Below are 56594 nucleotides of genomic sequence, written 5' to 3'. Positions count from 1 at the left end.
CAATATGCGCCACCACTGGCGCACGACCGGCGACCTCTTCCACGCAGGCTTTAGCGACAGCGACTTTTTCCGCTTCATTGAGCACAAAAAACTCGCCGTTGGTCCCGCCGCAGAAAATACCGTTGCCGGCGGCGAGCTGACGCTGAATCTGCTGCTTCAGCGACGGAATATTTACCGCGCCCTCGGCGGTAAAGGGCGTCACGATGGCGGTCAGTACGCCGGTAATTGCATTGCTCATATTCATATTTCCCGAGTGTTATGGCTGTGGAAATAGGGTGCGGTAGATCGCTTCGACCTGCTGCTGGTTAACGCTGCACGGCGCGTTATTGAGTAAACGTTTGACGTTTAGCGCCGCTTCGCTCAGCTCGCCGATGCTTTCCGGCGGCACGCCCAGCGCGGCGAGGTTGTCTGGCAGCTGTAGGCGTTTCACCAGCGCGGCCAGCCAGGCGACCAACGCATGAGATTTTTCTTCTTCGCTGAGCGTCAGATCGGCCTCAGGGATCAGATCCCAGACCTGGGCAAATTTCGCCACCGCATGCGGGCGCACTGCTTTCATACAGGGCGCCAGCAAAATCGCGTTCGCCACGCCGTGCGGCAGATGGTATTTGCCGCCCAACGGATAGGAGAGGGCATGAACCAGATGGGTACCCGCATGGTTGATCGCCACGCCGCCATAATAAGAGGCCCACAGCATCTCCAGCTTCGCGCTCAGGTTCTGCGGCTCGGTCACCGAGAGCTCGATATTGCGTACCAGCTTGCGCAGGCCAATCAGCGCCGCGTTATCGCTCACCGGATTGGCAACGGTGGCGGTAAAGCACTCAATCAGGTGGCACAGCGCGTCGATGCCGGTAGAGGAGGCGATGTGTGCGGGCATGCTGGTGGTCAATTCCGGCAGCAGGGCAACGTAATCCGGCAGCAGAACCGGGGAGATAATGCCCACTTTGGTACTCTGCTCCGGGATAGCCAGTATTGCGTTCGGCGTGGCCTCTGAGCCGGTCCCGGCGGTGGCGGGAATTAACAGAGAGGTTACTTTTTGCTGCGGTTTTTCGCCTGCCAGCAGCGCGTCAAGCCCCGGTGAGCAGGGATGCAGCAGGACCGAGAGCAGCTTGGTCACATCCAGAACGCTACCGCCGCCAATCCCCACGATAAGCTGCGGCTCGCTGGCGCTGACGAGGCGCTGAATCTGCGCCATATCGTGCTGGCTCGGCTCGGCGGGCACCGTATCCACGATCTGCACCTGACGCCCCTCATCCTGCAGAAGCGCGCGGATCTGCTGCGCGGCATCGAGTTTGCCCACGTTGCCGTCAGTGACCAGCAAAATGCGCCGTTTGCCCGCCAGCAGCGGCAGCAGGGCGGTAAAGGCGCCCGCGCCGCTAATCAGAGTGCTGTTAATGGTTGCCACTTTTTTCTCCTCTTTTATGAATGATTAAATTTAATCATCCGTTCTGCGTGCCATTCACATTGTGGGGTGAAGTTATAATTTATACGGCGATTTAATAACTTGAGCTTGCTCACATTTAATCAATTGTGATTGAATATAATCATTATCAATGTCGAACAGTGATAAAAGGGAAAGCGATGGGCAGCGGGGATAATAAGGTGTTGGTTCTGGCGGACGACTTCACCGGCGCTAATGACGCCGGCGTCAGCCTGGCGGAGACGGGAATGCGGGCGGAAGTGGCGTTTTCCGATCGCTATCGGGGAGAGGCGCAGGCGCTGATCCTCAATAGCGACAGCCGCGCGCAGCCCGCCGCAGAAGCGGCACGGCGTATTACGTATCTCTTGCAGGCTATCTTGCCGCGTTTTCAGCCGCGCTGGACGGTGAAGAAAATCGACTCCACCCTGCGCGGCAACCTCGGCGCCGAACTGGAGGCGACGATGCGCGCTCTGGCGTGCTCCGTGGCGGTCCTGGCCCCGGCTTTCCCGGCGGCAGGCCGGGTGACGCGAGATGGGCTGTGCTATGTGCGCGGCCTGCCGGTCAATGAAACCGAGTTCGCCACCGACCCGAAAACGCCGGTCGGCAGCGCGGATATCGCCGCCGTGGTGGCGCAGCAAAGCGAGCTGCGCTGCCTTAGGGCGACGGTCGATACCCTGGCGACCGCGCTGGCGCAGACGGGCGATGTACCGCGAGTATTGATCGTGGACGCCGAAGAGGATCGGCAACTGGACGCCATTATCGAGGCAGTCGCGGCCTGCGATCGGAAAGTGCTGCTGGCGGGGTCGGCAGGATTGTGTGACGCCCTGGCGCGTCGGCTGGCTGCCGTACCGCGCGGACCGCTGCTGGCGATTGTCGGTTCAATGAGCGAGATCGCGCAACAGCAGGTCGCCCGGCTTGAGGCGCATCCGCGCGTTGTTCGCGTAGAAATTGATGTCGCGATGGCCTTTGGCGGCGATGTCGACGCTGACGCCCGACGCATCGCCTCGGTATTGAGTGAAAATAATCATTGCGTCGTCACCACGCGTCCCGATAGCGAGGCGCGAAAGGGCATTGATGCCCTGTGCCGTCAGCACGGCGTCGATCGCACCGCGCTTGGCGAACGTATCTGCGCGTATCTGTCGCAGGTCAGCGAACGGGCCATCGCCCAGCGCCAGCCGGGGGCGCTATATCTGTCCGGCGGCGACGTGGCCATCGCCGTCGCGCAGGCGCTGGGGGCCAGCGGATTTCATATTACGGGTCGGGTGGCGCAGTGCGTGCCGTACGGCAATTTTCTGGGTAGCAGCTGGCAGCGGCCGGTAATGACTAAGGCAGGCGGATTCGGAACGGAAACCACCCTGCTGGAGGTCGTGAACTTTATTGAGGAGAAAATGAGTGACTAACATCATAGCGGTAACGATGGGAGATCCGGCAGGCATTGGCCCGGAAATTATTATTAAATCCCTGGCGGAGGGGAAACTGAACGGTGCGCCGGTGGTGGTGGTGGGCTGCGCGCGGACGCTGCGGCGGATCCTGGCGATGGAGATCACCCCTCGCGCCGAGCTACGAATCATTGATAATCCGGGACAGGCGCGGTTTAGTCCTGGCGTCATCAACGTTATCGACGAACCGCTGACCGATCCGCAGGGACTGCGCCCGGGCGAGGTACAGGCACAGGCAGGTGATTTAGCGTACCGCTGCATCAAGCGGGCGACCAACCTGGCGATGGCCGGAGAAGTGTTCGCGCTCGCCACCGCGCCGTTAAATAAAGAGGCGCTGCATCTGGCCGGGCACCATTTCCCAGGGCATACCGAAATGCTGGCTCATCTGACGCAGACCAAAGATTTCGCGATGGTGCTGTATACCGATAAGCTCAAGGTTATCCATATCTCCACCCATGTGGCGCTGCGTAAATTCCTCGATAACCTGAACCAGCCGCGGGTGGAGACGGTGATTGGTATTGCCGATAGCTTCTTGCGCCGGGTGGGTTATAGCCAGCCGCGTATCGCCGTCGCCGGGGTTAATCCTCACGCCGGGGAAAACGGCCTGTTTGGCGATGAAGAGATCCGCATCGTCGGGCCGGCGGTTGACGCAATGAAAGCTAAAGGGCTCAACGTGACCGGACCGTGCCCGCCGGATACGGTGTTTATGCAGTGCCACGAAGGGCTGTTTGATATGGTGGTCGCGATGTATCACGATCAGGGACATATTCCGCTAAAATTGCTTGGGTTTTATGATGGGGTGAATATTACCGCCGGACTGCCGTTTATTCGCACTTCCGCCGACCACGGCACGGCGTTTGATATTGCCTGGACAGGTAAAGCTAAGTCTGACAGCATGACTACCTCTATTGAGCTCGCCATGCAAATCGCACAGGAATAACATGAAGGGATATAACCGGTTAGAGCAGATTATGGATTATCTCAAGAGCCATAATCTGGTGACAGTGGACCAGCTGGTGGCGGTGACCGACGCCTCGCCCGCGACCATTCGCCGAGACCTGATTAAGCTCGATCAGGAAGGAGTGATCAGCCGAACGCACGGCGGCGTGACCCTCAACCGGTTTATTCCAGCACAACCGACCACGCAGGAGAAATCCCAGCGTAGCCTGCAGGAAAAATACGCCATCGCCAGCGCGGCGGCGGCGTTGGTTAAGGCCGGGGACGCCATTGTCCTCGATGCCGGGACCACCATGATTGAACTGGCCCGGCAAATTACCCATCTGCCGCTGCGGGTGATCACCAGCGACCTGCATATCGCCCTGTTCCTGTCAGAGTTTAAGCAAATTGAAGTGACGATCATCGGCGGGCGCATCGATGACAGCAGCCAGTCCTGCATCGGCGATCACGGGCGCCGCCTGCTGCAGAATATCTGGCCCGATCTGGCATTCGTCAGCTGCAACGGCTGGGACCTGGAGAAGGGCGTCACCTCGCCAACGGAAGAGAAAGCGGCGCTGAAGCGCGACTTAATCGCCAACGCCCGGCGGCGCATACTGCTGGCGGACAGCTCCAAATACGGCGCCTGGTCGCTGTTTAATATCACGCATCTCGACTCACTCACCGATATCATTACCGATAGTCATCTGCCGGAAGCGACGCGCGAAGCGTTAACGCATATTCATCCCCGGCTGATCGTGGCCGGCTAGCCGGGGAAGCGGCTTACGGCAGACGGGTGATATTGGCTTTAATCACCTCGATAGCGTGGTGGAACTTCTCCGCTTCATCATCTGCCAGCTGTAGCTCAATGATTTGCTGCACGCCGCTTTGCGTGAGCACCGCCGGAACGCCAGCCGCCGCGCCGCTTACGCCGTACTCTCCATCAAGAATGCACGATACCGCCAGCGCGCGATGGCTGCCGGTGAAAATATTGCGACAGATTTCGGCGATGGTCCCGGCGACGCCGTACTCCGTGCAGCCTTTGCCGGCGTAAATCTCAAACCCCAGCTTACGCACCTTGTCGGCAATCAGCTCCCGGTCGAGGGCTTTACCGGTATGTTTCTGGTAAACATCGGCAATGGCGGAGCCGTATACCGCCGAGTGCGACCACACCGGAAACTGGGCATCGCCATGCTCTCCGAGAATAAAGGCGTCGATGCTTTGCGCGCCGATATCCAGCGCCTGGGCCAGCACCCTGCGTAAGCGGGTGGTATCTAACCAGACGCCAGTCCCCAGTACCTGGCTGCGCGGCAGGCCGGAAAGCTGCCATACCTGCCAGGTGATGATGTCGCAGGGATTGGTGGCAACCAAAAAGATGCCGTTGAAACCGCCGCTCATCATCTGCGGGACGAGGCTTTTGACGATTTTCGCCGTGTTGGTCAATTCGTCCAACCGGGTCTGGCCCGGTTTGAGCGCGCCGCCGGAAACGGTGATCACCGCAATATCGACATCGGCGCAGTCGCTGGCTTCCCGGGTGGAAATCGTCATCATTCCCGGCATATAGGCGGCCGCGTCGCTCAGATCCTGAGCGTGCGCTTCGGCGCGTGGTTTATTGAGATCGACAAGGATCAGCTCCTCGCAAATCGACTGGTTTAACAGGGCGTAGGCCGCAGAGGCGCCGACGTTTCCGGCCCCGATAATCATCACCTTGCGTGCTTTGGTATTCATCGTTTTATCCTGATAAAAGACGTCATGCGGCAAAATTACTGCCTCCCAAGGGGTGAGAGCAAGTGGGGCCGGAAGCTATAAGTTAATGCTATGGCGGCGCTGCGGACGCCGCGCGTTACAGTACGCTCAAAAAAGGAGCTTATTTATGTACACTATCGCCGCGACCCCGCTAAACCACCCGGACCTCACCGCTTTAATTGCCGAACTGGATGCTTACCAGCAGACGCTCTACCCGGCGGAAAGCAACCATCTGATCGACCTGAGCGCGCTCCCGGCGGAGTCGGTGATCGCACTAATTATCCGCGATGCCCGGCAGCAGGCCGTTGGCTGCGGGGCGATCGTGCTCGGCGAAGAGGGGTTTGGCGAGATGAAACGGGTGTTCATTAACCCGGCCCATCGCGGCCAGCAACTGGGAGAAAAACTGCTGGCGGCGCTGGAGAAAGAGGCGATAAAGCGTGAATGCCATACCGTACGCCTGGAAACCGGCATTCATCAGCACGCCGCCGTTGCGCTATATACGCGCAATGGGTATCAGACGCGCAGCGCCTTCACGCCGTATCAGCCGGATCCGTTAAGCATCTTTATGGAGAAACTGCTGCTTGTCGATCTTCGTTCAGCAGCGCTATAAACGCCTCGAGCTGGCGAGTTTTCGCCCCGCGCCGCCAGACCAGCCATGTCGTTAGCCAGCGCCACTCTTCGGCCAGCGGCCAGGCGGAAACCTGCTGGTGGCCCGGCATACTCTCCAGCATGCTGCGCGGCATCAGCGCCAGTCCGGCGCCGGCAATGACGCAGGCCAGCATGCCGTGATAGGACTCCATCTCATGGATCCGCCCCGGGGTGGCGCGATCGGCGTGGAACCAGCTCTCAAAATGACGGCGGTAGGAGCAGTTGGCGCGAAACGCGTAGACGCTGGCGCCGTTTACTTCGCTGGCGCGAGCGATGGGCGGATGGCCAAATGGCGCGACGATCATCATCTCTTCCGGGAACACCGGTAACCCTTCAAGCCCCGGATGCACCAGCGGGCCGTCGACAAACGCCGCGCTCAGGTTGCCCTCGAGTACGCCGTCGATCATGGTGCCGGATGGGCCGGTGGAGAGGGCCAGATGGATCTTTGGATAGCGCTGGTTAAAGTGCGCCAGGGTCGGGGAAATACGCACGGCGGCGGTACTCTCCAGCGAGCCGAGCGAAAACAGCCCCTGAGGCTCGTCTCCGGCGACCACCATCCGCGCCTCATCAACCAGCGCCAGGATCTGCTGGCTATAGCGTAAAAAGCTATGTCCGGCGGGCGACAGACGCAGGCGCTGGTTTTCGCGAATAAACAGTTCGACGCCGAGATCCGCCTCCAGCTGGCGAATGCGCGTGGTCAAGTTTGACGGCACGCGATGCACCTTCTGCGCGGCCTGGGTAATGCTGCCAGTGCTGGCGACGGCGTTAAACATCTCAAGCTGGGTCAGATCCATAGCGTTCTTCTTTTGTGAAAAGGTTGCTTAATATTATTCATTTTTAATGAAGGGAAGGGTAAGCCAGAATAAGGTCACTTCGCAATCAACACAGAGAGAAAAACGATGAATTTATCTGCCACTCAGGCGGTTTCCGTGAACCCAACCACAGGTGAAACGCTGTCGTCTCTGCCCTGGGCCAGCGAACAACAAGTCGATTCAGCCATTGCCCTTGCGGAACGGGGTTATCGTCAATGGCGCAACGTCAGCGTGGCGGCGCGCGCGGCGGCCCTGCGTAAGGTCGGCAGCGTGATGCGCGACCGTGGCGAAGCGCTGGCGCAAATGATTAGCCTTGAGATGGGTAAACCGATTGCCCAGGCGCGCGGCGAAGTCGCTAAATCCGCCAATCTCTGTGACTGGTATGCCGAACACGGCCCGGCGATGCTGAATACCGAAGCGACGCTGGTTGAAGACAATAAAGCGGTGATTGAGTATCGTCCGATGGGCGCGATCCTCGCGATCATGCCATGGAACTTCCCGGTGTGGCAGGTGCTGCGCGGCGCGGTGCCGATTCTGCTGGCGGGCAACAGCTATCTGCTTAAGCATGCGCCAAACGTGCTGGGCAGCGCGGCGATGATTGGCGAAATTTTTGCTGCAGCGGGCGTGCCGGAAGGCGTGTTTGGCTGGGTTAATGCCACCAACGACGGCGTTTCGCAAATGATTAACGATCCGCGCATCGCCGCGGTGACCGTCACCGGCAGCGTGCGCGCCGGGAAGGCTATTGGCGCCCAGGCCGGCGCGGCGTTGAAAAAATGCGTGCTGGAGCTGGGCGGCTCCGATCCCTTTATCGTCCTTAACGACGCCGACCTCGATGAGGCCGTGAAGGCGGCGGTGATTGGCCGCTACCAGAATACCGGGCAGGTCTGCGCCGCCGCTAAGCGTTTCATCGTCGAAGCGGGTATTGCTGCAGCCTTTACGCAGAAATTTGTCGCCGCCGTCGCCGCGCTGAAAATGGGCGATCCGCGCGACGAGCAGAACTATATTGGACCGATGGCGCGTTTCGACCTGCGCGATGAGCTGCACGAGCAGGTGCGGGCGACCCTAAAAGAGGGGGCGACCCTGCTGCTGGGCGCGGAAAAAATCGAAGGCGCGGGTAACTACTATGCGCCGACGGTGCTGGGGAACGTCACCGCTGAGATGACCGGCTTTCGTGAAGAACTGTTTGGGCCGGTGGCGACGATTACCGAAGCCCGCGATGCCGATGATGCGCTGGCGCTGGCTAACGATAGCGAATTTGGCCTTTCAGCGACGGTTTATACCGCCAGTGAAACGCAGGCCCGGCGCTTTGCCGATGAGCTGGAGTGCGGCGGGGTGTTTATCAACGGCTACTGCGCCAGCGATGCCCGCGTGGCGTTCGGCGGCGTGAAGAAAAGCGGTTTTGGCCGCGAGCTTTCCCATTTTGGCCTGCATGAATTCTGCAACGTCCAGACCGTCTGGAGAGATCGCCGCTAACCCTACAAACTGCCTCCGGGGGCGGCGCAATGCACCTGACCGGGCTACGGGACGCAGCCATCTGCGATCGCGTAGCCCGGAAAAGCCGCTTGCGGGAACATAGACCCGATATTATTAAGCTATTTACTTAGCGGCACCGAAGCGAGAAAGAAGCTGTTTCTTCGCGCCGCGTGCGCCTATAATTACCGCCCGAATTTTGTTGTTGGCAAGGAGCCTCGCGTGGCGACGGTAATGAATAACGCAATGCTCGATGCCATTTTGGCTGAAGTCAGGCCGCTGATTGGGCGCGGTAAAGTGGCGGACTATATTCCGGCGCTGGCCCGCGTCAGCGGCGAGAAGCTCGGCGTAGCCATCTGTACGGTCGACGGTCAGCACTACAGCGCCGGCGACGCGCACGAGCGTTTCTCTATTCAATCGATCTCGAAAGTCCTGAGCCTGGTGGTGGCGATGAACCACTATCAGGAAGAGGAGATCTGGCAGCGGGTGGGGAAAGATCCCTCCGGCCAGCCCTTTAATTCACTATTACAGCTGGAAATTGAACAAGGCAAACCGCGTAATCCGTTTATCAATGCCGGGGCGCTGGTGGTCTGCGATATGCTGCAAAGTCGCCTTAGCGCGCCTCGCCAGCGAATGCTGGAAATCGTTCGTCGTCTGAGCGGGGTGGGCGATATCGCCTACGATCCGGTGGTTGCCCGCTCGGAGTTCGATCATTCGGCGCGCAATGCCGCTATCGCCTGGCTAATGAAATCCTTCGGCAATTTCCATAACGATGTCGCCACGGTACTGCAAAACTATTTCCACTACTGTTCACTGGAGATGAGCTGCGTGGAGCTGGCGCGCACCTTTCTGTTTCTTGCCGATAGAGGCATCGCCCCGCACCTTGAGACGCCGGTGATTGCGCCGATTCAGTCGCGGCAGGTCAACGCCCTGATGATGACCAGCGGCATGTATCAGAACGCAGGTGAATTTGCGTGGCGCGTCGGTTTGCCGGCGAAATCCGGCGTCGGCGGCGGGATTGTGGCTATCGTCCCGCAGGAGATGGCGATTGCGGTGTGGAGCCCGGAACTCGATGAGGCGGGGAACTCGCTGGCCGGAATTGCTTTACTGGAAAAACTCACTCAAAAACTGGGAAGGTCGGTATTCTGATGGTACCCATAGAAAACCTGTTTGCTCGCCTGCAGCGTTCCATTTTCCGCTCCCGTTTTCGCCTCGGCGTGAAAGAACGGCAGTATTGTTATGATAAGGGCGCGGAAGTTATCGACCAGCACGCGGCGGACTTTATCGCCAGTCGGCTGGCCCCTGCGCAAATTCCTAACGACGGTAAGCAGACCCCGATGCGCGGACATCCGGTGTTTATCGCCCAGCATGCCACCGCGACCTGCTGTCGCGGTTGTCTGGAAAAGTGGCACGCGATCCCGCGGGGCCGCGGGCTCAGCGACGAAGAGCAGCGCTACGTGGTGCAGGTTATCCATCACTGGCTGGTGATCCAGATGAATTCGCCGGATCGCGGCAGACCGTAATTCATCGGCGGCGGTATATGCCTGATAATTATTCTCATGATATGATGAACCGCTTACTAATTATTAACATAATAATTGCCTGAAACAATTAGACGGATAATCATGAATGTCTCCACTGTCGATTCGGTCATTCACGCTGTTTCGTGAGGAACAGCCCGTGCGTGATGCGCTGGTGTTGTTCACTTTAACGCTACTGCTGCATTTCTTTGGCGCGATGCTGCGTCTTGTACAAGAATTGTCGTTCTTCTGGCCGCTGAATGCGGTAATGGCGGGGATTTTTGCGCGTTATATCTGGCTAAATCGCAGCTATTTTTACGCCGTTTGTTTTGCCGCCATGCTGGTATATGACGGTTTAACATCTCGTTGGGGAATGGGGTTCGCCTCCTTTCTGATTAATTTCTCCAATATCGTTTTTATCGTCACCCTGGCGCAGCTCATTTTGTGGGATAAGCGGCGGGCGGATTCGATGCCGGGACCGATCAACGCGCTAAGCCTGTTTTGCTACTGCCTGCTGGCGGCGCTGCTCTGCGCTGCTGTTGGGGCGCTGGGTTCGGTAGATGTGGAACGCGCCACGTTTATTCCCCAACTGGCGGACTGGTTTAGTGAACAGTTTTCCACCGCCGTACTGATCCTGCCGTTCATTTTGACCCTCACGCTCCCTTCGGCGTTCGGACGTTTTCGCCTGCGTCAGCTGTTACCGGCGATCGCGCTGGTGCTGTCGATTGCGCTCGGCGTGGCGGTGGGCGGGGCCGGGAGCATAACCTTCCCGTTACCCGCGCTGATTTGGTGCGCGATTCGCTATCCGCTGCCGTTGACCTGTCTGTTGACCTTTATTACCGGGATTAGCGAAATTCTGCTGGTGGCGAACTCGCTGATTCACCTCACGCCCGACACCCGGATGCAGCCGTGGCAGCTGTTTTCGACGCGTCTGGGTATCGCGGCGATGCTGATTAGCCCGATTATCGTCGCTTCCAGCGTCGAGGCGATTAATAACCTTGTCAAACAGCTGGCCCTGCGTGCTGACTTTGACTTCCAGACCCGGGTCTATTCTCGCTCGGGGTTAAGCGAAGCGCTGAAACGCCAACCGCTGTCGGAAGATAAGCGGTTAACGGTCATGGTGCTGGATATCGACGGCTTCAAGCAGGTCAACGATCGCTGGGGCCATGAGTGCGGCGACTGCGTGCTGGCCCAGTTTGCGCAGCAGGTGCGGCTACTGGTAGGTGAAGAGGGCATGGTGGCGCGCATTGGCGGTGAAGAGTTTGCCGTCGCGACGCTGACCTCATCAGAGCGGGACGGACAGGCGTTGGCGGAAAAAATTCGTCAGGGTATCGCATCGCAGACCTTCACCTGGGGGCAAAACAAAATCCAGCTGACCGTCAGCATGGGGCTGGAGAGCCAACTGCTCGCTACCGCCAGGGTTACGGATCTGTTCAACCAGTTGCTGATGGAAGCCGATGATTCGTTGATTCGGGCGAAACGTGCCGGGCGCAACCGGATTTTTACGCACGAAATGGCCTGAATTATCCCATAAGAAAACGCGATGATAATTCTGCTTGTGTTAAATATAAGTTAAAAACATAGTGATGTGGTCAATTTCAAGGAGTTACCTATGACCACATCCTTCACTCTGCGCACCCTGTCGCATGACGATATTCTCAAACACCTTTCTGAATTAACCGATATCCTTGTCAGCTGCGTCAACGGCGGGGCCTCGGTGAGCTTTATGCTGCCTTTCGCCCCGGAAACCGCGACGGCGTTCTGGCTGCGAATGGCGCAAAGCGTCGCCGCCGGGGAGCGCGTTGTCCTCGCCGCGGCAGATGCAGAGCAGCGGCTCGTTGGCACGGTACAGCTCATTACCGACCAACCGGAAAACCAACCGCACCGCGCCGATGTCGCCAAGCTCCTGGTTCACCAAAATGCGCGTCGTCAAGGGCTGGCGAATGCGCTAATGGCCCGACTGGAAGCGATCGCACGCGAGCAGGGCAAGAGTGTTCTGGTGCTGGATACCGCAACCGGCAGCGGGGCAGAAAACTTTTACGTGCAGTGCGGCTGGGAAAAAGCCGGGGAAATCCCGCGCTATGCGCTAATGCCGGACGGCGAGCTGACGGCAACATCGCTGTTCTATAAATTTCTGTCTTAAATTTGATATTGCATACAGCTTTGATCAAAACAGGGTTTCACTTGCCTAAAAACCTGATAACTTATTGGACCAATTACTCAGGTTGTATGACTACTCTATGAGGGAACCCTTGTGAAAACACTAAACCGTCGCGATTTCCCGGGCGCGCAGTACCCTGAACGTATCATTCAGTTTGGCGAAGGCAACTTCCTGCGTGCGTTTATCGACTGGCAGATCGATCTGTTAAACGAGCATACCGACCTGAATGCCGGGGTGGTGATTGTACGTCCAATTGAGAGTGCGTTCCCCCCGTCGCTCAGCGTCCAGGACGGTCTCTATACCACGATCATTCGCGGCCTGAATGAGAAGGGTGAAGCGGTCAGCGATGCGCGCCTGATTCGCTCGGTCAATCGCGAAATCAGCGCCTATGCGGATTATGATGAACTGCTGCGGCTGGCGCATAACCCGGATATGCGTTTTGTGTTTTCCAATACCACCGAAGCGGGAATTAGCTACCACGCGGGCGACCGTTTCGACGATGCGCCCGCGGTTAGCTATCCGGCTAAACTGACCCGTCTGCTATTTGAACGCTACAGCCATTTCTCCGGCGCGGCGGATAAAGGCTGGGTCATCGTTCCCTGCGAGTTGATTGACTATAACGGCGAAGCGTTGCGTGAACTGGTGCTGCGCTATGCGCAGGAGTGGGCGCTGCCGGAAGCCTTTGTGGCATGGCTGGATGAAGCCAACGCTTTCTGTTCTACGCTGGTAGACCGCATTGTGACCGGCTATCCACGTGATGAAGCCGCGCAGATTGAAGAGCAACTGGGCTATAAAGACGCTTTCCTCGATACCGCCGAACACTTCTATCTGTTTGTCATTCAGGGGCCGAAATCTCTGGCCGCCGAGCTGCGACTCGATAAACTGCCGCTTAACGTGCTGATCGTGGACGATATTAAGCCGTACAAAGAGCGTAAAGTGGCCATTCTTAACGGTGCACACACTGCGCTGGTGCCGGTCGCCTTCCAGGCAGGGCTGGATACCGTGGGCGAAGCGATGAACGATGCGGAAATTTGCGCTTTTGTCGAGAAGGCGATTTACCAGGAGATCATTCCGGTTCTCGATCTGCCGCGCGATGAGCTGGAGTCTTTTGCCAGCGCGGTAACCGGCCGCTTCCGTAACCCGTATATCAAGCATCAGCTGCTGTCTATCGCGCTTAACGGGATGACAAAATATCGTACCCGTATTCTGCCGCAGCTGCTGGCGGGACAGAAGAAAGCAGGGAAACTCCCGGCGCGTCTGACCTTTGCGCTGGCGGCGCTGATCGCATTTTATCGCGGCGAGCGTCACGGTGAGAACTATCCGGTACAGGACGACGCAGAATGGATGGAGAGCTATCAGGCGCTGTGGGCCCAGCATCGGGATCGTCAAATCAGCACCCGCGAGCTGGTAAACGCGGTGCTTTGCGTTGAGTCCCACTGGGAGCAGGACCTGACGAAAGTCTCTGGTCTGGTCGAGCAGGTGACGCAGGATCTGGATGCTATTCTGCGCGACGGTATGCGCGCCGCCGTTAAGCCACTGTGCTGATACCCTGAAACGAACGGATTACGGCCGGGTAAGACGCCAGCCGCTTTCCGGCAAGAATCCCGGCACCGTGCTGGACGCGATTCGTTATCGAACGCAACCTGGCCGCTGCCGGGATATTTTTGCCCTTTCATTAGTTACAACATTCTTTTGTATTTTGAACTGGCGCAGGTCTGTAAGATCGCGCCAGTTTCGTCCGCCAGCGGTCAACAGGGCAAATAAGAGAAAAGGATGAATTGTGCCCCTGCCGCTTGATCAAATTATTCGACAGGAAAATAATGCCTTATCCAAACGAGAGGTTAGACCAATGGTCATCGAAATTCGTGAAGTGGGCCAGCAGGATAAAGCGCAGTGGTTACGGCTATGGGAAGGCTATACCTGTTTCTACGGTAGCCCGCAGCCGCCGGACGTCACGGAATACACCTGGCAGCGCATGCTTGATTCCGCTTCTTCCATGTTAGGCCGCGTTGCCCTGGCGGATGGCAACGTCGCTGGATTTGCGATTTGTGTCCTTCACGAAGGGACATGGGTAAAGACGCCCGTTTGCTATCTGGAAGATCTGTTCGTTGCCGCGTCAATGCGCGGAAAAGGTATCGCCAGGGCGTTGATGCAGGCGCTGCAAGCGGAAGGAAAAGAGAAAGGGTGGTCGCGTCTGTACTGGCACACGCGTACTGATAATCCGGCCCGGCGTCTGTATGAAGAATTTACGCCAGCCGATGACTATGTTCGTTACCGCATGACGCTCTGAAAATCTGAGATTAAGAAGTTATTAAGATTTCCCCTGTAAAACAGGGGAAACGACTCAGGAGTAACAAAATGGAAAAACGCATAGAGACGGTTGTGAACCTCATCATGTTTCTTTCGCTGCTGGCCACCGCATGGGATCTCTCCCTGGTCCATCACCTGTCCTGGTAAACCTGAACGTTCGGCGCCAGAGTCTGGTGCCGAAACGTTAAATCACTATTTAAAATCAATGTTTTACATCATAAATGCTAGCGGCGCGCGACGATAAACAGGCGCGGAAATCGCAGCAGCACCTTTCCGTTACACTGTAACGGGTAGTGCTTTTTCAGCTGCGCCAGATAGCGTTCGAGGAACGACTGGCGCTGCGGTTCATCAAGCGGTTTTAAAAACGGGCGCAGGCCCGTTGACTGCAGCCATTCGATAATGGCCTGATGCGATGCCAGCGGGTGATAGTAGGTCGTGCGCCAGATATCCACCTCGCAGCCGCAGGCGGTCAGCATATCGTAATACTCCGGCACATCCGGCAGCGGCTGTCGCCCGCTGGCTGGATATCCTAGCTCTTCCGCGACCTCACGCATCAGCGCGTGCGAGGGCTCTTGCCAGTTAACCGGCATTTGCACCGCCAGTATGCCGTTTGGTGCAAGATTGCTGACCAGATGGGGAAAAAGCCGCTGATGATCCGTTAGCCACTGCAGCGAAGCATTGGCGTAAATAACGTCCGCCGGGCGCTCGGGGCGAAACCCGGCGATATCTCCTTCGACAAAGCAGCAGTCCGGGAGCCTCTGAGAGGCTTCTTCCAGCATGGCCGGTGAATTATCGACGCCAATAATTGTTGCTTCAGGCCAGGCATGCCGTAGCAGAGCGGTACTGTTGCCTGGTCCGCAGCCCAAATCAACGGCCAGCGCGACGGGATGGTGGGCGATGCGGGCGAGAAGCTCAGCGGCGGGGCGCGTGCGCTCCGTGCCGAATTGCAAATAAAGTGAAGGATTCCAGTCAGCCATAGTGCGCTCCGGTTAAGAGAAACTCGTTCATCAGCATAGACGGCAATACTTAACTGGCAAATAAACAATAGCTCTATGCTAATGAAACGTGACAGCGTCACTTAACTTATGCCGGGTTCGTCACGGTAGACCCGGTGGAGGTTGGCTAGAGTAGACGTCGCAAAAAAGAGGTAATGAAAATTAAATGGCGTTAATCATTAAAGTGTTACTTGAAAACCGACTCGGCAAGGGGCAGGACAGCCTGCTGCAGGTGAAACCCGGATTAAGCCTGCTTGTGGAAGATGAAACCAGCCGGGTGCTGTTTGATACCGGGCCAGACGGCACGTTTCTTAATAATGCGCAGCGGATGGGAGTCTCTTTATCTGACTTGACCGCCACGGTGCTCTCCCACGGTCATTACGACCACTGCGGCGGCGTGCCGTGGCTACCGGATAACAGCCGTATCATTTGCCATCCGCTGATCGCGCAACAGCGCTACTCGGCGTTATCCCTTGCCGGACGTCGCTGGAAAGTCAAAAAACTGTCGCGAGAAATTGACTACTCCCGCCACCGCATGGAGTACAGTCGCGAGCCTATGGCGATTGGCGAACGATTAATCTGGTCCGGCGAGATTGCGGTCGCGCGCCCGCGAGCCTATGGCATCCTCGCGGGTCAAGCGGCGGGGAAAGATTATATTGCCGACGAAGGTGTGCTGATCTACCGCTCGACTCGGGGGTTAGTCATTATTTGCGGCTGCGGGCATCGCGGATTGATCGATACGATTCGCCACTGTCAGAAGATCACCGGCGTCCAGCAGATACGCGCCATCATCGGTGGCCTTCACCTGCGCAGCGCGCCGCCGTGGGGGATACGTCGGCTAAAGCAGTTCTTGCGCCAGCAGAAGGTCGAGGAGGTGATGGCCTGCCACTGTACCGGTTCATGGGGGCGCTGGTGGCTAGCGGAGAGTAGCGCGCCGGCAACCGGTGATACGTTGGTGCTGGAATAATAATCGCGTTCACTTTTGCTAATTACATATAAATAACATTTTTGCTATTTATTAAATACATTATCCGCCGGCTATACACCTTCCCCCTAGGGGAAGGTCAAATACTGATATCCCTTTTGGGTGTAAATATTTATAGAGAAACTTCATTCTATTTAACCTGGAGTTTTCTCTTTGAAATATCATTTAATTCTGCCGGTGAGTGTGATTTAATTCAGCGGTCTTCTTATTGCGAATATCTCTATGATTGCGTCACTGCAGGCATTATTAAAACAAGTAACCCGGCGTCGGCTTCGTATCCGCGTGGGGCTTGTTTGTGCCTGTTGGCTACTGCTCAACCTTCAGTTGACCATCGCGGCGCACCACGGCGGCCAGCAGCAGCCGGTGGCGCCGCAGGCGCAGATTCACCATATTGTCGATGGCGTGATGAGCATGCCCGGCATGGAAAACGTCGGTCAGAAAGCCATCTGCGAGAAGCACTGCGACCCCGATACCGCGCAGCCAAACTCATTAACCTCTTTACAGCTGAACGCGCTTCCCTCCGAAACCGCGCTATTAGTGGTTTCCCCGCAGCAGGAGACCAGCGCTGAACGTATGGACTGGCGGACGCCGCCGGTCACCGGTCCGCCGACTGAAATACGTTTCTGCCGTTTCAGGGAATAAAAAGCCGTTAAAAACATCTATCAGATCTGCCCGGTCTGCGGGCGACTTTATGTTTTTTTCGGAGATTTTATTATGCGTTCGACTTCTATTTTTCTGCTTATTACCAGCGTTCTGACCTTTTCCTTCACTTCATTGTCCGCCAGCGCGGAAGACGGCGCGATGCATCACCATAATATGTCCGCGATGGCGCAGATGACGGGGATGGATAAGCCGGATGATTCCGCCACCCTTTATTCGGCGAGCGGGGTCATTAAAGCCTGGCGTGACAATGCCGTGGTGATTGCCCACGCTCCGGTTGCCGAGCTGAACTGGCCGGCGATGACCATGAGTTTTGCGCTCGGCGCTAACCACGATAAAAGGCTGGCGGTGGGGCAAAAGGTTGATTTCACCTTCCGCCAGACGGACTCCGGCTACGCGCTCGTTTCGATGACCGCGCACTAATTCCGGAGTCATTATGTCCATTTTAAATAAGGCGGCCTGCGGGCTGCCGCTTCTACTGTCGCTGATTTCCGCCAACGGCTGGGCGACGACGCTGGCTGAGGCCCTGTCGGCGGCGGAAAGCTACTCCGCCGAGCTCTCCGCCAACGATCATCAGGTGAATGCGTTAAAAAACAGGGCGGATTCCGCCATGCAGCTTCCTGACCCGAAGCTGAAATTCGGCATTGAAAACGTTCCGCTGGGCGGCAATAACGCCAGCCGACTGACCCGCGAGGGGATGACCATGCAAAGGGTCGGCGTGATGCAGGACTACGTCAGCAGCACTAAGCGCGAACGGAAGGCCGACTCGATCACCGCCGAAGCGCGCCAGGCAGCCGCCAATGCCGATGTGATCCGTGCCCGGCTACAGCGGGAAACCGCTCAGGCGTGGCTGGCGTTGGCGGTGGCGCAGAAGTCGCTGCGATCGGTTCAGGCGTTGATCAGCGAAACCTCCCGGCAAATCAACGTACAAAAGGCCGGTGTCAGCAGCGCCAGCGCCAGTCCCGGCAGCGTGCTCGACGTTCAGCTGGCGCTGAATGCCATGAAAAATGAGCAGGATAATGCCCGCCGTGATGTGCAGATTGCCCAGGCGCGCCTGTTGCAGCTTACCGGCAAAGAGGTCCGCGATATCTCCGGCCCGCTGCCGCGCATTGAACGTTTACCGGCCGATGAAGCCGCGTTAATGGCGGGGATTAAGCTACATCCTGAGGTGATTCAGGCCGCGCGTGAGGCCGATCTGGCGAAAGCGAAATCAGGTCAGTCGGAAGTCGCGGCGATCCCTGACGTTGGCGTCGAGGTCTATTACGCCAGGCGCGGGGATGATTACGACGATATGGTGGGCGTCATGTTTACCGTCGATATGCCTATTTTTCAGGGCAAACGACAGGACAAAGATCACGCCGCCGACGTCTCCCGTACCTATGAAGCCAACGATCGGCTGACGTTATTGATGCGCGAGCATCAGGCCCAGCAGTATCAGCTGATCTCGCAATATAACGCCGCGAAAGCCATTTACGATCGCCAGCAAAGCGAGGTGCTGCCGCTGCTGCGCAAGAAAGTGAGTCTCGTCAATGCCCAGTATCGGGCCGGCAGCTCGGCGCTGGCGGAACTGCTCGCCGCTCGTCGCGATCTGCTGAGCGGCGAAATCGCCAGCAACGACGCGGAGAAAGCGCTCGCTGATGCGTGGACCGCCATTCGCTACCTTATTCCACAGGATGTTAAATAATGAAGCCAAAATCTGCTATTACCCTTGTAGCGCTGGCCATCGCCCTGGCCGCCGCGAGCGGATACTGGCTCGGTTCGCGAAACGCGCCGACGTCATCCGCTGACGGGGCTCAGACCGAAACGGGCCGCAAAGTACTGTACTGGTACGATCCGATGGCCCCCGGTACCCGCTTCGATAAACCGGGAAAATCACCGTTTATGGATATGGATCTGGTGCCGCGTTACGCCGATGAAGGGGCGGGAGAGGAGGCCGGGGGGGTGCAGATTAGCGCCCGCCAGCAGCAAAACCTCGGCGTACGCACGGCTGATGTTGCCCGGCGGACGCTGGCGCAGAAGCTCAGCGCTTTCGGTACCGTCGCGATTGACGAGCGCAGCGTTGAAACGGTTCCGGCGCTGGCCAGCGGTCTGATCGAGAAACTCTACGTCAACGCCTCCCAGCAGTTTGTGAAAAAGAACGAGGCGCTGGCCGAGCTATGGATCCCGCAGTGGGCGGCGGCGCAGCAGGAGTATCTGGCGGTGAGGCAACTGGGCGATAGCGGTTTAACCGCCGCCGCACGCGGCCGTTTGCAGCTGCAGTTTATGCCGGATGCGATTATCCGCAGCGTTGAGCGCAGCGGTAAACCGCAAACCCGTATAACGGTGCGCGCGCCGCACGATGGCTACGTCAGCAAGCTGGACGTGCGCACCAGCGCGCAGGTCACGGCAACCCAGCCGCTGTTCGAGCTGGCCAGCCTCGACCCGGTCTGGATCGTGATTGATTATCCGCAAAGCCAGGCCAGCCTGCTGCGCGTAGGCAGCCAGGTGACGGCCGCCACCAGCAGTTGGCCCGGCACAACGTTTCAGGGAACCGTCAGCGAGCTGCTTCCCGACCTCGAAGCGACCACCCGTACTCTGAAAGCCCGCGTAGTGCTAAATAATCCGCAGCATCAGCTCAAACCGGGCATGTATTTGAACGTTGAGCTGGCTGAGGCGCAGCAGGGGCGCGAGGTGCTGACTATCCCGGAAGAGGCATTAATCGCAACAGGCACCAGCAACCGGGTGCTGATCGCTGACGGCGAGGGGCATTTCCGTCCAGTCGAGGTGACGGCGGGACGAACGCAGGATGGTCTGGTCGAGGTGACTTCCGGCCTTGAAGAGGGGCAAAAGGTGGTCACCTCAGGTCAGTTCCTGATTGACTCCGAAGCCAGCCTGCGCAGCGCACTGCCGCAAATGACCGGACAGAATGAAGAGATACAAAGCTACTCGGCGCAGGGCATCATCAAGGCGGTGAGCGATGAGGCGGTGACGATCGCGCACCAGCCGGTCCCGGCGCTGAAGTGGCCGGCGATGATCATGGACTTTGCTATTACGCCGCAGCTACGGGAACAGGTGCGTCCCGGCGAGTCGGTGATGTTTCATTTTGTGCTGACCGATGAAGGGGCGCGGGTGACCTCAATAATGCCGATGAGCGGCGCTAAGGAGCAGCCATGATTGCCGCCGTTATCCGCTGGTCGTTGCGCAACCGCCTGCTGGTACTGCTGGCGACGCTGATTATGGCCGCCTGGGGCGTCTGGTCGATACAGCAGGCGCCGCTGGACGCGCTGCCGGATCTTTCCGATACCCAGGTGATCATTCGCGTCAGCTATCCGGGCAAAGCGCCGCAAATTGTCGAAGACCAGGTGACCTATCCGCTGACCACCACCATGCTGTCGGTGCCGGGGGCGAAAACCGTGCGCGGCTTTTCCATGTTTGGCGATGCTTACGTTTACGTACTGTTTGAGGACGGTACCGACCCGTACTGGGCGCGCTCCCGCGTGCTGGAGTACCTGAGCCAAATCCAGAGCAGCCTGCCGCCGGAAACCAAAGCGTCGCTCGGGCCGGATGCCACCGGCGTCGGCTGGGTATTTGAATATGTGCTCACCGACAAAAGCGGCCAGCATAGCCTCGGAGACCTGCGGGCGATTCAGGACTGGATCCTTAAATATGAACTGAAAACCGTACCGGATGTTTCAGAGGTGGCCAGCGTCGGCGGGATGGTGAAAGAGTATCAGGTGGTTCTTAACCCCGACCGGCTGCGGGCGCTGAACGTGACTCACGAGCAGGTGATTAGCGCGATCCAAAGCGCCAACCAGGAAGGGGGCGGCTCGGTGCTGGAGCTGGGTGAAGCGGAATATATGGTACGCACTACCGGCTACCTGAAGTCCATCGACGATTTTAACCAGGTCGTTATCGCCGCGCGCGGCGGCGTGCCGGTGCTGCTCTCAGACGTCGCCAGCGTGCGCCGCGGTCCGGCGATTCGGCGCGGCGTCGCCGAGCTCAACGGCGAAGGCGAGGTCGCGGGCGGCATTATCATCATGCGTTCGGGCAAAAACGCGCTGACCACCATTAACGCGGTGAAAGCCAAACTGGCGGAAGTGCAAAAAAGCCTGCCTGCCGGGGTGGAGATTGTCCCGGTGTACGACCGCTCGCAGTTGATAAAAAACTCGGTCGAAACCCTGACCCATAAGCTTATCGAAGAGTTTATCGTTGTGGCGGTGGTCTGCTCGCTGTTTCTGTTCCACTTCCGCAGCGCGCTGGTGGCGATGATCACGCTGCCGCTGGGGATCCTCGGCGCGTTTATCGTGATGCACTATCAGGGCGTCAGCGCCAATATGATGTCGCTCGGCGGAATTGCGATCGCTATCGGGGCCATGGTCGATGCGGCAATCGTGATGATTGAAAATATGCATAAGGTGCTGGAGCAGTGGCGGCACGAGCATCCCGAACGCCAGCCGTCTTCTGCTGACTACTGGCAGATTGCCCAGCACGCGGCGTCGGAAGTGGGGCCTGCGCTGTTTTGCAGCCTGCTGATTATCACCCTGTCGTTTATTCCGGTATTCACCCTCGAGGCGCAGGAAGGCAAGATGTTCTCGCCGCTGGCTTTCACTAAAACCTGGTCGATGGCGGTGGCCGCCGGGCTGGGGATCACCCTGGTGCCGGTGCTGATGGGCTACTTTATCCGTGGCAAAATCCCTGATGAAACCGCCAATCCTCTCAACCGCTGGCTGATCCGCGCCTATGAACCGCTGCTGGATAAAGTTTTGCAGTGGCCGAAGGGGACGCTGGCGGCGGCGGGGCTGCTGCTGGTTGCCACGCTCTGGCCGCTGGCGCAGCTCGGCAGCGAATTCTTGCCGCAGATTGACGAGGGCGACCTGCTGTATATGCCCTCCACGCTGCCGGGGATCTCCAGCCGCGAAGCCGGACGTCTGCTGCAGCAAACCGACCGCCTGATCAAGACCATTCCTGAAGTGCAAAGCGTATTCGGCAAGGCCGGACGGGCGGATAGCGCCACCGACCCGGCGCCGCTGACCATGCTGGAAACCACCATTCAGTTCAAACCGAAAAGCGAATGGCGGCCCGGCATGACTATGGATAAGCTCATCAGCGAGCTGGACAATACGGTGAAGGTGCCGGGTATCGCCAACGTCTGGGTACCGCCGATTCGTAACCGCCTGGATATGCTGGCGACCGGTATTAAAAGCCCGGTCGGTATTAAAGTGAACGGCAACAATCTGGCGGAGATCGAAAAAACCGCCGAAGAGATTGAGCGTATCGTGCGTAACGTACCGGGAGTGACCTCGGCGTTGGCGGAGCGCCTCGACGGCGGTCGCTATATCGATATCACTATCGACCGGGTGAAAGCCGCCCGCTACGGCGTGTCGGTGAAGGAGCTGCAGTCGGTCGTCGCCAGCGTTGTCGGCGGCGATAACATCGGCGAAACCATCGAGGGGCGAGAACGTTACCCGATCAGCGTTCGCTATCCGCGCGAAATGCGCGACTCGCTGCAGAAGCTGCGCGATCTGCCGGTGGTGACCAGCGGCGGGGCGCAGGTGGCGCTTTCCGAACTGGCGGATATCGCCATCACCGACGGCCCGCCGATGCTGAAAAGCGAAAACGCCCGACTATCGGACTGGATCTACGTTGATATTCGCGGACGTGACCTGAAATCCGCCGTGGACCAGATGCAGCGTGAGGTCAGCGAACAGGTCAAGCTGCCGGAAGGTATCTCGTTGACCTGGTCCGGGCAGTATGAGTATCTGGAGCGCGCGACGGCAAAGCTGAAAATCGTGCTGCCGTTTACCCTGATGATTATCTTTATTCTGCTTTACGTCACCTTCGGTCAGGTTAAAGACGCCCTGCTGATCATGGGTACCTTACCGTTTTCGCTGGTAGGCGGCATCTGGCTACTTTGGCTGCTGGGCTATAACCTGTCGGTGGCTGCCGCCGTGGGCTTTATCGCGCTGGCCGGCGTGGCGGCGGAGTTCGGGGTGATTATGGTGCTCTATTTAAACCAGTCGATCGCCAGGCGCCGCGGACGGCTTGATGACCAGACACTCAACCAGGCAATTCATGAAGGGGCGGTGCTGCGCGTGCGCCCGAAAGTGATGACCGTGGCGACGATTATGGCCGGGCTGCTGCCGATTATGTGGGGAGGCGGTACCGGATCGGAGGTGATGCAGCGTATAGCCGCGCCGATGATCGGCGGGATGATCACCGCGCCGCTGCTGTCGATGCTGGTGATCCCGGCGGTCTATCTTCTGACGCACCGTAACAAACGCTAAAGTTCAGCGCCCGAGCCAGGCGGCTCGGGCGTGAATCAGTCGGCGTTCTTAAGATCTTCCGCACGTTTGGCGGTGGCGTAGACAAAATCGAGCATTGGTTCAAGGTCGGTATCGTAGCCGGCCTGAATGATTTTGCCGCGCAGCCATTCGATCTCGCTGGTGATATCCGGGTGGAATATATTATTGTCCTGCGCTTTGCGCAGCCATTTAAGCAGGAAATTATTTTTCCCGCGAACTCCGCCCGATTTCTTTGATTTTGCGTGCATTTTCAGCGCCACCAGAATGCAATAATAGAAATGAACGCGCTGATTAAAACTTTGGTGCATGTCTTTATTTCCCGCCAGAATCAGGTTGCGGACGGGTATGGACCTTAAGCATGCGGTCTCTGATATTCACCCGTACCACCTTCGCGCCGCTTGCCGGGCGCCGAGGCGATGGTGGCACGGAAGCCGAATTACAGTCAAATATTGATTAGTTTTATAGCAATATTTATTTGCGTCGATCGCCGCCTGGCGGCCAGATTAACGTCCCAATGTGTAGCCGTAGTGAACACAGAAGGCTGGGCAAGTCGCGCGCGGCAGAGTATAAAATTTGTTAACGCATCACGGACCATGACGGGAGAGGATATGGAATACGATTTAGACGGAATGGATGTACTTTTTGTCGCCGGCTTTGGGCCGATAACGCAGTCTGCCGCAGCCAGCCGTGACTTTTATGTCGCCGCGCTTGGGCTGCCGCTCAAACCGATGCCCGGTAACGAAGAGTATCTGCTGACCGAACATGATGCTCTCGGCGGGGTCAAACATTTCGCCCTCTGGCCGCTGGCGCAGGCGGCGCGTTCCTGTTTTGATGCCGATAGCTGGCCAGACTATCTGCCGGTGCCGCAGGCGTGGATTGAGTTTGAAGTCCGCGATATCGGCTCGGCAACCGATGCGCTAAAAGCCAGAGGCTATAGGCTGCTGGTGGACAACCGCATTGAGCCGTGGGGGCAAACCGTTACGCGCCTGCTTAGCCCGGAAGGGCTACTGGCGGGCATCACCGTGACGCCGTGGTTGCGCGAGGAACAAGCGTGATGGCAGCGGAATTGATGACTGAAAGACTGCTGCTGATCCCCTTGACCGCAGACGATGCGCCGCAAATTCAGGTTATCTTTCCACAGTGGGAAATCGTGCGTTATCTTGCCGCCGGTTTTCCATGGCCTTTTCCGGAGGATGGCGCGTCGCGCTTTGTCAATAATGTGGCTTTACCTGCCGCAGCTAACGGTACCGGCTGGTTTTGGACCCTCCGCCTTAAAACGGCGCCGGAGAGAGTCATTGGCCTGATTACGCTCTCTGATGAAGTGGATAACAACCGCGGGTTCTGGCTGGATCCGCGCTGGCATCGCCAGGGATTGATGACCGAAGCCTGCCGCCGGGTGACCGATTTTTGGTTTAATACGCTTAACCGGGAGGTGCTGCGCGCGCCGAAGGCCTGCGACAATAGCGGGTCGAAAAAGATTTCGCACCGTAGCGGTATGCGCCTGGTTGGTGTCGAGAAAAAGCAGTTCATCTCCGGCCTGCTGGACGCCGAACTGTGGGAAATAACCAAAGCGGAATGGAATGCATTGGCTGCACAAGCTCCCGCGTCATATAGGGAGACAGGATGCTGATATATAACGTATTCGGGCGTCATATTGGCGTCCAGCGTCAGGGCGAACGCTGGCGGGTTTTCCGCGTCGATATTAACGAGCGGAAATTTTCGCCGCTAGCCGGGGTTATCATCCCGGACGATCTTACGGAGGCGGAAATTCCTGGCTGGTTGGGGGATATTTTTCATGAAGCGGCAAGCCCGCGCCATCCTGACGTCCATCTTGTGGAGTAGCGTCGCCGGCAGTGGTTATGACCAGCTTCGGTTTTGCAGCACCATGCGATAACCATCGTGGTCGTCAAAGGTTTTACCGTTCACATTCCAGTACGGATTAAACGCGCTGACCGGCACAAATTGCGGTCAGCACGCTTTTACATCGTTCTCGCCATTCGGCAGGGAGATACTACCATTCCAACCTACTGGCCATTCAGGACTTCGGTCGCTACAAAGTGCGACTTTTTTATCAATACCTTCTTTTATGCGTAAGATTTGTACCGAAATTATTCCGGCAAGATATTCGACTCGTCGTTTTAGGACTGTTAAGGAGAGTGACTCAGAAAATCCGAGGGTAAATGTTGAAAACAAAGCATCATTATATTCTGCAATGTCAAATTCAGATTTACAATCACGTATTAATGATTCTTGTATTACATCACCCGTTTTGCAAGGGCGGATGAATATCCCCGCAAATATTTTAGTCAAACATTAACATTATACATCCCTTCAAAAACACCTTCTTCTAGCTCCAGGACATATACTCAATAAACTTCAAGTTGCATGTCTGAGCAACAGGGCAGCCCAACTTTTATGGGCATGAAGCAGCACCCGCAACATGCAACTCCAGGTATCGCGAGTATTGAGGTTTCTGGCATAGATTATTGATATTACAACTCTATTTAGTATATCCATGGAAGTGGATTATCAGTTTTGTGATACCCTTAAGGCAATCAAAAACCAATAATGTTTTAGTTTTATTTTTGTATGTTATTGATATTTATTAACTTATCATTTAGTTGTTTTTTTAATTGATTTCGTTTTTGCAATTACTTTAGCTGGTGGTATAGTTATGACAGACCACAGAAGGTAAAGGGATTACACTGATCATGCGACCAAAAGAAGTTCAGGCACCGGCGGCCAGTACGATGTACAGAGATGAAAGTAGAGGTTTGCTTTCCAGTAAAGTCGTTATTGTTCTGGGTTTGCTTAGCGCCGTTGCTGCATTATCTACTGATATGTACTTGCCTTTATTTCCAGCTATCGCCAGTGATTTGCATACGACGCCTGACAAAGTTCAGCTTAGTATCACCGCTTTTATGGTGGGTTTAGGAATTGGGCAGTTGTTCATTGGCCCGTTGTCCGATCATTACGGCAGGCGTAGATTATTGCTAGGCGGGATGACACTATTAACCATCGCTTCATTAGCTGGCGCTATATCCGCGAACATTCAGCTGCTCATTGTTACACGGTTCTTTCAGGGACTGGGAGGGGCAGCTGGTATCGTTCTTTCCCGGGCAATTATTTCTGATCTGTGCCCGGGGACTAAAGCCGCTCGATATTTTAATCTGGTGTTAGCGATACAGGGGATCGCCCCTGTTATTGCACCACTACTTGGAGGAGTGGCTGCATGGTTTATCTGGCCGGTAGTTTTTGTTTTTATGGCCGCAATATCATTAGTCTCCACCTTGCTCAGCAGTCATTTTATTCGCGAAACTTTACCCCGTCATCAGCGATTACCTTTCAACTTCAACGAGTTTATCAGTCAGTTTATCGAGCTGCTTAGTCATAAGAAATATATAGGTTATACTTTAATTTTTTCAATCCAGTTCGGGGCGCTATTTGCTTATATATCAGCATCGCCGTTTATCTATCAATCGGCGTTTAATTTATCCTCGGGGGAATTCGCTGTAATATTCTCTATCAACGCTGGAGCAATGATGTTTGGTAGTATTGTCAGCGCTCGTTATGTTACGAAATTTGGCGAAGATAACCTCATAAAACTGGGGGTGATAGGCACACTGGTGATATCTATATTACTTTGCATCGTTGACTATATTTCTCATTTCCAGTTTGAGATTGTGGCGGTATTACTGTTAATTATGATGTTTACTATGGCTTTGACCTTTGGCAATGCCGCGAGTATGGCCATGGCGGCATCTTCACATTTAAAAGGAACGGGTTCTGCTATTTTAGGAGTTTTTCAGTTTGGTATCGCTGCGATAACTCCATCACTGCTTGGATTTGGAGACCCGTTGTCATTACTACCGATGTCGCTAATCATAGCGGGATGCTGTTTAATAGCCATCATGGCATTATTATTGACAGGTAAAAAAGGATAGTGTGATGAATACACATGACGCTATAAAAATTATTGGTGCAAGACAAAACAATCTGCAAGATATTGATTTAGAGGTCCCTAAAAATAAAATAACAGTTTTTACCGGCGTTTCCGGGTCGGGGAAAAGTTCTCTGGTATTCGGAACTATTGCGGCAGAATCTCAGCGTCAGCTAAATGACACCTTTCCACCTTTTATTCGACACCGTTTACCGCATTATGGTAATCCTGAAGTTGATGACATTGAAAACCTGTCGGTGGCCATTATTATTGACCAAAAACGTATTGGTGGCAACGCACGTTCGACGGTGGGTACCGCCTCAGATATTTATACTCTGCTGCGACTACTATTTTCTCGTGTTGGCGAACCTTTTGTTGGTTATTCTAATGTTTTTTCATTTAATCATCCTGCCGGGATGTGTGCGACATGCGACGGGTTGGGTATTGCCAGCACCATTGATATCGACCAACTGATTGATTCAAATCTGTCGTTAAATGAAGGCGCTATTCGTTATCCTTCTTTTGCACCGGGTTCATGGCGCTGGAAACGTTATGTTTATTCAGGGCTTTTTGATGCCGATAAAAAAATCATGGATTATTCAAAAGCGGAACGAGAGTTATTACTGTATGCGGATAATCTCATTCCTGAAGCGCCGTTAGCCGGTTGGCCTAAGAGTGCAAAGTTTGAAGGCGTCATTACGCGCTTTACGCGAAGTTATTTGAAACAAGAAACTAAAGATACTAAAGCTGAGGAATTTCAGCGAGTCGTTAGTTTACAGGTTTGCCCTTCTTGTCAGGGTATGAGGCTCAACGACAAAATACTTTCCTGCAGGATAAGAGGGAAAAATATTGGCGAATGTGCAACACTGCCTGTCACAGAGTTAAAGCTGTTTGTAGAAAAGCTCGATTATCCTGAAGTCAGGCCGCTGCTCGAAGCATTGCTGGAAAGGTTAGATGCAATGTGTGCAGTAGGCTTGGGGTATCTGGATTTGAACCGGACGACCCCCAGCTTATCGGGCGGTGAATCCCAGCGGTTAAAAATGGTCCGGCATCTGGGAAGTAGTCTTACCGGGATCGTTTATATAATTGATGAGCCAAGTACCGGGCTTCATCCAGCAGATATTGTTAAATTGAATATATTAATTGGTAAACTACGCGACAAAGGCAATACCATTCTGATGGTAGAGCACGATCCTGACATGATAGCGATAGCCGAGCATGTTATTGATTTAGGGCCGGGAGCGGGCAAGCAAGGTGGAAATATTGTATTTGAGGGTGACCTGTCGGCACTTAAGCAATCCCAAACCTTGACGGGAAGATATTTCTCTTCACGGGCAGAGATAAATAAAAGACCGAGATGTGCTAAAGGTTATATTTCGGTAAGAAACGCCACATTGCATAATCTGCATAACTTATCGGTAGATGTACCTTTGAGCGTTATGGTCGCTGTGACCGGGGTCGCGGGATCGGGCAAAAGTTCATTCGTCATGGGAGCCCTGGCGCCACAATGTCGGGACGCGATCGTTATCGATCAAAAACCGATACATACTTCGATTCGATCGCATATTGCTTCCTGGTGCGGCGCATTTGATACGATCCGTTCGCTGTTTGCCGAAAAAAACCATGTGTCAGCGTCGTGGTTCAGCGCCAATGCTAAAGGCGCCTGTCCGGAATGTCACGGGCTAGGGGTAATACAAACCGATCTGGCATTTATGGATACGGTTACGTTGCCATGTGAGGCCTGTCAGGGGCAGCGCTATAACCCACAGGCGCTAAAATATCATTATCAGGGAAAAAATATTGCGGAGGTATTATCTCTGTCGATTAACGATGCTGGCGATTTTTTCCTGAATGAGCCACAGCTCAGGCCAATTTTTCGTAGTCTGGTCGACGTCGGGTTGGGATATTTGCGCTTGGGGGAATCGTTAAATCATCTTTCAGGCGGTGAATGCCAGCGGCTGAAGTTAGCGTCACAATTAAATCATGATAGTGACATGTATATTTTCGATGAGCCAACCACCGGACTTCATCCCAGTGATGTTGCCTCGTTGCTGAAACTCTTTAACCGACTGGTAGAGCGCGGAAACACCGTCATTATTATTGAACATAATATGGAGTTGATCGCTCAGGCTGACTGGATTATTGATATTGGACCTTATGCCGGGCAAGAAGGGGGAAAATTACTGTTTAGCGGTACACCTGAATCGATGCTGACCTGTCGCCATTCTTTAACCGCGGAGTGGTTGCGCATACATTGCCGGGTAGAGTGAGAGATAGTGGTCGGGACAGCCAGAAGAGACTGGCAATAATGTGATGCATGCCCATTATTATACTGATGTATTGTCCCGTTAATCTTATTAGTCTACAGGCCAGTGGTAATCGCGATCCAACCAGCCATCCAGGTCATAATCCATCATGCATTGTTCGGCGAAACCTTTATATTCTTGTATCTGCCCCGACATTTGTGCGGCGAGCAACAGTTCGATACGAACATTTTCATGACTGCCGGTATAATTTCGTTCATAGAGTTCGTGTCTGCTGGCGAATTCTGTTCCTACAGAGTCCCAGATTAGTTTCATAAGCTTTACCCTTTCAACGGCATCTATACCGTTGGAACCGCGCATATATTTTTTCAGATAAGGCTCCAGTTCCGGCGCGGCAAAATCTTTGGCATGCGAATTAATATAAATAAGCGCGCTGCCAAGATCTTGTTCAATAATTTCTTTGATCCGTGGATAGCCGAGACTCATAAACCAACGGTAGGCTAAACCATAATCCAGGTTAGGCAGGAGGGCGCCGTTGTGCCAGGGATTCGGCGATTTAGCCATAGCATCGCTTATGGCCCAGAAGAGGTTACGCCAGGCCAGCATTTCCCCGACGCGGGTCTGTATACCGCGGAAATCGGCTACGCCGGTGGCTTCCACGCCTTTAATGAATAAACCACAGATAAAATCGATTTTTACCGCCAGACGCGTCACACCGTGGAACGTAGAGCGGTGCAGAAAGCCAGAACTGGGTAAAAACGTGGCCGCTTTAGCCGTATCGCCGTAAATAAAAATGTTTTCCCAGGGAATCTTCACCTTATCCAGAATGAAGATCATGTCATTCTCGTCGTAGCGGGAGGACAGTGGATAGTCAAAGGGACTGCCGACCTTTTCGGCTGCTAAGGAGTAAGAGGGGCGGCAAACCAGTTTCAGCCCTGGGGCATTCATGGGTAAGGTGCATACCAGGGCAAATTCTCTTTTTTTGACAGGTAAACCGTAATGCGCGATGAAATTGTAATGCGTCAAGGCAGAGCCGGTAGCAACCACCTTGGCACCGCTAACAATCACGCCATCATCACACTCTTTTTCGACGTGAATGCAGATATCTTCAATCTGGTCGGGCGGGAGATTGCGGTCGATAGGGGGGTTGATGATGGCATGATTCCAGTAAAGTAGCTCCTCTTGTGAACGTTTGTACCAGTGTCTGGCGTTATCCGCATATTCTCCGTAGGCCTCGGGATTGGCGCCGAGAGTCGTAAGAAACGAGGCTTTGAAATCAGGGCTCCTTCCTAACCAGCCGTAGCTAAGCCGCGCCCACTGGGCGATTGCGTCGCGATCGCGTATCAGGTCGTCAACAGAATGAGGAACGCGGAAGAACGGATGGGTGACACCACCGCTGCCGGTATCACACGGCGTGGTTAATATAGCCTGATACTTTTCGTCATGGAGCGCGTCGTATAATTTAGCTATAGACAGTGCTGAATTGCGAAACGCTGGATGTGTAATAACATTGTCGACCTTTTCACCATAAGCCCATATTTCTCGCCCATCATTCAGACCCGCCAAAAAGTCATTACCGGTAGGTAACGATACTGATTTATTTCCCATGTCAGCTCTCTCCGAATATCAGTTTTCAACACTTCCTTTTAAACGGCATCTTGTTGACTAAGAGTTACCGTTGTTGTTAAGGCGTTCTGTATCAGCCATTGATAAATAGAAAATGCGTCTTGCGTCAGGAATGACTCGTTATGAAATTGTATGGAGGCAACGTTACCTGACGATAATGCAACAATTTCACCGGAAGGGAGTCGTTCCAGCTGGACTGTTTTGTCATGCTCCGGGCTGTACCAGCATGGCCGCTGATGGAGTGCGGAGAAACTGTTATAGAAACCAACGGTATGAGGTTTTCCCTGGATAGATATCTGATGTTGGCTACCCTGGCGGTTATTGACCAGCCGCTCGATCGGAATGCCTAATTCGGCGCAAATTAACTGATGCCCCAGACAAGTCCCGATTAACGGACGCTGCTCCCGCAGCCGTTGTGCAATAATTTTTCGGCCCACGCGTATTTTGTCGAGTCGTACATTGGTTGGATCGCCAGGCCCGGGCCCAATGAATACGATGTCGCGATCGGTGAGCTGCGTTAGCTTGCTCAGGGAGTCATACCAGGGAATGAGGGTAACGGCGCAACCCGCGCTGCGTAACTGATAGGCAATCATGGCGGTGAAGTTGTCCTCCATGTCGATCAGTGTGATGGCATGTTGAGAGAGTAGAGCGCACGGGCCCAATTGCGAGTTATCCAGCCAAAAGGCGGAGGCGCGTGCATTCCGTTTTGCCAGTATCTGGTCAGCCCGATGGCGAAGTTCTGCAGACAATCCTGTTCGGTTTGGCGTCCCGGCGCTTGTTCCAGAGAAGAACGAATGCATTAGCCCTTGTAATTTGGCGCGTGTTTCACCAGCTTCATTTTGTGCGATGGAACTTCTGACGATGGTTGAACCCGCCGTAAGCCGAAAATGTCCCTGAGCGGTAATATCGGCCGTGCGGATCATTATGGCCGAGTCCAGATAACGTTTACCTTCTTGCGTACCCGTTATAGCAACGATGCCGCTGTAATAGCCGCGTCCACGGCGTTCTCGCCGGGCGATAACTTTACAGGCGCTTTCTATTGGGCTGCCGGTCACTGTTGGCGCAAATAGCGATTGCCTGATGATTTCTTTCAGACTGCGATCTGAGTTGCCATGGATAAAATATTCGGTATGCGCGATGTGCGACATAGCTTTGAGCTTCGGTCCGGATACCTGAATATCATGCTGACAGATGCTACTCATCATTTTGAGTTCTTCATCCACCACCATAAATAGTTCGTCGCGCTCTTTTGTATCCTGCAGAAAATCATCCAGCACGTGCGTCATATTCCCGGAGTCGGGGTATTTAAACGTGCCGCTGATAGGATTCATCGCCACATTCTGCTCATCAACCTGGATATGCTGTTCAGGCGTACTTCCCATGAAATAGCGGCTGCCGGTGAAGATCATCCATGTCCAGTAAGACCCGCATTCAGATTGCAGTAGCCGTTTGTACAGCGTCAACGCATGGCGGATACTGAAGTTGGTTATATCGCCCTCCAGACTGCGTGAAATCACAAAGTTGCTGCCTTCTCCGGAGCTGATTTCCTGATCAATGACGGTATCAACAATGTCGCCATACGTTTGGTCATCAAGATCGAATTGCAGGTTTCGTGGCTTGATATCATGGTCATTAATGGCTGCGATAAACGAATCTATGGGGTAATGATTTTGCCGCTCAATGTGCATGACGATCGTCTGTTCACCATCGTCAATGCAGGCATAACCTTTTTCTTTTACCTGATTAAATGGCAATAAGATCAATTTGTTAAATGAGCTTTTACCCTTCCCGTCCAGGGGAGGATCCAGCGCTAATTCTGAAAGGGATTGGTTTAGCTCAATATCCCCTTCAAGAAATAATACTGCGTTGATAGGTTCGCATTGGGGGCGGTAAATACAGGCAAAGGGTCTATCAAGATTGACCAGATGAGCCGAAAGCTCGTCGGGCTGTGCTGTGCCTTTAGATAACATCATCATCTCCTGGAGTGCCGTGAGGATCTTTAATGTTCCAATGCGTCGATAGCTTGTCGGGTTGACAGCACGACTGAACTGGTTTCCGCAGCTAGCTCAAGCGCCAGACGATGCTTTTCTTCGGAGAAATCGGCTAGCGCATCGGCAATAAAAAATGTCTCGATATCATTGGAGTACGCCTCTTGCGCTGTGCACAAACAACCGATATGGGCGTAAACGCCACAGACGATCAGCTGATCGCATTTGAGTTCGTGCAAAGTACTCAGAAGGGGAGAGTTAAAGAAGGCGCTGTAACGCCACTTCGTTAATACCCACTCATTTTCCAGAGGTGTCAACGGAGGAACAATCTGTTTATGCTCCTGGCTGCCGTTCATACCTGAACCCCATAGACTGTGCAGCAAGCCACGCTGCTGCGGCGTCATGTCGCCGGGTTGGGCTGTATAAAATACGGGTACATGCAGACGTCGGGCGACGCTAAGCAAGCGGTAAATATTGTCGATCACCTGCGCTATCGGCGAGGCGTCAGCAGTGTAAAAATCGAGGAAATAACGCTGCATATCATGTATGAGTAGCGCCGCTCTTGAACTGTTGGGTTGCCAGTCTGCAATTGATTTGGGTAATTGGCGTTCTGTCGGCAGTGGATAGGGCTGTATCTTTTCCATGTTATTCTCCTTGTACGCTTAGCAGCTGCCGAGTGCGGCGCCGCCGTCGACCAATAACGTTGATAGCGTGGTTTGCCCTGATTCTTCGCACAGGTAAAAGCAGACCGCGGCAGCAATTTCTTCCGCCGTGGCGACTTTATTGAGTGGAATACCGATGCGAAATTGTTTTGGATTACCGTTAAGCGTGTTTTGCCGGTCACTTTCGCTATGCCACATGCCGCGCAGCATCGGCGTATCGGTTGAGCCGGGAGCGACAACATTACACCGGATCCCATACGGAGCGACCTCCAGCCCCAGAGCATAAGTAAATGCCTGGGCAGCGGCTTTTGAGGCGCAGTAGGCGGCCATCGTCGCCCGCGGCACGCGCGCTGCGTTTGAGGCGATAGTGACGATGCTGCCTTTACGCTGAGCCATCATCAGATTGGCTGCATGGCGGCTGGTGTTAAATACGCCAGTCGCGTTGACGGCAAAAGTTTTCGTCCAATCTTGAGGCTGTGTTTCGGCCACGCTGGCGTGGCACAGTACGCCGGCGCCGTTGACCAGATAACCCACCGGACCCAGTTGGCGACCGATTGCGGTAAAGGCTTCTGCTACGCAGCGGTCGTCGGCAACGTCCACCGTAAAACCTGCAATGGGCTGCGGATGGTTATTTTGTAGTGTGGCTACAAGGGTTGCCAGCTGAGCGGCGTTATTATCAAGAAGCGCCAGTGAAACCCCTTCTTTCGCCAGCGCGTGGGCAACGGATTCGCCAATGCCACCGCAGGCGCCGGTAATAACGGCAATGTAGTCTTTATCAAAGGTCATTTTGTCTCTCTTTCCAGTGAGTTAATAACATCTGCGTTTGCGCTACGTTCAGGCGTGGGTCGCAGAGAATTTGCTTAAGTTGATGTTCTTCAGGATGATTATTTTCACAGAAACATTCGATGACCGGGTTCGGCGTTGCTTCCAGGTGGAGTCCAGCGGCGCAGGCATTATGTGATTTCACCTGCCTCAGGAAACCGGAGATTTCAGCCATCATGTCGCTAAGCTCGCGGCGTTTATTGCCTGCCCGCGTTTTCCCGGTATTCCCATGCATTGGATCGCACATCCATAACACCGGCGTTTCGGTTGCCTGTGCGGCCTGAATCAACGCGCCTAAACGATGAATATGTGAACGGCCAAAACGCGAAATAAAAGTCAGACGTCCAGGAATACGCTGAGGATTAAGCTGTCGGCAAAGTGTCGCGATGAACGATGGCGTTACGGTGGCGTCAATCTTGCAGGCAACAGGGTTGGCGATATTCGCCAGCATGGCGATATGTGGGCTGTCAGGCGCAAGAGTACGAATGCCGATCCAGGGCCAATGGGTACTGGCTAAATAGGATTCTCCCTGGGGATTAGTGCGGATTTGAGTCGTTTCATAGTCCAGCAATAGCGCTTCATGGCTGGTCCAGATGGGATGAACATCGCGAGGATATTCCCGTTCGTAACGTTTAATTTCGGCCAGCGTTTCCGCCGCAGCATGGTAGCTCAGCAACATCCTTTGCGGATCGTTACGCCTGGCTTCTGGCGTCGCTTCGGGCCTGTTGACTGAATCACCGCGCCACACGGGAAGTACCCTGTCGCCATTGACTTCGTTGTGTTGTGAGCGTGGTTTAGCATATTGACCGGCAATTCTGCCTACCGTCAATATTGGCAGTCCCGTCAGAGTTGAGAGTTCGCGGGACATTTGCTCGAGGAAGGTCAATTTTTTCCGCACATGTAACGCGCCAGATTCGCAAATTCTTTCAGCGCAGTCGCCAGCCTGAAATATCATTGCTTTACCTGCATAAACGGCGGCTAATGCTTTATTAAATTCGCTTATTTCTTCAAAGTTTAATAATTCTGGAAGAGTGTCTAATTCACGTATGACCAGGGCAAGCATGTCCTTATCGCTCCAGAACGGCTGTTGCCAATTGGACTTATTGCCAGGAAATGATGTCATTTCTAATCTCTCACTCGAAATTTAACAGGTTTTCCGTTTGTTTTTTAACAAAAAAGCGATGAGAAGGTACTATTCCTTGTCTGTTTAATGGGCATGAAAGACGATACGTTTTGCACAAAGATTGCACGCCAATGGGTTCCTTATGTCAATCAAAAAAGATGATTTTTTATTGTTGTTTTTTTAAGTATTTGAATTTATTGATTATTATTTTTTAGTGTTTTGGATTTTTTCCTATATGATTTTTTTTTGGAAATCAAATTGACTGAGGGCAAGGTTCGAAGATAGACTATTGAAAACAACGCTTGGTTATGCTTGTGTTGCTTATATGTTGCCTGTCCTGCTGCGCTTTTTTAAGGCGTATCACGGTAAACTGGCGGCATTTCTTTAGGTCTTTAAATTCTTCTTCAAGAGAAGATTTTATGCGTGTGAACATTCCTAATTCTCCAGGAGAGAGTGATGACGCATTCAGCATATGCCAATCAGTTAAAGGCTGTTCCTGATATATTTGATGAGATTTCGCAACGTTTTCCGGACAGGATTGCGTTAATTTTCGAACAAAGAAAAATAACCTATCGAGAACTTGCTGAGCAATGTTCAGCGCTGGCTGCGGTATTGCAAAAGAATTGCCTGATAAAAGGCGATGTTGTTGCAATAAAAATAGAACGTAGCCCGCAGTTATATATTTTTATGCTGGCGTTGATGAAAATAGGCGCTGTTATGGTTCCCGTGAACTCGAATAGTCCTGAGCGCTATATGGGTGAAATTTTACGTGCGGCAGGAGCCAAATACCTCATTAGCGATGATGTAACAAGCGTGCCCGGCGGGGCATGGCAGGTGTTGTCGAGCAGGACGCTGATACAAAACAGCGCTCAACAAAGAAGCGGGAATTATCCAGTATTAAGCGCTGATGATCCGGCGCTTATATTGATGACCTCTGGATCAACAGGAAAACCGAAGAGCGTGCTCATAGCTCATCGCGGGATTGCCAGACTGAGTCTGCCGGTACCGGCGTTGGGGAATAGCGAGCGGGACTGCTATTTGCAAATTGCAGATGTTTCATTCGCTGCCTCAGCGAATGAAATCTGGATGGCTCTATTGACCGGCGCGTGTCTGACGATTGCGCCGCCTGGCTTGCCAGATTTGATGGCCCTGGTACGGCAGATCGAATCGGATAACGTGACGATGCTATTCCTCTCTGGCGGACTGTTCCGGCTATTTGTCGAGGTTTCGGTTGAAACACTGCATATACCTGACTGTGTGGTGGTGTCGGGCGATTTTGTCAACCCTCGCCTATTTAGCGTGGCGGCGCAGGCCGGTAAAGCAAAAATATTCAATGGATTAGGATGCACGGAAAATTCAGCGATCTCGTCTCTCTATCATGTTCAGCCCGAGGGGCAATTAACCAGTGAATCTCCTGTACCGGTTGGTACTCCACTCCCTTTGGTTGAGATGGCGGTGTTCAATGAACGTTTGCAACCCTGTACCTGCGGTGAATATGGGGAATTGTTTATCGCAGGGGCTGGAGTTGCACTGGGGTATTCCGATCCGCAACTGACGGCGGAAAGGTTTATCTCCATCCCGTATCAAGGCGCAGACGTACTTTTTTATCGTACCGACGATCGGGCAACGTGCGACCAGGATCGCAATATCGTCCTGGTCGGACGAGGCAACCATATTTGTAAAATACGTGGCTTCCGCATCAATCTCGCCGGTATTGAGCACCTGTTGCGTTTACATCACGCTGTGGAGGATGTGCTGATTGTAGTAGAGGAGACGCCGGACGAACCACGATTGCATGCCTGTTATGTCACGCAGGATGATGCGCTATCCGTAGCGGATTTAAAGAATCACCTCGCTATGCATGCTCCTGCCTGGATGATACCTGAAAAATTTAGCCGTGTGCCGGTCCTGCCAATGACCGCTAACGGCAAAAAAGATCGTTTACGCTTAAAAAATTCTTTACTGGAGCAGGTGTAAATATGGACAACGTTGAGCAACAGCTACTCTCGATTTGGCAGGAGATTATTCATTCAGCGGTGATCAACCCGCAAGAAAATTTATTAGACCAGGGTGGTAACTCATTACATTTCATAAAGTTAGCATCAATGGTAAGCAAGGCATTCAATTTGGCTGTCTCGCCGGCTGACATTTTCACAGCGGGAACTATTGCCGCGCTGGCTCAGACCATTCGGCAACGGCAGCAGGTCTAATACCTGGAGTTGGGACTGCCAACAATCAGGAAGGATTTTACAGGGAATTTTAAGAGGGGGATAAAATGCCATCATTTAATAGCGGCGAGTCAAATAAGAGCTGTTTGAATAAGGCGTGTGGAGAAATTGCGGTAACGTATCTGGCAGCGACACCCGGGCAGCAGGCAATGTGGTGGCTGGATAATACGCTGGATCAGCCCCAATGCTATAACGTGCCAGTGCTGCTGACCGTTAATGCGACACTGGACGCTGATATTATGCAGCGCGCTGTGGCTGAGTTGACCTCGCGCCATGAAATATTCAGAACGCGTTTTGTTTACCTTGACGGTACACTACAGCAGCGTATCGGCGCTGATGGCTATCTCTCTTTTTCCCATCGAAAATCCGGACAGAATGAAACGCCTGAATCGGTGACTGCACAACTGGCGGCTAGCCGTTTATCACTAGCTGAGGGTCCGTTGAGTATCATTAATATGCTCAGTTCAGACTCGGGTACAACCTGGCTAGCATGCTGCTTCCACCACATCATTATTGATGCCCCCTCAGTACGTATTGTCTTGCATGATTTGCTGCAAATCTATTGTGCGCTTGACGAGAAACGCGCTCTGCCAGCGTTTAACGGCACGGGAAGCTATCAGGAATTTACTCGTTGGCAGGCAGCGTCCCTTGCGGCGGCAGAGTGCGAAGACATGCGGGATTACTGGCGGCAGGCACTGCATCCGGCTCCGCCACTATCAGACCTCCCGGTCGATTTTCCCCGTCGTCTGCGGGAAGATACCAAAGCCGCCTATACCATGCAGGCCCTCAACGAACATGAAGCGGACTCACTACAGCGGCACGCAAGATCGTTGTCAATGACACCCTTTATGTATATGTCCATGTGCTGGCAATTTTTCCTTAGCCGCATGAGTGGGCAGAAAGATATTACCGTTGGCGTACCTTTTACTCTGCGGGATCGTAGCGAGTTCGCCGAAACGCCGGGATATATGATCAATACTCTGCCGGTTCGCGTGCAGGTCAATGAAGATGACACAGTCAGGACGCTGGCTGCAAAGGTGCGTCAATCTTTTATTGGTGCACATTTCAATAAGCTGATCCCTTTCAATGAAATTGTCGCACTGTCGCGTGAAAACGCGGGACAGGACAGCCCACTATTCAGAACGTTGCTGGTTATGCCCGATACCCGGGCCGATATTTTCAACGACTTACCGTTTAAGGTCATGCTGGATGACTATTTTAGCCAGATGGCAAAATACGATCTGACGTTGTTCTTTGAAGCACAACCGCAATGGAAGCTGACGCTGGAGTATAAGACGGCGTTGTATCATCCGCAGACCATTGACTACTGGCTGAAAATATTTCGCCATTTATTGAGCGCGATGGGCGAGGACGGCGAGGTATTACTGTCATCCCTGAGGCTGTTGGATGCACCGTTAAGTCGTGAACTGGTTGTTCGAGCCAGCCTTAAGCCGTGCGCGGAGGCCTGGCGATTTGACGCCCTGGCGGCTTTCAATCAGCATGCTGTAAGCCACTCTGCGGATACTGCGTTAATTACCGCTAATGGCACACGATCGTATGGTTGGTTAGCGGAACGTTCGGGGCAGATTGCCGCCTACCTGCAGCAGCAGTTAAATATCGCTCCTGGCAAACGTGTTGCGTTATTACTGGAAAGGAATGCCGAGGCGATTGCCACTCTGTTTGGCGTGTTAAAAACCGGCGCGGCCTACATTCCGATCGACCCACAATACCCGCAAGAGCGCATTGGTTATATGTTGCAGGACGCCAGCGTGGACTGCATCGCCACGACGCGATCGCTGGTAGCAAAATTCCCAGTGTCTGGCTCCGTGCCTCTGTTGTTAATCGATGACATTCCCCCGGAGTACCCTGGGGAATGGTCTTATATCAAAAGAATGCCCGACGATGAGCTGTATATCATTTATACATCCGGTTCAACCGGGCAGCCCAAGGGAGTACGGTTATTAAATAAAACGCTCAATAACCTGATTAAGTGGCAACGAGATGTATCTGAGTGCGGTCAGGGAGATTGTACTCTGCATTTTATGTCACTTTCTTTTGATGTATCGGTTCAGGAGATCTTCGGCACGTTAGCCTGCGGTGGGCGCTTATATATTGCCAGTGAAGAAGAGCGGAGAGATCTGGATCATCTGCAAGAGGTTATCCAGGAGCAGGGAATTAATCGGCTCTATTTTCCCTACGTTGCTTTGCAGCAGTTCGCGCATTTGAGCGCATTGGCCAACAGGCAATTCCCGAGTTTAAAAGAGGTCTACTCCACCGGGGAACAGCTCGTACTCACCGCCGATATTAAACATTTTTTCAGGCAACCCGTTCGCCTGATTAATCTCTATGGTCCCTCAGAAAGCCACGTTTGTTCCGCGTATGTGCTGCCGCCGGAAAGCGATAAATGGGGAGATGCAGCGTCCATTGGTTACCCTCTACCCGGATTCAGTCTGTTGGTGGTGGATGAGCGTCTGCAGCTGGTTCCCGCCGGTGTCGCTGGTGAACTACTTATCGCTAGCGATTTTCTGTCTCCCGGCTATCACAATAAAAGTGAAGAAAGCGCTCGACGTTTTATCTCTGCTGAGAGCTTTGCAGCACAAAGTTGCCACGCGTATCGTACCGGTGATCTGGTGAGGCTGGAGCATGACGATCGGTTCAGCTACCTTGGCAGGATAGACAATCAGTTAAAAATTCGCGGTTTTAGGATCGAACCGTCAGAAGTAGAGGCGGCCATCAATGCCCTGGAGGGCGTGCAGGTTTCAGCGGTAGTTGGCAGGGCAGATCATTCAGGAAGCCAGCAGCTCATCGCCTTTATTGCTGGTTTATTGGATGATAAAGGCAATCAAAAGGATAAGATCAAACGCGGCCTTCGCCTGGTGCTGCCGGAGTATATGGTTCCCACAGAGTTGGTCTTTGTGGATAAGCTGCCTACCACGCCTAGCGGGAAAATCGATCGTAAAGCGTTACTTAAGGTGGATATTATTGTTGAATCATCAACGCAGATGCCAGAGCGGTCTCTGACGAAAACTCAGGAGCAGGTCAGGGCGCTATGGGAAACATTATTTCCGGGACGTCAGATCGCACTGCACGATGATTTTTTCGCCATTGGTGGACATTCTTTGTTGGCCACACAGCTGGTTTTTCTGCTGCGTAAGGCGTTCGATTGCGATATTCCTCTACGTTTGTTATTTAATCACCCAACCTTGTCGGCTATGGCTGAGTCCATCGACGGCTATATTGCCAGTGAAAAGGGGCGCGTCGATGCCGTCGATCGTTCCTTTGTTCAGGATGGATATGAACGCATACATTGGCAGGGAGGAGTGTGTTCAACCCCTGGGCTGACGCTGCTTACCGGGGCGACAGGATTTTTGGGCATCTACCTGCTGCGTTCATTGCTATTGGCCGGGACCCAATCCGTGCTATGCATGGTAAGAGCCAGGACGCATGAGCACGCATTGGCTCGTTTGCGTGAAAATGCGATGCGTTATGGCATCGCCGATGAGATTGATTTTTCCCGGGTTGAAGTTTGCCTCGGCGATGTTGGCCAGCGCAATTTAGGATTAAGCTCTGAAGCGTACAGCCGTTTGGCAGAGCGAGTGGACACGGTATTCCATGCGGCCGCACAGATTAATTTTTTGCTCTCTTATTCTTCGGTAAAACAGTCAAATGTGCAGGGTACGCTGAATATTTTAGCTTTCTGCGGTTGTGGCGGACGAAAAACGCTGCACTATTTATCCACTATCGCCGTATTTTCTCCACGCTATCCTGAATCGCCTATCGTTGAACATTGTGTACCGGGTCATCCGGAAGCACTGTCGATAGGTTACACGCAAAGTAAGTGGGTGGCTGAACGCTATGTTCTACAGGCCAGAGAACAAGGACTTGACGCTAACGTATTTCGCATAGGACGTATTGGCGGAGATAGCCGAAGTGGGGCCTGCCAGAGCGATGATTTTTTATGGCGACAGATAAAAAGCTTTATCCAGATGGGATTGGCGCCGGATCCGTCTTCACTATCAACGGACCTGCTGCCTGTCGACTTTGTCGCTGAAGCGATAGTTGCCTTAGCGCGTTCAGAGGCTACGCGACAGGAAAACTTCCATATTTTCCATCCTCAGAGCACCCGGTTTGATCCGGTGTATCGGGCGATTCGTTCTCTGGGTTATCCGTTGGAAACGACTTCTGACGGCGAGTGGTTGCAACAACTTGAACAGTGTGTCACCCAGGGGCGCGAGGTTGCGCTGGGGCCGGTCATTCATCTCTTTAAAGAGAATTTGTTGGATACTGGCGACAACGCCTATGGTAATCCAGAGACGACTAAGCGTATTGCGCAATTGGGTTTGCGCTTTCCTGAGCTGTCGGAGGAGACATTCAAACGTATGATCGTTTATTTCCAGCGGCAGAAAGAAATCGTCTAACAATACTTTTATCAATTTCATCAAGAGGATATAAAATGGTTCCGGCATTATTTGATAAATATATTTCGGCAGTGATGGAGAAGTCATCGGATAAGCTGGCATCCCTTTTCTCTGTTAATGGACGTTTGTCGTTGCCTTTTCGTCGCAACAGGGAGGTGATTATTGGGCGTGATAATATTCGCTTACACTATGCTAATGGCTTTGGCGTTGCGCCCTTACGCTTTACCTCCATAGAGGATGAGCGATTCCACTATACGAATAATCCCGATGTCGTCATTGTTGAATATAAACTGCATGGGAATACTCTGCCGGATGGAAAACAGTTCTCTTTGTTGTATATTAATGTGATTAAAATGAATAATGGCGAGATAACAGAGTTAATAGATTATGAGGATGTGTTGAATAGAGAATATATCTTTCAGGATGAGTAGGATAGTTCTTGTGTTATTAATAGGGGCGAAAGTTATGATGACTTTTCCTTCCTTGAAGGGATGTGGTAAAATGGTAAGCTTAACTTATTGTAAACGGCATCAGGAGAATGTATGGAAATGAATAAAAAAGTGGCTAGTGGTTCCGAGCGCGAAATATCATTGAATCGTCAATTTGAAGATGCTTTAGGAAATTTGCAATGTGTACTTGTTGCACGTCGCTCGTTGATTAATCCAGATGGCATTAACTGGCCACAGTACGATACATTGTATATTTTGCGTCAGTTCCAGCCGATGACGCCAAGCGCAATTGGTGAAAAGCTCGGATTTGCGCGTAGTAAAATGTCCAAAATTCTGAGGATGTTGAAAGATAAGCACTTTGTTGAACAAGAATCGGCAGAAAGTGACAAACGAGAAATGCTGACGCGGATTACGGAAAAAGGTATTGAGTTCCTGAATTCTGCAGAGTCCAGCAGGCGCATCATGGCTGAGCAGGTGGCATCCTGCATGTCTCAGGGCGAAATTGCTATTTTCGCTGAGCTCTGTGCAAGGGCTGCAAATATATTGCATGAGAATATTAAAGGTAAACTCGAAGACACCAGCGAAAATTAATAAGGTTTATGGTGATAAAACGCTAAACTGGTCGCTGGCGCGAAGTTCTCTTTGCCTAATGCGCAATCGAATATATGGCATAGGGATTGTGCTAAAATATTACTATGGGATGGTGTTGAACGCGAACTATATATATCAATGATGGTGAAGTTTTTTAACCTCAGAACATACATAAAGTCAGGCTTGACCTGATAGTTTCCTCTTCGTATAAAGCCAGTTTTGCGATAAGGGAGCGTTTTTGTAGCGTAACAGTATTTGTTCAAGTCTGAGTCAATACGTTTTCTTGCAGTGAAAGATGGCATTTAATTGGAAGTGATTTAATCTTTTTTGCCGTTTTTGTGCAGATTTACAGTCTATTCAGATAACGGAATTATTTTACACCGCCGCGCATATATGTCAGGTGTAACATACTCTTCTGTGCACTCTTCAAAAAACTGACCACCACTGCGTCATTTCGATTCTGGCTTCCAGATGCTCCGCTTTATGCACGTAACTGAATGATCGGCAATCTGACTCAACATTCTCCGGATACGAAAGGATAAATCAAAACATAGCAGAAAGACTTTTACCCCAACCCGTCAAATCAAAAATATATAGGAATTCACAGGAAGGCATAAAAATAACAGAGGTGCCCGGAAAGGGCGCCACTGAATGATGATGGCAGTGGGTGAATTTAAGATGCAACTAAGATCGCGGCGTCCGATCATTACCTCGCTAAAGCCATCACGATCGGCAAACTGTGCGATTTGCTCGAGCCCAAGGCCGTAGCAGTACATGTTGCTACAGAGTAAGAGATCGGAGACCGGTCTGGCGATGCGTATTTGGTTAAGCGTCATAAAAACCTGTGCTGATAAACGCGCCGTCAAATGACTTTACCGGCTTTGGCGCCAGAGATTTGTCGCGAAAAGCTTTATGCAAAGCGGGACGCGCCCGGCGAAGAAAATATCAATGATTGCGTCTTCAACGCGGTATATCTAAAATCTTCGCTTTCGGAGATAGAAAATGTCCGTCGTAGATTCCCTTCTTGCTTATTCCTTTGCCGCGCTGCTGCTCACGCTGACCCCGGGTCTTGATACCGCGCTCATTTTGCGCACCTCCACCGTTGAGGGCGGAAAAAAGGCCTTTCAGGCGGCATTGGGCATTGATACGGGGTGTTTTATCTGGGGCGCGGTGGTGGCCTTCGGCCTCGGGGCGCTGCTGGCGGCGTCGGCGCTGGCGTATGACCTGCTAAAGTGGTGCGGTGCCGTCTATCTATGCTGGCTCGGCATTCAGTTAATTCTCAAACCGCGCAGCCACTTTAACAGTCAGGAAATAGCCGCACCGTCGGCCAGCAACTGGTTTTTAAAAGGGATGCTGGGCAATGTGCTGAATCCGAAAATGGGGATATTTTATGTCTCTTTCCTGCCGCAGTTTATTCCGGCGGGCCACTCGCCAACGATCTGGACATTTCTGCTGGTCGCTATACATGTTGTGATTGGTACGCTCTGGTCGTTAACGCTAATTCTGGCCAGCCGTTACGCCGCTGGTCTCCTGAAAACGCCGACCTTTATTCGCTGGATGGATCGGGCAACCGGCGGCGTCTTTATGCTGTTTGCCGCCAAACTGGCCCTCAGCCACCGCTAAAACGTGCTGGACATGGACGTCCAGCCCTCACGCCATACTTCGTCGCCCGGCGAAGCGTTTCCCGACACTCCCCGTAAAGTCATCGGCAGACAGGCCCATGCGTCGCTTGCGCGTTGGGTTGACTGTCATCATAATAAAAAGAGAATTATATGTGCTTTTAATTCTCTTTTTGAGAATAACAGTGGGGGTGGCGGGTGAACGTTTTTGAACTCAGGCCGGGGTTAAAGGCCTTTCTGCTGGCGCTGGCCGGTTCGGCGGTGCTGATGATTGGCATGGGCTACGGGCGCTTCGCCTATACCGGGATCCTGCCGCTGATGCTGAACGAGCAGGTACTCTCGCTGCGCGAAGGCAACCTTGCCGCTTCGGCCAACTACGCGGGTTACCTGGCCGGCGCGCTGTTGCTGGCGAAAGCCAGGCCCGCGGATTCCAGAGTGCTAAATCTGCTTTCCGTATTGCTCACACTGCTGTGCCTGGCGTTACTCGGCTGGCTGGTTTCGCCGCTGGCCATTATCGCGGTACGCGGAATAGCCGGGCTGTTAAGCGCGGTGACGCTGATTGCCGCCTCTCTGTGGCTGCTGCAGCATATGAAGCACCATAACGGCGCACCGGTACTGTATTCCGGTGTCGGAATGGGGATATTTTTATCGGCGGAATTTATCTCGCTGGGCAAGACCCTGGCGCTCTCCAGCCAGCAAATATGGCTGCTGTGCGCGATAAGCGCCGGCACGCTTTTCATTCTGGCGCTGCGCCTGTTGCTGAGCCCGGCAGACTATCTTATTGCCTATCAACCTCCTGCAGGCGTACAGGACCCACAGGCGCAAGGCCGCGCGCGTGAAGCGTGGAAACTACTGTTGGTTTACGGCCTGGCCGGCTTCGGCTACATCATCACCGCCACCTACCTGCCGCTGTTTCTCAGCGGCTCGCTGAACGCTATCGATCCGGTGCAGATCTGGGCCATTTTCGGTCTTGCCGCCGTGCCCTCGTGCTTTATCTGGCATCGGTTGGTCATCAGGCTTGGCTACCGCCGCGCGTTCACCCTTAATTTGCTGATTCAGGCCGTCGGCGTCACTCTCCCGGCGTGGAGCCACGCATTGCCATTTTGTCTGCTGAGCGCGCTACTGGTCGGTTTCACCTTTATGGGAACGGTGACTATTGCGCTGCCGCAGGGAAGGCGTCTTAACCATCTGGTCTCGTTCAATATGATTGCCGCCATGACCGCGACCTACGGCGTCGGGCAAATTGTCGGCCCGCTGGTTGCCGGCGCGCTGTATGAGCGCAGCGGGTCGTTTAATCCTTCACTCTGCGCGGCAGCAGGGGCGCTGGTGGTTGCCGCCGCGCTGGTTGTCGCCGGGGGGCGGCGCGGGTCAAAGGTCGGAGGCTGAAATTAGAAGCTGGCGCATCTTCTCCAGGGCCGGGGAGGCGTAGCCTTTACGCCAGATAAGCTGGGTGATCGCCTGACCAACCGGCCGCTGTAGGCTTGCTTCGGGCAGCGTCAGGGTATCGAGCACGCTCTTCGGCAGTATGCCGGCATAGCCGCCGGAGGCGATACAGGCGATCATCGCGTGATAGGAGCCGACGTCCTGGATCTCGCTCTCCGCCTCCTCGGATTGCGCCAGATACGCTTCGCCCATTGCCCGGTAGGTACAGCCCTCCGCGAAGGCCGCAAAGCGAAGGCATTGTCTATCCGCGGGAAGCACCAGTACCAGCTGTTCTTGAAAGAGCGGCAGATATTCCAGGTCTTCGGCGGGGGAAGCGCCCTGCGGCAGGCATACCAGCGCGCAATCAAGCGCGGCGTCCAGCACCTGCTGCGTCAACTGGCGGCTGGGCTGGGTTTTAAGCGTCAGTATCACCTCCGGGCACTGGGCATGAAACTGGCTAAGCAGCGGCGGCAGGCGGCTGGCGGCGGTGGCGTCCATCGCCCCCATGCGTAAATTGCCGCCCGGCGTGGCGGGGTGCAGAGCCTGCCGGGCCTCCTCGGCAAGGCTGAGGATTTTCAGCGCATAGGCCAAAAAACGTTCCCCGGCGGGCGACAGCAGCATCTTCTTGTTACCGCGGGCAAACAGCTCGACGCCCAGTTCTTCTTCCAACTGGTGAATACGGGTTGTAATGTTGGACTGCGCCCGACCCAGCAGCTTTGCCGCGCGGGTGACGCTCTGTTCTTCCGCCACCGTTTTGAAAATCTGTAATGTGGTGTGGTTCATACTTTTATTCTTAATTTGAAAATAATATTGATCTTATCATCTCTAAAAGAGATTTTAATTACCTCAACGCACAAATTTCATCAGGGCACACCATGAGCAACCGGCTTACGCAGCAGCTTGATATTGATTATCCCATTATTCAGGCGCCGATGGCCGGCGTGTCGACGCCGGAGCTGGCGGCCGCGGTTAGCGATGCCGGCGCGCTCGGCTCTCTGGGGTTGGGATCGTCCACGGTGGAGCAGGCCGAGGCGCTCATCAACCAGACCCGGCGCTTAACCACCCGTCCGTTTAACGTCAACGTTTTTTGCCACGCTCCGGCGATAAGGGACCCGCAGCGTGAAGCGCAGTGGCTGGCGCGACTGTGCCCTGAGTTTGCGCGCTTTGGCAGCCTTCCGCCGGAGACGCTGGCGGAAATCTACCTGAGTTTTCCGCAGCAGCCCCGGATGGCCGAGCTTTTGCTCGATCTGACTCCGGCGGTGGTCAGCTTCCATTTTGGTGTTCCGGAGCGAGCGGTCGTTGACCGGCTGCGTGAAAAAGGCATCGTTACCCTGGCGAGCGCCACCAGCGTGGCAGAGGCGCAGCTGGCCGTAGAGCTGGGAATCGATATGGTGGTGGCGCAGGGCTACGAGGCCGGCGGCCATCGTGGCATCTTTGATCCCCAGGCGCCCGACGGGCAGATGAGTACCTTTACCCTGGTTCAGGCGCTTAAACGGCGCATTGATATTCCGCTTATCGCCGCAGGCGGCGTCATGGACGGCGCGGGAGTGAACAGCGTGATGAACCTCGGCGCAGACGGGGTGAAGCTAGGGACGGCGTTTCTGCTGTGCCCTGAATCTTCCACGGATAGCGGATATCGTGAGGCCCTTAAAAGCGCGTCTGACGGGCAAACGGTTTTAACCTCAGCCATTTCCGGACGCCCGGCGAGATGTCTGGTTAACGGCTGGCGTGAAATAAACGATCCGCTTCTGATTCCGGCATATCCCGTGGCTTACGCCGCCGGGAAGGCGCTGGCATCGGCGGCGAAAGCGCAGGGGGACCGTCAGTACGGCGCGCACTGGGCCGGGCAGGGAGTGAGCCTGATTCGCGAGCTGCCGGCGGCGGAGCTGATTCGGACTCTGGTCAACGAATGCGGGTTTTAATCGCGGATGGCGCGCTGCCATCCGCTTAGCGTTAACGCCGATGGGCGAGGCCGCGTACCAGACGGTCGCCGGCCATCTGCACGCCCTGCACCAGCGCGACCAGAATGAGCACTGTGCCGACCATCACCTCGTTATTAAAACGCTGATAGCCGTAGCGAATGGCCAGATCGCCCAGCCCGCCGCCGCCAATCACGCCCGCCATCGAAGAGAAGCCGATCAGCATGACGATGGTCAGCGTGATGCCTGCCAGCAGGGTCGGCAGCGCTTCCGGCAGCAGCGATTTAAAGATCACGTGCCAGATGTTGCCGCCCATCGATAAAATCGCCTCGATACGCCCGTAATCCACTTCATCCAGCGCATTCTCCGTCAGCCGCGCAAAGAACGGAAAGGCGCCAATGGTGACGGGAACCACCGCGGCGGTACTGCCGAGGGTGGTGCCAATAATCAGCCGGGTGAACGGGATCAGGGCGATCAGCAGCACGATAAACGGCAGCGAACGACCAAAGTTGATAATCGCGCCCAGCACCGCGTTGAGCTTCGGCATCGGCGCCAGGCCATTGCGGCGCGAAACAAACAGCAGCACCCCGGTTGGCAGCCCGAGCAGCACGGTGAACAGCGCCGCCAGGCCGACCATATAAACGGTATCTACCGTGCCCTGAAACAGCAGCGGCCAGAGATCTTCCCAACTCATGCTACTCCGCATAATGGCCTCCCGTGAAAACCGTGGCGGGCAAGGAAATCCCGCTCCGCCTGAGGATCGTGTAGCAGCGACTGCCGTAGCCGCGACCATGGCGCCACCAGCAAATCGGCGATTCTGCCGCTTTCAATAATCTCCCCATGCTCCAGCAGCGCCGCGTGGTCGCAGAGGTTTTTCACCACGTCCAGCTCATGGGTGATCAGCACGATGGTGAGGTTCAACTGTTGATTGATATCCGCCAGCAGGCTGAGTACCGAGGCCGTGGTCTCGGGGTCGAGGGCGCTGGTGGCCTCATCGCACAGCAGCACATCCGGCCGCGCGGCCAGCGCGCGGGCGATCCCCACGCGCTGTTTTTGGCCGCCGGAAAGCTGTGACGGAAAGGCGGCGGCTTTATCCGCCAGCCCGACCAGTTCCAGCAGCTCCGTCACCCGCGCCTGTCGCGCCGCTTTCGGCACTTTGGCTATCTCCAGCGGCACCGCGACGTTATCGGCGACGCTGCGGGCGTGCAGTAAATTAAAGTGCTGGAAGATCATCCCGGTGCGCAGCCGGTACTCGCGCAGCGCGGTTTTATCCATCCGGGTAATATCGTTCCCGTTCACAATAATGCGGCCCGACGTGGGCCGCTCCAGCAGATTCAGGCAGCGTATCAGCGTACTTTTGCCTGCGCCGCTGCGCCCAAGGATGCCGTAAACGGCTCCTTTCGGCACTTGCAGAGAGACATCGTTTAGCGCCGGTCGGCCTGTTCCGGCATAGGTTTTACTCAGCCCGACAATCTCAATCATGACTGAGGGGCAACCGGGATCACCGAGCCGTTATACTGCTTACGAATAAATTCGACGACCTGCGGCGAGGTGAGGTCTTTGGCCAGCGCCTTGATGCGCGGATCGTTCGCCAGCGCCGGCGTTGTCACCAGAATGTTGGCGTACGGGTTGTTGGTCGCGCTCTCAAGACCCAGCGCATCTTTGGCAGGCACCAGGCCCGCTTCCAGCGCGTAGTTGCCGTTAATCACCGCCAGGTCGACATCGTCCAGCGACCGCGGGATTTGCGGTGATTCAATCTCAAGGATTTTCAGGTGTTTCGGGTTTTCCACAATATCTTTCGGCGTCGCCAGGGTGGTCGCCGGGTCGGTGAATTTTGCCGCCAGCTTAATCAAGCCCTGATTTTGCAGAAGGAACAGCGCGCGGCTCAGGTTGGTGGTGTTGTTCGGTACCGCCACGGTGGCGTTCTCGGGCAGCGATTTAAAATCTTTATGTTTGCGCGAATAGATCCCCAGCGGCTCAATATGCACGGTCGCCGCGACGGCGAAGGTTTTGCCCAGCGCTTTCTCCTGATCTTTCAGATAGGGCACGTGCTGGAAGTAGTTGGCGTCGACGTCGCCGTTGGCCAGCAGTTCGTTGGCGTTAACGCCGCTGGTGAGTTCGACGATTTTCAGGTCGAGGCTGGGATCGATCTTTTTAATGTAGTTAAGGATTTCGGCGTGCGGCACCGGGTCCGCGGCGACGCGCAGCGCGGCGGCCTGGGCGGAAGTCCATGCCAGAGAGAGAGACAGTGCAACCGCTGCCAGTTTAAATGCGGCATATTTCATCATCTTATTCCTTGTGTCTGTTGTTATGTTTATACCCGTCATACTTCAAGTTGCATGTGCGTTGGCTTTGTTACTCGGCTCATCCATGAGCCTCGCCCCTGCGGGGCCAGCGCAAGCGCTGTTCAAGGCATGAGTGCCTTGTCCTGCAACCCGAATTATTAGGGTCTACACGATCAATTGCTCGGCGCGTTCGCGAAAAACATCCTGGTAGTAGCGCTCGGCGACATCAGGATGCGAACGCAGACGCCCTTTCAGGTAGTTCCAGCCCACCTCGCGCAGCAGTGGGTTTTGCGGGTCGCTATCCGGTCCGAGGGCTTCGCGGGCCAGCTCGTCAGGCAGCGTGTAGACGGGGACTACGGCATCCAACTGGGCGCCGAGGAAAAAGGCGATCGACAGCCGCTGCTGGTTGGCGGGCGGCGAAACGACCCGGTGCACCGTTGCGCGCAGATAGCCGCTGGTCGCCAGCTCCAGCAGTTCACCGATATTCACCACAAAGCTGCCCGTCAGCGGGGTGGCGTCAATCCAGCGGTCGGGGGAGACTTCGACCTGCAATCCTTTCTGCTCATCCTGCAACAAGAAGCTGAGGAAACCGGAGTCCTTATGCGCGCCAACGCCCTGGGCGCTCTGGGTTTCCTGCTGGCCGGGATAACGGATTAGCTTGATATGTTCGTTGGTTTTTTCGCCGTACAGGCCATCAAAGGCATCCAGCGGCAGGCGCAGCGCTTCGGCGAAGGCGCGCAGCAGGGTGATCCCCACCTCGGTCATTTCCCGTTGCCAGGTTAATAGCGTTGGTTTGAGCGAGGGCAACGCCTCTGGCCAGAGATTCGGCCCCTGCAGGCGCTGCCAGCGGGGAGCGCGTTCGTCAAGCCGAAGCGCCGGACGCTCGGCGCCGATATCAAACTGCTCGCGCCAGTCGGGCTGACCGCGGGTTAATTCCGACGCGGCGCGGTTGTAGCCGCGAAAATGCGGGGAGTGAATCATCGCCACGCTCTGCTTTTGAGCGTCGGGAAGGGCAAAAAAAGCGCGGGATTGCTGCTGTACGGCCTTCTGCAGCGACTCATCAACGCCGTGGTTGATCAGATAAAAGAAGACGATATCGCGGGCGGCGTGGCGCAGGTCGGTGAGAAACGCCGCTTTTTTAGCGGGATCCGCGTAGCGGGCCAGATCCAGTATCGGTAAAGTTGTCGCGTTCATTGTGTTCTCCGAAGGCGGTATTCAGATGTTTTCGTCGGTACAGGTCCAGGGTTCGGGGACAACAACAGCGCATGATCGATTCCTCAGTCGGGTGGTTGAAGCCAGCTTGCCTTAAGCGAAAATATTCAACCAATAACGTTCTTTTCTAATTTATGACCGGGGAGGGTTCTGTGCTTTTGCGAATTTTGGATAAGGGAGAGGCGGGGCGGTTGCGATTGGCGTCGGGAGCCAGTATGGTGAGCAAAATTTTTAATTCAGGTAAAAGACGCAATGCAGCACCCAAACGATCCTCTGCACGGCATCACGCTTGAGGCGCTATTAAACGCGCTGGTCGCGCAATATGGCTGGGCCGAACTGGCGAAACGCATCAACATTAACTGCTTTAAAAGCGATCCGAGCATTAAATCGAGTCTGAAGTTTTTACGCTGCACGCCGTGGGCGCGTAAAGAGGTGGAAGCGCTGTATATCGATTCGCTGTCCACTGCCGAGACGGCAAAAGAGGACGCTCCGGCGGATAATCCGTGGGCTCACTGGCAGAAAAAGTAAGGCGCGCAGCGGATAATTCCGCGCGCGCCTTGCGCTGTGTGTTACTGAAGATTGCCTGCGGTCAGGCTCTCTTTATCAAAGGCATGGCTGACATCTATATGATTCTGATGCACAGACGTATCGATATTTGAACCTGCCTCCGGGCTAGCAAAGCTATTCTCTGCGGCCATCGCGCCGGACGAGAGTGTAGCAGCCAGAAGCAGTGCGGTGACTACGCCGATATTTTTCATGTTGTGTTCCTTATTTCATCGTGTTGTCGCTGTCGCCTGTTTCTTGCGGCGGCCCGGCAATGTTGTTATATACCCTAAATAATTCGGGTTGCAGGACAAGGCACTCATGCCTTGAACAGCGCTTGCGCTGGCCCCGGAGGGGCGAGGCCGAAGGCCGAGTAACAAAGCCAACGCACATGCAACTTGAAGTATGACGGGTGAGTTTATTTCGTCAGCTCAGCGGTCATATGTACGCGGTTATTGAACTGCGCGCTGGTGATTTTGTAGGACGCGCCTTGTTCTGCGGCCTGAGCGGCAATTTTGGCTTCTGCGCGGTCCAGAGTGGACGCGCTGGCGCTGATGCTTTGGGCAAAAGAGCCGAAAGAGATCAGGGAAAGAGCGGCAACTGCAACGAAAGTTTTGATGGATTTCATGGTCGTATTCCTTAAGTGTTTTATCAGTGTTGGAGCGTTGTTGCCCCGATGTGATAAATGATAGGCCGACATGGTGATGATGAAAATCGAAACAATTTGCTCTCATTATTCAGTAAATTTGAAGGATTAGTGGCGGTTTACGCCATCCTGTTTTGCTAAGAAAATCTGATTACAATCCCGCCTCATTGTCATAACAAATATATAAAAAGTTATTTTTTAACTTTCCATAGACTATTTTCTTGTTTGCTATCGTCTGAACCCCGGCAATATAGTTTTTACACAGCAATCAACGCCGATAAGCGGTTTTTAAATCATTCACGACTATCTCATTATGATGACTCTCAATAAGATCAGTAAAAGTTTCTCCGGGGAAAGAGTACTAAAAGAGGTATCGCTTAGCGTTAATTCCGGTGAGATTATTTGCATTATTGGCCCCAGCGGCTCAGGAAAAACCACGTTATTGCGTACGCTTAATTTCTTAGAGCCCGCCGATAGCGGGCAAATAAAAATAGATGATGTGGCGCTGGATTGCGCAACGGCGGGGAAAAAAGAAATTGAAAAGCTACGCGGTAAAACCGCCATGGTTTTTCAGTCATGGAATCTGTTTCACAATCTCACCGCAGCGCAAAATATTACCGAAGGATTGATTTACGCTAAAAAACGTCCGCGTCAGGAGGCGCTCAATATTGCTGAGCGGCTTTTAAAGCAGGTGGGTTTGCTGCATAAAAAAGACCACTATCCCCACAGTCTTTCCGGCGGCCAAAAGCAGCGTATCGGAATTGCGCGCGCGCTGGCGATGAGCCCCGCCGTGCTGCTGCTGGATGAGCCGACCTCGGCGCTGGATCCTGAAAAAGTGGGTGAGGTGCTTGAGCTTATTCAGACCATTGCCGCCGCGGGCCAGACAATGATCATCGTCACCCACGAAATGGCGTTCGCCCGCCAGGTCGCTTCCCGGGTGGTATTTATGGAAAACGGCGAGATTGTCGAACAGGGCCCGGCGGAACAGATATTTGGCGCAGCCCAGCAGGGCCGCACCCGGGCCTTCCTTGCGCAACTGCACTATCACGCCTGAGGCTGAAGATGAACAATCACCCGCTGTTTAGCTGGCAGGATATTGCCGGGATATTGCCGAAGCTGCTGGAAAACCTACCCGTGACCCTCGGGATAGCGCTGGCGTCGCTGCTCCTTGGTTTGACGATCGCGCTGCCGATCGTGTTGCTGCAATTTAGCCGCTTTAAACCGTTCAGAGCGGCGGCAAACGCCTATACTGACATTCTGCGCGGCGCGCCCCTGGCGCTGCTGATCCTGCTGTTTTTCTTCGGCGGCAAATTAATACTCACCGCGCTGGCGCTGCCGCCGCTGCTGATTAGCGATACCACCTTTGCGGTTTTGTCTATTTCGGTCAGCATTAGCCCTTATTTTGCTGAAATGATGCGTTCAGCGTGGGGCGCGGTGGATAGCGGCCAGAAAGAGGCCATTACCAGCCTGAATATCCCCTGGCATACCGGGCTGCGGCGGATCATATTCCCTCAGGGATTCATTATTGCCGTCCCGGTGTTTGGTAATCTTTTAATTAACCTGGTGAAAATGACATCACTGGTCAATATTATTGGCATTGTTGATATTTTTGGTCGCGCGCAAAAGATTTCGCAAAATAGCTATGGGGCTAAACAGGTAGCGGCCTTTATTAGCGTTATTATCGTCTACTGGGTGCTGAATAGTTTTATTCTCTATTTAACTACTCGTATTGAAAAGAAATATCAGTTCCTGCTGGAGTGATAGATAAACATGTTTAGCCTGGCGTTCATTCGGGATAATTTTACTTTTATATTAAGCGCGTTGCCGGTCACGCTGGCGATAACATTATTATCATTGCTGTTTTCCACGCTGCTGGGCGCGGCGCTGGCGTGGGCGATTATTCGTCAGATTCCGGGCGTTCAGGTTGTGGCGAAGGTATTCCTCTCCTTTGGCCGTTCGGTCCCGGTGCTGGTGATGCTGTATTTCTTCTTTTACGTCTGGCCGTGGGTGGCCATCGGGCTGTTTGGCGGCCCGCAGGACACTATGTTCGGCTATAAACTCTCGCCGCTGGCGGCGGCGGTCACCGCGCTATCGTTGATTTTCAGCGCTTATTTCGCTGAAACCTTTCGCGCCGGGTGGAACGCGGTTGATAAAGGGCAGCGGGAGGCCGCATGGTCAATTGGGCTAAGCGGGTTCACGCAGTTCCGACGCATTATTTTGCCGCAGGCGGCGGTATCCGCGCTGCCGAACTTTACCAGCGTGCTGATCGATCTGATTAAAGACACCTCGCTGGTTTACACCATCACCGTTATTGATCTGATGGCGAAAGCCAATATCGCCGCCGCGCGCGGGTTTCATTTTGTCGAAGCCTATTGCGTCGTGCTGGTGATTTATATCCTGCTGTGCCTGGCGATTGCCAGAGCATTGCGCAGTGCAGAAACGTTTCTGAGCGCCCGCTGGCAAGGAAACGGACAAAAGAGTGGTCCACGGTTATCATTTTGGGGAAAGTATTTTGAAAAATAACATATTACTGGTGAGTTCGCTCGCGTTAGCAATGGGAATTAACGGCGCGCAGGCGGTTGAGAAAAGCGCAAATGCCAAAACGGTTGAGGTGGTCGTCAATGCTAACGGTTTTCCCTTTAGCTTTGTTGACGATAACAACAATATTACCGGTTACGATGGTGACCTGTTAAAGGTGCTGGACCAGCGGTTAACCGACTATACGTTTCATTTTAATGCGGTCTCGCGCGACGCGATGATCGTCGGCCTATCAACCGGCGCTTATACCCTCGCGGCGGATCACTTTTATCTCACCAAAGAGCGGGCAGAAAAATATGACCACTCCGGCGAACCGACCGGGATCAGCGATTTGCGTCTGATCGTGCGTAACGATGAGAGCGATATTCATAACCTTGGCGATCTCGCCAGCGGTAAGAAAAAGCTAGTGCCGATCCACACCTCCGACGCCCGGTATACGGTGATTGAAAACTACAATAAAAAACATCCGGGCCAACAAATTAACCTCCAGCCCAACGGCGAACAGTCCGCCGCCGATATTTTCAAAGCCGTGGCCTCCGGAGAATACGATGCGGCGATTTATCCCATCGGCGCGCTGCTGGCGCTAAATAAGGCGCTAAATCTTAATCTGAAAGCTTCGGATTCCGTCGGCCTGTTTCCTAACGTCTATTTGTATAAAAAGAATACCGACCCGCAGCTGATCAAAGCGATTGACGCGCAGCTGGTTGCCCTGAAAAAGGACGGCACGCTCGCTGAGCTCTCGCGGAAATGGTACGCCGAAGATGTGTACGCCCTGCCGGGCGCCAGCGATGTGAAAGTGAATACCGACTGGGAATAAGCGCATGACGCCAATAAGTTCGGAACCGGCGCATAACGCCGCCACCTTAAACGATGAGGTGACCCTGGCGCTGCGCGCCATTACTGAAAAACGCGCGGCAACAAT

At 54.1% G+C, this 56594-nt stretch carries 55 protein-coding genes and 1 pseudogene (2 of these 56 only partly in view); 36 read left to right on the top strand and 20 right to left on the bottom strand.

From position 1 onward, the window contains the following. Nucleotides 1–238, bottom strand: the beginning of a protein-coding gene (locus tag KCG39_RS05915; RefSeq protein ID WP_123829321.1) for a dihydrodipicolinate synthase family protein. It extends 647 nt beyond the left edge of the window; 238 of the gene's 885 nt are visible here — the first part of the coding sequence; it begins with the start codon at nt 236–238; the stop codon falls past the left edge of the window. An 18-nt stretch (nt 239–256) separates the two neighbouring features. Then, entirely contained in the window at nt 257–1402 is a 1146-nt protein-coding gene (locus KCG39_RS05910; RefSeq protein ID WP_142446573.1) for an iron-containing alcohol dehydrogenase, read from the bottom strand. Nucleotides 1403–1578: 176 nt separating this feature from the next. Here KCG39_RS05910 and dtnK point away from each other — a divergent pair, with 176 nt between their 5' ends. The 3 genes from dtnK to KCG39_RS05895 are packed head-to-tail and all read left to right on the top strand — an operon-like array spanning nt 1579 to nt 4559. Then, nucleotides 1579–2817, top strand: a complete 1239-nt coding sequence (gene dtnK / locus KCG39_RS05905; protein WP_142468312.1) for a D-threonate kinase — start codon at nt 1579–1581, stop codon at nt 2815–2817. Beyond that, nucleotides 2810–3796 carry a D-threonate 4-phosphate dehydrogenase gene (locus tag KCG39_RS05900; protein ID WP_049115657.1) on the top strand — a complete coding sequence of 329 codons (987 nt, stop codon included), beginning with the start codon at nt 2810–2812 and terminating at the stop codon, nt 3794–3796. Before dtnK ends, KCG39_RS05900 begins: the two co-directional genes overlap by 8 nt. A 1-nt stretch (nt 3797) precedes the next feature. After that, nucleotides 3798–4559 (top strand): DeoR/GlpR family DNA-binding transcription regulator, encoded by a 762-nt coding sequence (locus tag KCG39_RS05895; RefSeq protein ID WP_004119899.1) that lies wholly within the window; start codon nt 3798–3800, stop codon nt 4557–4559. Between the two features lie 13 nt (nt 4560–4572). Here the strand turns inward: KCG39_RS05895 and KCG39_RS05890 are convergent, their stop codons facing one another. Next, nucleotides 4573–5517: an L-lactate dehydrogenase gene (locus KCG39_RS05890; protein ID WP_112164915.1), complete on the bottom strand. Its 945-nt coding sequence runs from the start codon at nt 5515–5517 to the stop codon at nt 4573–4575. Between the two features lie 145 nt (nt 5518–5662). On the opposite strand from KCG39_RS05890, the gene KCG39_RS05885 reads away from it, so the two are divergent. Further along, entirely contained in the window at nt 5663–6145 is a 483-nt protein-coding gene (locus KCG39_RS05885) for a GNAT family N-acetyltransferase (protein WP_004119929.1), read from the top strand. Here the strand turns inward: KCG39_RS05885 and ptrR are convergent. Beyond that, nucleotides 6099–6977 carry a putrescine utilization regulator PtrR gene (gene ptrR, locus KCG39_RS05880; protein WP_004119932.1) on the bottom strand — a complete coding sequence of 293 codons (879 nt, stop codon included), beginning with the start codon at nt 6975–6977 and terminating at the stop codon, nt 6099–6101. The genes KCG39_RS05885 and ptrR overlap by 47 nt on opposite strands. A gap of 105 nt (nt 6978–7082) precedes the next feature. Between ptrR and sad the strand changes: the two genes are divergently transcribed. The 7 genes from sad to KCG39_RS05845 all read left to right on the top strand — a co-directional run bounded on the left by sad (nt 7083) and on the right by KCG39_RS05845 (nt 14436). Continuing rightward, on the top strand, nt 7083–8468 hold the full coding sequence (gene sad / locus KCG39_RS05875) for a succinate-semialdehyde dehydrogenase (RefSeq protein ID WP_049123082.1): 1386 nt from the start codon (nt 7083–7085) through the stop codon (nt 8466–8468). Nucleotides 8469–8687: 219 nt separating this feature from the next. Next, nucleotides 8688–9614, top strand: a complete 927-nt coding sequence (glsB, locus tag KCG39_RS05870) for a glutaminase B (RefSeq protein ID WP_004119937.1) — start codon at nt 8688–8690, stop codon at nt 9612–9614. Continuing rightward, nucleotides 9614–9988: a DUF4186 domain-containing protein gene (locus KCG39_RS05865; protein ID WP_142468311.1), complete on the top strand. Its 375-nt coding sequence runs from the start codon at nt 9614–9616 to the stop codon at nt 9986–9988. The genes glsB and KCG39_RS05865 overlap by 1 nt, the downstream gene beginning before the upstream one ends. Before the next feature lie 106 nt (nt 9989–10094). Beyond that, entirely contained in the window at nt 10095–11507 is a 1413-nt protein-coding gene (locus KCG39_RS05860) for a GGDEF domain-containing protein (RefSeq protein ID WP_172879987.1), read from the top strand. A 90-nt stretch (nt 11508–11597) separates the two neighbouring features. Next, nucleotides 11598–12128: a GNAT family N-acetyltransferase gene (locus KCG39_RS05855; RefSeq protein WP_004119951.1), complete on the top strand. Its 531-nt coding sequence runs from the start codon at nt 11598–11600 to the stop codon at nt 12126–12128. Nucleotides 12129–12239: 111 nt separating this feature from the next. Then, the gene (locus KCG39_RS05850; RefSeq protein ID WP_049113826.1) at nt 12240–13691 is read left to right on the top strand and encodes a tagaturonate reductase; all 1452 of its coding nucleotides are present in this window, start codon (nt 12240–12242) and stop codon (nt 13689–13691) included. 304 nt (nt 13692–13995) lie between these two features. Beyond that, nucleotides 13996–14436 (top strand): GNAT family N-acetyltransferase, encoded by a 441-nt coding sequence (locus KCG39_RS05845; protein ID WP_004119957.1) that lies wholly within the window; start codon nt 13996–13998, stop codon nt 14434–14436. A gap of 244 nt (nt 14437–14680) precedes the next feature. Here KCG39_RS05845 and tam read toward each other — a convergent pair whose 3' ends face one another. Then, a complete protein-coding gene (tam, locus tag KCG39_RS05840) occupies nt 14681–15433 on the bottom strand; it encodes a trans-aconitate 2-methyltransferase (protein WP_049113830.1) in 753 nt (250 codons plus the stop codon). Nucleotides 15434–15617: 184 nt separating this feature from the next. Between tam and KCG39_RS05835 the strand changes: the two genes are divergently transcribed. The 6 genes from KCG39_RS05835 to KCG39_RS05810 all read left to right on the top strand — a co-directional run bounded on the left by KCG39_RS05835 (nt 15618) and on the right by KCG39_RS05810 (nt 23359). Then, complete coding sequence (locus tag KCG39_RS05835) at nt 15618–16418, top strand: MBL fold metallo-hydrolase (protein ID WP_142468310.1); 801 nt, start codon at nt 15618–15620, stop codon at nt 16416–16418. 240 nt (nt 16419–16658) lie between these two features. Next, a complete protein-coding gene (locus KCG39_RS05830; protein WP_004119969.1) occupies nt 16659–17078 on the top strand; it encodes a hypothetical protein in 420 nt (139 codons plus the stop codon). Between the two features lie 72 nt (nt 17079–17150). After that, nucleotides 17151–17519 (top strand): copper-binding protein, encoded by a 369-nt coding sequence (locus KCG39_RS05825; RefSeq protein WP_117085658.1) that lies wholly within the window; start codon nt 17151–17153, stop codon nt 17517–17519. Between the two features lie 13 nt (nt 17520–17532). Then, the gene (locus KCG39_RS05820; RefSeq protein WP_004119973.1) at nt 17533–18780 is read left to right on the top strand and encodes a TolC family protein; all 1248 of its coding nucleotides are present in this window, start codon (nt 17533–17535) and stop codon (nt 18778–18780) included. Beyond that, complete coding sequence (locus KCG39_RS05815) at nt 18780–20249, top strand: efflux RND transporter periplasmic adaptor subunit (protein WP_211811569.1); 1470 nt, start codon at nt 18780–18782, stop codon at nt 20247–20249. The genes KCG39_RS05820 and KCG39_RS05815 overlap by 1 nt, the downstream gene beginning before the upstream one ends. Beyond that, nucleotides 20246–23359, top strand: a complete 3114-nt coding sequence (locus KCG39_RS05810) for an efflux RND transporter permease subunit (protein WP_049113834.1) — start codon at nt 20246–20248, stop codon at nt 23357–23359. Before KCG39_RS05815 ends, KCG39_RS05810 begins: the two co-directional genes overlap by 4 nt. Before the next feature lie 35 nt (nt 23360–23394). On the opposite strand, the gene KCG39_RS05805 is transcribed toward KCG39_RS05810, so the two are convergent. After that, nucleotides 23395–23685 carry a hypothetical protein gene (locus tag KCG39_RS05805; RefSeq protein ID WP_004119983.1) on the bottom strand — a complete coding sequence of 97 codons (291 nt, stop codon included), beginning with the start codon at nt 23683–23685 and terminating at the stop codon, nt 23395–23397. 300 nt (nt 23686–23985) lie between these two features. On the opposite strand from KCG39_RS05805, the gene KCG39_RS05800 reads away from it, so the two are divergent. Genes KCG39_RS05800 through KCG39_RS05790 form a run of 3 tightly spaced genes read left to right on the top strand, consistent with a single transcriptional unit; the run spans nt 23986 to nt 25219 of the window. Further along, nucleotides 23986–24432 (top strand): VOC family protein, encoded by a 447-nt coding sequence (locus KCG39_RS05800; RefSeq protein WP_004119986.1) that lies wholly within the window; start codon nt 23986–23988, stop codon nt 24430–24432. Next, entirely contained in the window at nt 24432–25007 is a 576-nt protein-coding gene (locus KCG39_RS05795) for a GNAT family N-acetyltransferase (RefSeq protein WP_004119988.1), read from the top strand. Before KCG39_RS05800 ends, KCG39_RS05795 begins: the two co-directional genes overlap by 1 nt. Next, nucleotides 25001–25219: a DUF7661 family protein gene (locus KCG39_RS05790; protein WP_004119990.1), complete on the top strand. Its 219-nt coding sequence runs from the start codon at nt 25001–25003 to the stop codon at nt 25217–25219. Before KCG39_RS05795 ends, KCG39_RS05790 begins: the two co-directional genes overlap by 7 nt. A 15-nt stretch (nt 25220–25234) precedes the next feature. Here KCG39_RS05790 and KCG39_RS27755 read toward each other — a convergent pair. Further along, nucleotides 25235–25339 (bottom strand): annotated as a pseudogene (locus KCG39_RS27755) (VOC family protein); the annotation flags it as partial. A gap of 749 nt (nt 25340–26088) precedes the next feature. Here KCG39_RS27755 and KCG39_RS05785 point away from each other — a divergent pair. Together KCG39_RS05785 and KCG39_RS05780 are read left to right on the top strand one after the other, a co-directional pair. Continuing rightward, nucleotides 26089–27321, top strand: a complete 1233-nt coding sequence (locus KCG39_RS05785; RefSeq protein ID WP_049113836.1) for a multidrug effflux MFS transporter — start codon at nt 26089–26091, stop codon at nt 27319–27321. A 4-nt stretch (nt 27322–27325) separates the two neighbouring features. Then, nucleotides 27326–29587 carry an ATP-binding cassette domain-containing protein gene (locus KCG39_RS05780; protein ID WP_049113838.1) on the top strand — a complete coding sequence of 754 codons (2262 nt, stop codon included), beginning with the start codon at nt 27326–27328 and terminating at the stop codon, nt 29585–29587. Nucleotides 29588–29674: 87 nt separating this feature from the next. Here the strand turns inward: KCG39_RS05780 and KCG39_RS05775 are convergent, their stop codons facing one another. From KCG39_RS05775 to KCG39_RS05755, 5 genes are read right to left on the bottom strand one after another with little or no spacing between them, the layout of a single operon-like run. After that, the gene (locus KCG39_RS05775; protein ID WP_004119996.1) at nt 29675–31189 is read right to left on the bottom strand and encodes a 4-hydroxyphenylacetate 3-hydroxylase family protein; all 1515 of its coding nucleotides are present in this window, start codon (nt 31187–31189) and stop codon (nt 29675–29677) included. Nucleotides 31190–31227: 38 nt separating this feature from the next. After that, nucleotides 31228–33183 carry an anthranilate synthase family protein gene (locus KCG39_RS05770; RefSeq protein WP_228299429.1) on the bottom strand — a complete coding sequence of 652 codons (1956 nt, stop codon included), beginning with the start codon at nt 33181–33183 and terminating at the stop codon, nt 31228–31230. 23 nt (nt 33184–33206) lie between these two features. Further along, nucleotides 33207–33839, bottom strand: coding sequence for an isochorismatase family protein (locus KCG39_RS05765; protein WP_004120000.1), 633 nt, complete (start codon nt 33837–33839; stop codon nt 33207–33209). Between the two features lie 18 nt (nt 33840–33857). After that, nucleotides 33858–34643: an SDR family NAD(P)-dependent oxidoreductase gene (locus tag KCG39_RS05760; RefSeq protein WP_142468307.1), complete on the bottom strand. Its 786-nt coding sequence runs from the start codon at nt 34641–34643 to the stop codon at nt 33858–33860. After that, the gene (locus KCG39_RS05755; RefSeq protein WP_071988216.1) at nt 34633–35802 is read right to left on the bottom strand and encodes a 3-deoxy-7-phosphoheptulonate synthase; all 1170 of its coding nucleotides are present in this window, start codon (nt 35800–35802) and stop codon (nt 34633–34635) included. Before KCG39_RS05755 ends, KCG39_RS05760 begins: the two co-directional genes overlap by 11 nt. Before the next feature lie 456 nt (nt 35803–36258). Here KCG39_RS05755 and KCG39_RS05750 point away from each other — a divergent pair, with 456 nt between their 5' ends. The 5 genes from KCG39_RS05750 to KCG39_RS05730 all read left to right on the top strand — a co-directional run bounded on the left by KCG39_RS05750 (nt 36259) and on the right by KCG39_RS05730 (nt 43488). Then, a complete protein-coding gene (locus KCG39_RS05750) occupies nt 36259–37779 on the top strand; it encodes an amino acid adenylation domain-containing protein (protein ID WP_004120003.1) in 1521 nt (506 codons plus the stop codon). 2 nt (nt 37780–37781) lie between these two features. After that, nucleotides 37782–38012: an acyl carrier protein gene (locus KCG39_RS05745; protein ID WP_004120004.1), complete on the top strand. Its 231-nt coding sequence runs from the start codon at nt 37782–37784 to the stop codon at nt 38010–38012. Nucleotides 38013–38077: 65 nt separating this feature from the next. Next, nucleotides 38078–42448: a non-ribosomal peptide synthetase family protein gene (locus KCG39_RS05740; RefSeq protein WP_142468306.1), complete on the top strand. Its 4371-nt coding sequence runs from the start codon at nt 38078–38080 to the stop codon at nt 42446–42448. A gap of 35 nt (nt 42449–42483) precedes the next feature. Then, nucleotides 42484–42879 carry a nuclear transport factor 2 family protein gene (locus KCG39_RS05735; protein WP_004120009.1) on the top strand — a complete coding sequence of 132 codons (396 nt, stop codon included), beginning with the start codon at nt 42484–42486 and terminating at the stop codon, nt 42877–42879. 111 nt (nt 42880–42990) lie between these two features. Then, nucleotides 42991–43488 carry a MarR family winged helix-turn-helix transcriptional regulator gene (locus tag KCG39_RS05730; RefSeq protein ID WP_004120012.1) on the top strand — a complete coding sequence of 166 codons (498 nt, stop codon included), beginning with the start codon at nt 42991–42993 and terminating at the stop codon, nt 43486–43488. 578 nt (nt 43489–44066) lie between these two features. Here KCG39_RS05730 and KCG39_RS28050 read toward each other — a convergent pair. Next, nucleotides 44067–44264, bottom strand: a complete 198-nt coding sequence (locus KCG39_RS28050; protein WP_375293856.1) for a hypothetical protein — start codon at nt 44262–44264, stop codon at nt 44067–44069. Between the two features lie 226 nt (nt 44265–44490). On the opposite strand from KCG39_RS28050, the gene KCG39_RS05725 reads away from it, so the two are divergent. Together KCG39_RS05725 and KCG39_RS05720 are read left to right on the top strand one after the other, a co-directional pair. Next, nucleotides 44491–45111 carry a LysE family translocator gene (locus tag KCG39_RS05725; RefSeq protein ID WP_142468305.1) on the top strand — a complete coding sequence of 207 codons (621 nt, stop codon included), beginning with the start codon at nt 44491–44493 and terminating at the stop codon, nt 45109–45111. A 194-nt stretch (nt 45112–45305) separates the two neighbouring features. Then, the gene (locus tag KCG39_RS05720; RefSeq protein ID WP_142468304.1) at nt 45306–46493 is read left to right on the top strand and encodes a YbfB/YjiJ family MFS transporter; all 1188 of its coding nucleotides are present in this window, start codon (nt 45306–45308) and stop codon (nt 46491–46493) included. Here KCG39_RS05720 and KCG39_RS05715 read toward each other — a convergent pair. Next, the gene (locus KCG39_RS05715) at nt 46476–47312 is read right to left on the bottom strand and encodes a LysR family transcriptional regulator (protein WP_142468303.1); all 837 of its coding nucleotides are present in this window, start codon (nt 47310–47312) and stop codon (nt 46476–46478) included. The two genes, KCG39_RS05720 and KCG39_RS05715, sit on opposite strands and share 18 nt — an antisense overlap. A gap of 92 nt (nt 47313–47404) precedes the next feature. On the opposite strand from KCG39_RS05715, the gene KCG39_RS05710 reads away from it, so the two are divergent. Continuing rightward, on the top strand, nt 47405–48451 hold the full coding sequence (locus KCG39_RS05710) for an NAD(P)H-dependent flavin oxidoreductase (protein ID WP_211811568.1): 1047 nt from the start codon (nt 47405–47407) through the stop codon (nt 48449–48451). A gap of 31 nt (nt 48452–48482) precedes the next feature. Here the strand turns inward: KCG39_RS05710 and KCG39_RS05705 are convergent, their stop codons facing one another. The 4 genes from KCG39_RS05705 to KCG39_RS05690 form a co-directional block, all read right to left on the bottom strand. Further along, complete coding sequence (locus tag KCG39_RS05705) at nt 48483–49142, bottom strand: methionine ABC transporter permease (RefSeq protein WP_162625996.1); 660 nt, start codon at nt 49140–49142, stop codon at nt 48483–48485. Then, on the bottom strand, nt 49139–49930 hold the full coding sequence (locus KCG39_RS05700; protein WP_075208541.1) for a methionine ABC transporter ATP-binding protein: 792 nt from the start codon (nt 49928–49930) through the stop codon (nt 49139–49141). The genes KCG39_RS05705 and KCG39_RS05700 overlap by 4 nt, the downstream gene beginning before the upstream one ends. Then, nucleotides 49927–50733: a MetQ/NlpA family ABC transporter substrate-binding protein gene (locus KCG39_RS05695; protein ID WP_142468331.1), complete on the bottom strand. Its 807-nt coding sequence runs from the start codon at nt 50731–50733 to the stop codon at nt 49927–49929. The genes KCG39_RS05700 and KCG39_RS05695 overlap by 4 nt, the downstream gene beginning before the upstream one ends. Nucleotides 50734–50898: 165 nt before the next feature. Further along, the gene (locus tag KCG39_RS05690; protein WP_211811567.1) at nt 50899–51927 is read right to left on the bottom strand and encodes an isopenicillin N synthase family dioxygenase; all 1029 of its coding nucleotides are present in this window, start codon (nt 51925–51927) and stop codon (nt 50899–50901) included. Nucleotides 51928–52197: 270 nt separating this feature from the next. On the opposite strand from KCG39_RS05690, the gene KCG39_RS05685 reads away from it, so the two are divergent. After that, entirely contained in the window at nt 52198–52473 is a 276-nt protein-coding gene (locus KCG39_RS05685; protein ID WP_142468300.1) for a VF530 family protein, read from the top strand. A 41-nt stretch (nt 52474–52514) separates the two neighbouring features. Here KCG39_RS05685 and KCG39_RS05680 read toward each other — a convergent pair whose 3' ends face one another. Together KCG39_RS05680 and KCG39_RS05675 are read right to left on the bottom strand one after the other, a co-directional pair. Next, a complete protein-coding gene (locus KCG39_RS05680; protein WP_004120040.1) occupies nt 52515–52703 on the bottom strand; it encodes a hypothetical protein in 189 nt (62 codons plus the stop codon). A 203-nt stretch (nt 52704–52906) separates the two neighbouring features. Continuing rightward, nucleotides 52907–53116, bottom strand: a complete 210-nt coding sequence (locus tag KCG39_RS05675; protein ID WP_004120044.1) for a YdgH/BhsA/McbA-like domain containing protein — start codon at nt 53114–53116, stop codon at nt 52907–52909. A gap of 331 nt (nt 53117–53447) precedes the next feature. Between KCG39_RS05675 and KCG39_RS05670 the strand changes: the two genes are divergently transcribed. The 5 genes in view from KCG39_RS05670 to KCG39_RS05650 are tightly spaced (at most 9 nt apart) and all read left to right on the top strand, a layout consistent with a single transcriptional unit that may run on beyond the window. After that, nucleotides 53448–54188, top strand: a complete 741-nt coding sequence (locus KCG39_RS05670; RefSeq protein WP_112164952.1) for an amino acid ABC transporter ATP-binding protein — start codon at nt 53448–53450, stop codon at nt 54186–54188. Nucleotides 54189–54196: 8 nt separating this feature from the next. Next, a complete protein-coding gene (locus tag KCG39_RS05665) occupies nt 54197–54895 on the top strand; it encodes an amino acid ABC transporter permease (protein ID WP_049115626.1) in 699 nt (232 codons plus the stop codon). A gap of 9 nt (nt 54896–54904) precedes the next feature. Beyond that, nucleotides 54905–55657, top strand: coding sequence for an amino acid ABC transporter permease (locus tag KCG39_RS05660; RefSeq protein WP_142468299.1), 753 nt, complete (start codon nt 54905–54907; stop codon nt 55655–55657). Next, nucleotides 55647–56489, top strand: coding sequence for a transporter substrate-binding domain-containing protein (locus KCG39_RS05655; RefSeq protein ID WP_032741830.1), 843 nt, complete (start codon nt 55647–55649; stop codon nt 56487–56489). Before KCG39_RS05660 ends, KCG39_RS05655 begins: the two co-directional genes overlap by 11 nt. 4 nt (nt 56490–56493) lie before the next feature. After that, a protein-coding gene (locus KCG39_RS05650) for an L-2-amino-thiazoline-4-carboxylic acid hydrolase (RefSeq protein WP_004120060.1) crosses the window boundary here: on the top strand, nt 56494–56594 show its start. Its footprint extends 430 nt past the window's final position; only the first 101 of its 531 coding nucleotides appear in the window; its start codon is at nt 56494–56496; its stop codon lies beyond the right edge, outside the window.

The organism is Klebsiella pasteurii (genome assembly GCF_018139045.1).
In the GTDB taxonomy this organism is placed as follows: Bacteria; Pseudomonadota; Gammaproteobacteria; order Enterobacterales; family Enterobacteriaceae; genus Klebsiella; species Klebsiella grimontii.
This window is presented reverse-complemented; position numbering and strand designations above follow the sequence as displayed.

What these genes read in the sequence shown, in the direction of transcription:
- KCG39_RS05750 (WP_004120003.1), top strand. Translation starts at nt 36,259, where the DNA reads ATGACGCATTCAGCATATGCCAATCAGTTAAAGGCTGTTCCTGATATA.
- sad (WP_049123082.1), top strand. Translation starts at nt 7,083, where the DNA reads ATGAATTTATCTGCCACTCAGGCGGTTTCCGTGAACCCAACCACAGGT.
- KCG39_RS05845 (WP_004119957.1), top strand. Translation starts at nt 13,996, where the DNA reads ATGGTCATCGAAATTCGTGAAGTGGGCCAGCAGGATAAAGCGCAGTGG.
- ptrR (WP_004119932.1), bottom strand. Translation starts at nt 6,977, where the DNA reads ATGGATCTGACCCAGCTTGAGATGTTTAACGCCGTCGCCAGCACTGGC.
- KCG39_RS05665 (WP_049115626.1), top strand. Translation starts at nt 54,197, where the DNA reads ATGAACAATCACCCGCTGTTTAGCTGGCAGGATATTGCCGGGATATTG.
- KCG39_RS05745 (WP_004120004.1), top strand. Translation starts at nt 37,782, where the DNA reads ATGGACAACGTTGAGCAACAGCTACTCTCGATTTGGCAGGAGATTATT.
- KCG39_RS05670 (WP_112164952.1), top strand. Translation starts at nt 53,448, where the DNA reads ATGATGACTCTCAATAAGATCAGTAAAAGTTTCTCCGGGGAAAGAGTA.
- KCG39_RS05680 (WP_004120040.1), bottom strand. Translation starts at nt 52,703, where the DNA reads ATGAAAAATATCGGCGTAGTCACCGCACTGCTTCTGGCTGCTACACTC.
- KCG39_RS05770 (WP_228299429.1), bottom strand. Translation starts at nt 33,183, where the DNA reads ATGATGATGTTATCTAAAGGCACAGCACAGCCCGACGAGCTTTCGGCT.
- KCG39_RS05810 (WP_049113834.1), top strand. Translation starts at nt 20,246, where the DNA reads ATGATTGCCGCCGTTATCCGCTGGTCGTTGCGCAACCGCCTGCTGGTA.
- KCG39_RS05795 (WP_004119988.1), top strand. Translation starts at nt 24,432, where the DNA reads ATGGCAGCGGAATTGATGACTGAAAGACTGCTGCTGATCCCCTTGACC.
- KCG39_RS05895 (WP_004119899.1), top strand. Translation starts at nt 3,798, where the DNA reads ATGAAGGGATATAACCGGTTAGAGCAGATTATGGATTATCTCAAGAGC.
- KCG39_RS05860 (WP_172879987.1), top strand. Translation starts at nt 10,095, where the DNA reads ATGTCTCCACTGTCGATTCGGTCATTCACGCTGTTTCGTGAGGAACAG.
- dtnK (WP_142468312.1), top strand. Translation starts at nt 1,579, where the DNA reads ATGGGCAGCGGGGATAATAAGGTGTTGGTTCTGGCGGACGACTTCACC.
- KCG39_RS05740 (WP_142468306.1), top strand. Translation starts at nt 38,078, where the DNA reads ATGCCATCATTTAATAGCGGCGAGTCAAATAAGAGCTGTTTGAATAAG.
- KCG39_RS05820 (WP_004119973.1), top strand. Translation starts at nt 17,533, where the DNA reads ATGTCCATTTTAAATAAGGCGGCCTGCGGGCTGCCGCTTCTACTGTCG.
- KCG39_RS28050 (WP_375293856.1), bottom strand. Translation starts at nt 44,264, where the DNA reads ATGTACTGCTACGGCCTTGGGCTCGAGCAAATCGCACAGTTTGCCGAT.
- KCG39_RS05865 (WP_142468311.1), top strand. Translation starts at nt 9,614, where the DNA reads ATGGTACCCATAGAAAACCTGTTTGCTCGCCTGCAGCGTTCCATTTTC.
- KCG39_RS05710 (WP_211811568.1), top strand. Translation starts at nt 47,405, where the DNA reads ATGAGCAACCGGCTTACGCAGCAGCTTGATATTGATTATCCCATTATT.
- KCG39_RS05675 (WP_004120044.1), bottom strand. Translation starts at nt 53,116, where the DNA reads ATGAAATCCATCAAAACTTTCGTTGCAGTTGCCGCTCTTTCCCTGATC.
- KCG39_RS05715 (WP_142468303.1), bottom strand. Translation starts at nt 47,312, where the DNA reads ATGAACCACACCACATTACAGATTTTCAAAACGGTGGCGGAAGAACAG.
- KCG39_RS05780 (WP_049113838.1), top strand. Translation starts at nt 27,326, where the DNA reads ATGAATACACATGACGCTATAAAAATTATTGGTGCAAGACAAAACAAT.
- KCG39_RS05785 (WP_049113836.1), top strand. Translation starts at nt 26,089, where the DNA reads ATGCGACCAAAAGAAGTTCAGGCACCGGCGGCCAGTACGATGTACAGA.
- KCG39_RS05765 (WP_004120000.1), bottom strand. Translation starts at nt 33,839, where the DNA reads ATGGAAAAGATACAGCCCTATCCACTGCCGACAGAACGCCAATTACCC.
- KCG39_RS05890 (WP_112164915.1), bottom strand. Translation starts at nt 5,517, where the DNA reads ATGAATACCAAAGCACGCAAGGTGATGATTATCGGGGCCGGAAACGTC.
- KCG39_RS05725 (WP_142468305.1), top strand. Translation starts at nt 44,491, where the DNA reads ATGTCCGTCGTAGATTCCCTTCTTGCTTATTCCTTTGCCGCGCTGCTG.
- KCG39_RS05685 (WP_142468300.1), top strand. Translation starts at nt 52,198, where the DNA reads ATGCAGCACCCAAACGATCCTCTGCACGGCATCACGCTTGAGGCGCTA.
- KCG39_RS05660 (WP_142468299.1), top strand. Translation starts at nt 54,905, where the DNA reads ATGTTTAGCCTGGCGTTCATTCGGGATAATTTTACTTTTATATTAAGC.
- KCG39_RS05835 (WP_142468310.1), top strand. Translation starts at nt 15,618, where the DNA reads ATGGCGTTAATCATTAAAGTGTTACTTGAAAACCGACTCGGCAAGGGG.
- KCG39_RS05805 (WP_004119983.1), bottom strand. Translation starts at nt 23,685, where the DNA reads ATGCACCAAAGTTTTAATCAGCGCGTTCATTTCTATTATTGCATTCTG.
- tam (WP_049113830.1), bottom strand. Translation starts at nt 15,433, where the DNA reads ATGGCTGACTGGAATCCTTCACTTTATTTGCAATTCGGCACGGAGCGC.
- KCG39_RS05775 (WP_004119996.1), bottom strand. Translation starts at nt 31,189, where the DNA reads ATGGGAAATAAATCAGTATCGTTACCTACCGGTAATGACTTTTTGGCG.
- KCG39_RS05730 (WP_004120012.1), top strand. Translation starts at nt 42,991, where the DNA reads ATGGAAATGAATAAAAAAGTGGCTAGTGGTTCCGAGCGCGAAATATCA.
- KCG39_RS05735 (WP_004120009.1), top strand. Translation starts at nt 42,484, where the DNA reads ATGGTTCCGGCATTATTTGATAAATATATTTCGGCAGTGATGGAGAAG.
- KCG39_RS05800 (WP_004119986.1), top strand. Translation starts at nt 23,986, where the DNA reads ATGGAATACGATTTAGACGGAATGGATGTACTTTTTGTCGCCGGCTTT.
- KCG39_RS05790 (WP_004119990.1), top strand. Translation starts at nt 25,001, where the DNA reads ATGCTGATATATAACGTATTCGGGCGTCATATTGGCGTCCAGCGTCAG.
- KCG39_RS05690 (WP_211811567.1), bottom strand. Translation starts at nt 51,927, where the DNA reads ATGAACGCGACAACTTTACCGATACTGGATCTGGCCCGCTACGCGGAT.
- KCG39_RS05700 (WP_075208541.1), bottom strand. Translation starts at nt 49,930, where the DNA reads ATGATTGAGATTGTCGGGCTGAGTAAAACCTATGCCGGAACAGGCCGA.
- KCG39_RS05855 (WP_004119951.1), top strand. Translation starts at nt 11,598, where the DNA reads ATGACCACATCCTTCACTCTGCGCACCCTGTCGCATGACGATATTCTC.
- KCG39_RS05705 (WP_162625996.1), bottom strand. Translation starts at nt 49,142, where the DNA reads ATGAGTTGGGAAGATCTCTGGCCGCTGCTGTTTCAGGGCACGGTAGAT.
- KCG39_RS05755 (WP_071988216.1), bottom strand. Translation starts at nt 35,802, where the DNA reads ATGACATCATTTCCTGGCAATAAGTCCAATTGGCAACAGCCGTTCTGG.
- KCG39_RS05825 (WP_117085658.1), top strand. Translation starts at nt 17,151, where the DNA reads ATGCGTTCGACTTCTATTTTTCTGCTTATTACCAGCGTTCTGACCTTT.
- KCG39_RS05695 (WP_142468331.1), bottom strand. Translation starts at nt 50,733, where the DNA reads ATGAAATATGCCGCATTTAAACTGGCAGCGGTTGCACTGTCTCTCTCT.
- KCG39_RS05885 (WP_004119929.1), top strand. Translation starts at nt 5,663, where the DNA reads ATGTACACTATCGCCGCGACCCCGCTAAACCACCCGGACCTCACCGCT.
- KCG39_RS05830 (WP_004119969.1), top strand. Translation starts at nt 16,659, where the DNA reads ATGATTGCGTCACTGCAGGCATTATTAAAACAAGTAACCCGGCGTCGG.
- KCG39_RS05760 (WP_142468307.1), bottom strand. Translation starts at nt 34,643, where the DNA reads ATGACCTTTGATAAAGACTACATTGCCGTTATTACCGGCGCCTGCGGT.
- KCG39_RS05815 (WP_211811569.1), top strand. Translation starts at nt 18,780, where the DNA reads ATGAAGCCAAAATCTGCTATTACCCTTGTAGCGCTGGCCATCGCCCTG.